This is a genomic window from Paenibacillus sp. BR1-192, assembly GCF_029542445.1.
GTDB classification, from domain to species: Bacteria; Bacillota; Bacilli; order Paenibacillales; family Paenibacillaceae; genus Paenibacillus_AQ; species Paenibacillus_AQ lautus_A.
On the sequence record NZ_CP120718.1, the window covers coordinates 6,112,348 to 6,167,661 of the forward strand.

Annotated in this window: 63 protein-coding genes, 1 pseudogene, 1 riboswitch and 1 other annotated feature (2 of these 66 cut by a window edge); of the genes and pseudogenes, 19 read left to right on the forward strand and 45 right to left on the reverse strand. The window is 51.0% G+C overall.

Features of this window, described 5'->3' with window-relative positions; all coding sequences use genetic code 11:
• A protein-coding gene (gene hemQ, locus P0X86_RS28000; protein WP_015737412.1) for a hydrogen peroxide-dependent heme synthase crosses the window boundary here: on the forward strand, window positions 1-23 show its 3' end. It extends 727 nt beyond the left edge of the window; only the last 23 of its 750 coding nucleotides appear in the window; its start codon lies off the left edge, out of view; its stop codon occupies window positions 21-23.
• A gap of 69 nt (window positions 24-92) precedes the next feature.
• Here the strand turns inward: hemQ and P0X86_RS28005 are convergent, their stop codons facing one another.
• Together P0X86_RS28005 and P0X86_RS28010 are read right to left on the reverse strand one after the other, a co-directional pair.
• Window positions 93-353, reverse strand: a complete 261-nt coding sequence (locus P0X86_RS28005) for a hypothetical protein (protein ID WP_009592851.1) — start codon at window positions 351-353, stop codon at window positions 93-95.
• Entirely contained in the window at window positions 354-1,547 is a 1,194-nt protein-coding gene (locus P0X86_RS28010) for an NAD(P)/FAD-dependent oxidoreductase (protein ID WP_009592911.1), read from the reverse strand.
• Window positions 1,548-2,025: 478 nt separating this feature from the next.
• Here P0X86_RS28010 and P0X86_RS28015 point away from each other — a divergent pair, with 478 nt between their 5' ends.
• The gene (locus tag P0X86_RS28015; RefSeq protein ID WP_009592883.1) at window positions 2,026-3,027 is read left to right on the forward strand and encodes an NAD(P)/FAD-dependent oxidoreductase; all 1,002 of its coding nucleotides are present in this window, start codon (window positions 2,026-2,028) and stop codon (window positions 3,025-3,027) included.
• 193 nt (window positions 3,028-3,220) lie between these two features.
• On the opposite strand, the gene sda is transcribed toward P0X86_RS28015, so the two are convergent.
• Together sda and P0X86_RS28025 are read right to left on the reverse strand one after the other, a co-directional pair.
• The gene (sda, locus tag P0X86_RS28020; protein ID WP_006212600.1) at window positions 3,221-3,364 is read right to left on the reverse strand and encodes a sporulation histidine kinase inhibitor Sda; all 144 of its coding nucleotides are present in this window, start codon (window positions 3,362-3,364) and stop codon (window positions 3,221-3,223) included.
• A gap of 298 nt (window positions 3,365-3,662) precedes the next feature.
• A pseudogene (locus P0X86_RS28025) lies at window positions 3,663-4,324 on the reverse strand (YheC/YheD family protein).
• A gap of 222 nt (window positions 4,325-4,546) precedes the next feature.
• Between P0X86_RS28025 and P0X86_RS28030 the strand changes: the two are divergent.
• Entirely contained in the window at window positions 4,547-4,756 is a 210-nt protein-coding gene (locus tag P0X86_RS28030; protein WP_009592898.1) for a hypothetical protein, read from the forward strand.
• Between the two features lie 163 nt (window positions 4,757-4,919).
• Here the strand turns inward: P0X86_RS28030 and P0X86_RS28035 are convergent, their stop codons facing one another.
• On the reverse strand, window positions 4,920-5,279 hold the full coding sequence (locus tag P0X86_RS28035) for a HesB/IscA family protein (RefSeq protein ID WP_009592872.1): 360 nt from the start codon (window positions 5,277-5,279) through the stop codon (window positions 4,920-4,922).
• 392 nt (window positions 5,280-5,671) lie between these two features.
• Between P0X86_RS28035 and mqnE the strand changes: the two genes are divergently transcribed.
• Window positions 5,672-6,778, forward strand: a complete 1,107-nt coding sequence (mqnE, locus tag P0X86_RS28040; protein WP_009592862.1) for an aminofutalosine synthase MqnE — start codon at window positions 5,672-5,674, stop codon at window positions 6,776-6,778.
• Window positions 6,779-6,933: 155 nt separating this feature from the next.
• Complete coding sequence (locus tag P0X86_RS28045) at window positions 6,934-7,992, forward strand: NAD(P)/FAD-dependent oxidoreductase (RefSeq protein ID WP_009592908.1); 1,059 nt, start codon at window positions 6,934-6,936, stop codon at window positions 7,990-7,992.
• A gap of 64 nt (window positions 7,993-8,056) precedes the next feature.
• On the opposite strand, the gene P0X86_RS28050 is transcribed toward P0X86_RS28045, so the two are convergent.
• Entirely contained in the window at window positions 8,057-8,305 is a 249-nt protein-coding gene (locus tag P0X86_RS28050; protein ID WP_009592888.1) for a YuzB family protein, read from the reverse strand.
• An 82-nt stretch (window positions 8,306-8,387) separates the two neighbouring features.
• Here P0X86_RS28050 and P0X86_RS28055 point away from each other — a divergent pair, with 82 nt between their 5' ends.
• Window positions 8,388-8,633 carry a NifU family protein gene (locus P0X86_RS28055; protein ID WP_006212609.1) on the forward strand — a complete coding sequence of 82 codons (246 nt, stop codon included), beginning with the start codon at window positions 8,388-8,390 and terminating at the stop codon, window positions 8,631-8,633.
• A 186-nt stretch (window positions 8,634-8,819) separates the two neighbouring features.
• On the opposite strand, the gene P0X86_RS28060 is transcribed toward P0X86_RS28055, so the two are convergent.
• The 8 genes from P0X86_RS28060 to P0X86_RS28095 form a co-directional block, all read right to left on the reverse strand.
• Entirely contained in the window at window positions 8,820-9,593 is a 774-nt protein-coding gene (locus tag P0X86_RS28060) for an SDR family oxidoreductase (protein ID WP_015737416.1), read from the reverse strand.
• Between the two features lie 208 nt (window positions 9,594-9,801).
• The gene (locus P0X86_RS28065; protein WP_277747031.1) at window positions 9,802-10,644 is read right to left on the reverse strand and encodes a MetQ/NlpA family ABC transporter substrate-binding protein; all 843 of its coding nucleotides are present in this window, start codon (window positions 10,642-10,644) and stop codon (window positions 9,802-9,804) included.
• Window positions 10,645-10,710: 66 nt separating this feature from the next.
• Entirely contained in the window at window positions 10,711-11,379 is a 669-nt protein-coding gene (locus P0X86_RS28070; RefSeq protein WP_009592866.1) for a methionine ABC transporter permease, read from the reverse strand.
• Window positions 11,379-12,395 (reverse strand): methionine ABC transporter ATP-binding protein, encoded by a 1,017-nt coding sequence (locus P0X86_RS28075; RefSeq protein ID WP_277747032.1) that lies wholly within the window; start codon window positions 12,393-12,395, stop codon window positions 11,379-11,381. Before P0X86_RS28075 ends, P0X86_RS28070 begins: the two co-directional genes overlap by 1 nt.
• Window positions 12,396-12,502: 107 nt before the next feature.
• Window positions 12,503-12,649, reverse strand: a riboswitch (SAM riboswitch).
• 121 nt (window positions 12,650-12,770) lie between these two features.
• Window positions 12,771-13,490: a Cthe_2314 family HEPN domain-containing protein gene (locus tag P0X86_RS28080; protein WP_277747033.1), complete on the reverse strand. Its 720-nt coding sequence runs from the start codon at window positions 13,488-13,490 to the stop codon at window positions 12,771-12,773.
• A gap of 25 nt (window positions 13,491-13,515) precedes the next feature.
• Complete coding sequence (locus tag P0X86_RS28085) at window positions 13,516-13,839, reverse strand: hypothetical protein (RefSeq protein WP_277747034.1); 324 nt, start codon at window positions 13,837-13,839, stop codon at window positions 13,516-13,518.
• Between the two features lie 86 nt (window positions 13,840-13,925).
• Window positions 13,926-14,900, reverse strand: a complete 975-nt coding sequence (locus P0X86_RS28090) for a COX15/CtaA family protein (RefSeq protein WP_277747035.1) — start codon at window positions 14,898-14,900, stop codon at window positions 13,926-13,928.
• Window positions 14,901-15,149: 249 nt separating this feature from the next.
• On the reverse strand, window positions 15,150-15,494 hold the full coding sequence (locus P0X86_RS28095; protein WP_009592843.1) for a thioredoxin family protein: 345 nt from the start codon (window positions 15,492-15,494) through the stop codon (window positions 15,150-15,152).
• An 87-nt stretch (window positions 15,495-15,581) separates the two neighbouring features.
• Between P0X86_RS28095 and P0X86_RS28100 the strand changes: the two genes are divergently transcribed.
• Window positions 15,582-17,009 carry a DUF2515 family protein gene (locus tag P0X86_RS28100; protein ID WP_277747036.1) on the forward strand — a complete coding sequence of 476 codons (1,428 nt, stop codon included), beginning with the start codon at window positions 15,582-15,584 and terminating at the stop codon, window positions 17,007-17,009.
• Window positions 17,010-17,096: 87 nt separating this feature from the next.
• On the opposite strand, the gene P0X86_RS28105 is transcribed toward P0X86_RS28100, so the two are convergent.
• The 3 genes from P0X86_RS28105 to P0X86_RS28115 are packed head-to-tail and all read right to left on the reverse strand — an operon-like array spanning window position 17,097 to window position 20,011.
• Entirely contained in the window at window positions 17,097-18,722 is a 1,626-nt protein-coding gene (locus tag P0X86_RS28105) for a putative polysaccharide biosynthesis protein (protein WP_277747037.1), read from the reverse strand.
• Window positions 18,723-18,777: 55 nt separating this feature from the next.
• Window positions 18,778-19,257: a DUF456 domain-containing protein gene (locus P0X86_RS28110; RefSeq protein ID WP_096776714.1), complete on the reverse strand. Its 480-nt coding sequence runs from the start codon at window positions 19,255-19,257 to the stop codon at window positions 18,778-18,780.
• A gap of 7 nt (window positions 19,258-19,264) precedes the next feature.
• Complete coding sequence (locus tag P0X86_RS28115; protein ID WP_015737425.1) at window positions 19,265-20,011, reverse strand: Cof-type HAD-IIB family hydrolase; 747 nt, start codon at window positions 20,009-20,011, stop codon at window positions 19,265-19,267.
• A 260-nt stretch (window positions 20,012-20,271) separates the two neighbouring features.
• Here P0X86_RS28115 and P0X86_RS28120 point away from each other — a divergent pair, with 260 nt between their 5' ends.
• Window positions 20,272-20,733: an SRPBCC family protein gene (locus tag P0X86_RS28120; protein ID WP_096776648.1), complete on the forward strand. Its 462-nt coding sequence runs from the start codon at window positions 20,272-20,274 to the stop codon at window positions 20,731-20,733.
• A gap of 56 nt (window positions 20,734-20,789) precedes the next feature.
• Here the strand turns inward: P0X86_RS28120 and P0X86_RS28125 are convergent, their stop codons facing one another.
• The 3 genes from P0X86_RS28125 to P0X86_RS28135 form a co-directional block, all read right to left on the reverse strand.
• Entirely contained in the window at window positions 20,790-22,844 is a 2,055-nt protein-coding gene (locus P0X86_RS28125) for a peptidoglycan D,D-transpeptidase FtsI family protein (RefSeq protein ID WP_277747038.1), read from the reverse strand.
• A gap of 134 nt (window positions 22,845-22,978) precedes the next feature.
• Window positions 22,979-24,127 (reverse strand): transglutaminase domain-containing protein, encoded by a 1,149-nt coding sequence (locus tag P0X86_RS28130; protein ID WP_213579766.1) that lies wholly within the window; start codon window positions 24,125-24,127, stop codon window positions 22,979-22,981.
• A gap of 110 nt (window positions 24,128-24,237) precedes the next feature.
• Window positions 24,238-24,684 carry a hypothetical protein gene (locus tag P0X86_RS28135; protein ID WP_277747039.1) on the reverse strand — a complete coding sequence of 149 codons (447 nt, stop codon included), beginning with the start codon at window positions 24,682-24,684 and terminating at the stop codon, window positions 24,238-24,240.
• A 183-nt stretch (window positions 24,685-24,867) separates the two neighbouring features.
• Here P0X86_RS28135 and P0X86_RS28140 point away from each other — a divergent pair, with 183 nt between their 5' ends.
• Window positions 24,868-26,040: an MFS transporter gene (locus tag P0X86_RS28140; protein ID WP_096776652.1), complete on the forward strand. Its 1,173-nt coding sequence runs from the start codon at window positions 24,868-24,870 to the stop codon at window positions 26,038-26,040.
• A gap of 414 nt (window positions 26,041-26,454) precedes the next feature.
• Complete coding sequence (locus P0X86_RS28145; RefSeq protein WP_096776653.1) at window positions 26,455-26,802, forward strand: toprim domain-containing protein; 348 nt, start codon at window positions 26,455-26,457, stop codon at window positions 26,800-26,802.
• A gap of 123 nt (window positions 26,803-26,925) precedes the next feature.
• Here P0X86_RS28145 and P0X86_RS28150 read toward each other — a convergent pair whose 3' ends face one another.
• The 3 genes from P0X86_RS28150 to P0X86_RS28160 form a co-directional block, all read right to left on the reverse strand.
• Entirely contained in the window at window positions 26,926-27,543 is a 618-nt protein-coding gene (locus tag P0X86_RS28150; protein WP_192570587.1) for an SCO family protein, read from the reverse strand.
• Between the two features lie 80 nt (window positions 27,544-27,623).
• Entirely contained in the window at window positions 27,624-28,562 is a 939-nt protein-coding gene (cyoE, locus tag P0X86_RS28155) for a heme o synthase (RefSeq protein WP_009592896.1), read from the reverse strand.
• A 284-nt stretch (window positions 28,563-28,846) separates the two neighbouring features.
• Complete coding sequence (locus P0X86_RS28160) at window positions 28,847-29,065, reverse strand: alpha/beta-type small acid-soluble spore protein (RefSeq protein WP_015737431.1); 219 nt, start codon at window positions 29,063-29,065, stop codon at window positions 28,847-28,849.
• Between the two features lie 122 nt (window positions 29,066-29,187).
• On the opposite strand from P0X86_RS28160, the gene P0X86_RS28165 reads away from it, so the two are divergent.
• The gene (locus P0X86_RS28165; protein WP_009592873.1) at window positions 29,188-29,355 is read left to right on the forward strand and encodes a hypothetical protein; all 168 of its coding nucleotides are present in this window, start codon (window positions 29,188-29,190) and stop codon (window positions 29,353-29,355) included.
• Between the two features lie 11 nt (window positions 29,356-29,366).
• On the opposite strand, the gene trpS is transcribed toward P0X86_RS28165, so the two are convergent.
• Window positions 29,367-30,353 (reverse strand): tryptophan--tRNA ligase, encoded by a 987-nt coding sequence (gene trpS, locus P0X86_RS28170; protein ID WP_015737432.1) that lies wholly within the window; start codon window positions 30,351-30,353, stop codon window positions 29,367-29,369.
• Window positions 30,354-30,442: 89 nt separating this feature from the next.
• Window positions 30,443-30,684 (reverse strand) — a binding site (T-box leader).
• A 178-nt stretch (window positions 30,685-30,862) separates the two neighbouring features.
• Between trpS and P0X86_RS28175 the strand changes: the two genes are divergently transcribed.
• Entirely contained in the window at window positions 30,863-31,852 is a 990-nt protein-coding gene (locus P0X86_RS28175; RefSeq protein ID WP_277747040.1) for an aldose 1-epimerase, read from the forward strand.
• 208 nt (window positions 31,853-32,060) lie between these two features.
• Window positions 32,061-32,282 carry an alpha/beta-type small acid-soluble spore protein gene (locus P0X86_RS28180; RefSeq protein WP_006212633.1) on the forward strand — a complete coding sequence of 74 codons (222 nt, stop codon included), beginning with the start codon at window positions 32,061-32,063 and terminating at the stop codon, window positions 32,280-32,282.
• Window positions 32,283-32,375: 93 nt separating this feature from the next.
• Here P0X86_RS28180 and P0X86_RS28185 read toward each other — a convergent pair whose 3' ends face one another.
• Both P0X86_RS28185 and P0X86_RS28190 read right to left on the reverse strand, forming a co-directional pair.
• Window positions 32,376-32,780, reverse strand: coding sequence for a hypothetical protein (locus P0X86_RS28185; protein WP_009591435.1), 405 nt, complete (start codon window positions 32,778-32,780; stop codon window positions 32,376-32,378).
• A gap of 293 nt (window positions 32,781-33,073) precedes the next feature.
• Window positions 33,074-34,867 carry a M3 family oligoendopeptidase gene (locus tag P0X86_RS28190; protein ID WP_096776656.1) on the reverse strand — a complete coding sequence of 598 codons (1,794 nt, stop codon included), beginning with the start codon at window positions 34,865-34,867 and terminating at the stop codon, window positions 33,074-33,076.
• 145 nt (window positions 34,868-35,012) lie between these two features.
• On the opposite strand from P0X86_RS28190, the gene P0X86_RS28195 reads away from it, so the two are divergent.
• Both P0X86_RS28195 and P0X86_RS28200 read left to right on the forward strand, forming a co-directional pair.
• Window positions 35,013-35,198 carry a YycC family protein gene (locus P0X86_RS28195; protein WP_015737435.1) on the forward strand — a complete coding sequence of 62 codons (186 nt, stop codon included), beginning with the start codon at window positions 35,013-35,015 and terminating at the stop codon, window positions 35,196-35,198.
• The gene (locus P0X86_RS28200) at window positions 35,195-35,425 is read left to right on the forward strand and encodes a hypothetical protein (protein ID WP_009591425.1); all 231 of its coding nucleotides are present in this window, start codon (window positions 35,195-35,197) and stop codon (window positions 35,423-35,425) included. The genes P0X86_RS28195 and P0X86_RS28200 overlap by 4 nt, the downstream gene beginning before the upstream one ends.
• Window positions 35,426-35,503: 78 nt before the next feature.
• On the opposite strand, the gene P0X86_RS28205 is transcribed toward P0X86_RS28200, so the two are convergent.
• A complete protein-coding gene (locus P0X86_RS28205; protein ID WP_277747041.1) occupies window positions 35,504-36,199 on the reverse strand; it encodes a DUF2225 domain-containing protein in 696 nt (231 codons plus the stop codon).
• Between the two features lie 57 nt (window positions 36,200-36,256).
• Window positions 36,257-36,634 carry a globin domain-containing protein gene (locus P0X86_RS28210; protein WP_036671870.1) on the reverse strand — a complete coding sequence of 126 codons (378 nt, stop codon included), beginning with the start codon at window positions 36,632-36,634 and terminating at the stop codon, window positions 36,257-36,259.
• A 390-nt stretch (window positions 36,635-37,024) separates the two neighbouring features.
• Here P0X86_RS28210 and ylbJ point away from each other — a divergent pair, with 390 nt between their 5' ends.
• Both ylbJ and P0X86_RS28220 read left to right on the forward strand, forming a co-directional pair.
• A complete protein-coding gene (gene ylbJ / locus P0X86_RS28215; protein ID WP_277747042.1) occupies window positions 37,025-38,242 on the forward strand; it encodes a sporulation integral membrane protein YlbJ in 1,218 nt (405 codons plus the stop codon).
• A gap of 76 nt (window positions 38,243-38,318) precedes the next feature.
• The gene (locus tag P0X86_RS28220) at window positions 38,319-39,122 is read left to right on the forward strand and encodes an NAD kinase (protein ID WP_009591431.1); all 804 of its coding nucleotides are present in this window, start codon (window positions 38,319-38,321) and stop codon (window positions 39,120-39,122) included.
• Between the two features lie 120 nt (window positions 39,123-39,242).
• Here the strand turns inward: P0X86_RS28220 and P0X86_RS28225 are convergent, their stop codons facing one another.
• Window positions 39,243-39,782, reverse strand: coding sequence for a YutD family protein (locus tag P0X86_RS28225; protein ID WP_277747043.1), 540 nt, complete (start codon window positions 39,780-39,782; stop codon window positions 39,243-39,245).
• 28 nt (window positions 39,783-39,810) lie between these two features.
• Window positions 39,811-40,704, reverse strand: a complete 894-nt coding sequence (lipA, locus tag P0X86_RS28230; RefSeq protein ID WP_009591422.1) for a lipoyl synthase — start codon at window positions 40,702-40,704, stop codon at window positions 39,811-39,813.
• A 222-nt stretch (window positions 40,705-40,926) separates the two neighbouring features.
• On the opposite strand from lipA, the gene P0X86_RS28235 reads away from it, so the two are divergent.
• The gene (locus P0X86_RS28235) at window positions 40,927-42,009 is read left to right on the forward strand and encodes a M23 family metallopeptidase (protein ID WP_096776662.1); all 1,083 of its coding nucleotides are present in this window, start codon (window positions 40,927-40,929) and stop codon (window positions 42,007-42,009) included.
• 110 nt (window positions 42,010-42,119) lie between these two features.
• Here the strand turns inward: P0X86_RS28235 and yunB are convergent, their stop codons facing one another.
• The 6 genes from yunB to P0X86_RS28265 form a co-directional block, all read right to left on the reverse strand.
• On the reverse strand, window positions 42,120-43,082 hold the full coding sequence (gene yunB, locus P0X86_RS28240) for a sporulation protein YunB (protein ID WP_277747044.1): 963 nt from the start codon (window positions 43,080-43,082) through the stop codon (window positions 42,120-42,122).
• A 111-nt stretch (window positions 43,083-43,193) separates the two neighbouring features.
• Window positions 43,194-43,547 carry an ArsR/SmtB family transcription factor gene (locus tag P0X86_RS28245; protein ID WP_277747045.1) on the reverse strand — a complete coding sequence of 118 codons (354 nt, stop codon included), beginning with the start codon at window positions 43,545-43,547 and terminating at the stop codon, window positions 43,194-43,196.
• Window positions 43,548-43,550: 3 nt separating this feature from the next.
• On the reverse strand, window positions 43,551-43,976 hold the full coding sequence (locus P0X86_RS28250; protein WP_096776665.1) for an SRPBCC family protein: 426 nt from the start codon (window positions 43,974-43,976) through the stop codon (window positions 43,551-43,553).
• 192 nt (window positions 43,977-44,168) lie between these two features.
• Complete coding sequence (locus P0X86_RS28255) at window positions 44,169-44,594, reverse strand: DUF1801 domain-containing protein (protein WP_096776666.1); 426 nt, start codon at window positions 44,592-44,594, stop codon at window positions 44,169-44,171.
• A 120-nt stretch (window positions 44,595-44,714) separates the two neighbouring features.
• Window positions 44,715-45,512: a TrmH family RNA methyltransferase gene (locus P0X86_RS28260; protein ID WP_096776667.1), complete on the reverse strand. Its 798-nt coding sequence runs from the start codon at window positions 45,510-45,512 to the stop codon at window positions 44,715-44,717.
• A 74-nt stretch (window positions 45,513-45,586) separates the two neighbouring features.
• Window positions 45,587-46,249, reverse strand: a complete 663-nt coding sequence (locus tag P0X86_RS28265; protein ID WP_009591426.1) for a potassium channel family protein — start codon at window positions 46,247-46,249, stop codon at window positions 45,587-45,589.
• A 141-nt stretch (window positions 46,250-46,390) separates the two neighbouring features.
• Between P0X86_RS28265 and sspI the strand changes: the two genes are divergently transcribed.
• A complete protein-coding gene (sspI, locus tag P0X86_RS28270; protein ID WP_009591415.1) occupies window positions 46,391-46,627 on the forward strand; it encodes a small acid-soluble spore protein SspI in 237 nt (78 codons plus the stop codon).
• Between the two features lie 82 nt (window positions 46,628-46,709).
• On the opposite strand, the gene P0X86_RS28275 is transcribed toward sspI, so the two are convergent.
• The 9 genes from P0X86_RS28275 to P0X86_RS28315 all read right to left on the reverse strand — a co-directional run.
• Window positions 46,710-48,290: a peptide chain release factor 3 gene (locus P0X86_RS28275; protein WP_036665046.1), complete on the reverse strand. Its 1,581-nt coding sequence runs from the start codon at window positions 48,288-48,290 to the stop codon at window positions 46,710-46,712.
• Between the two features lie 120 nt (window positions 48,291-48,410).
• Window positions 48,411-49,958, reverse strand: a complete 1,548-nt coding sequence (gene zwf, locus P0X86_RS28280; RefSeq protein WP_009591421.1) for a glucose-6-phosphate dehydrogenase — start codon at window positions 49,956-49,958, stop codon at window positions 48,411-48,413.
• A gap of 137 nt (window positions 49,959-50,095) precedes the next feature.
• Window positions 50,096-50,926, reverse strand: coding sequence for a YwmB family TATA-box binding protein (locus tag P0X86_RS28285; RefSeq protein WP_277747046.1), 831 nt, complete (start codon window positions 50,924-50,926; stop codon window positions 50,096-50,098).
• Window positions 50,927-51,223: 297 nt separating this feature from the next.
• Window positions 51,224-51,874, reverse strand: coding sequence for a response regulator (locus P0X86_RS28290; protein WP_036665042.1), 651 nt, complete (start codon window positions 51,872-51,874; stop codon window positions 51,224-51,226).
• Entirely contained in the window at window positions 51,852-52,925 is a 1,074-nt protein-coding gene (locus P0X86_RS28295) for a sensor histidine kinase (RefSeq protein ID WP_015737447.1), read from the reverse strand. Before P0X86_RS28295 ends, P0X86_RS28290 begins: the two co-directional genes overlap by 23 nt.
• A 42-nt stretch (window positions 52,926-52,967) precedes the next feature.
• Window positions 52,968-53,612, reverse strand: a complete 645-nt coding sequence (gene liaF / locus P0X86_RS28300) for a cell wall-active antibiotics response protein LiaF (RefSeq protein ID WP_192570579.1) — start codon at window positions 53,610-53,612, stop codon at window positions 52,968-52,970.
• A 169-nt stretch (window positions 53,613-53,781) separates the two neighbouring features.
• A complete protein-coding gene (locus tag P0X86_RS28305) occupies window positions 53,782-54,468 on the reverse strand; it encodes a PspA/IM30 family protein (RefSeq protein ID WP_015737448.1) in 687 nt (228 codons plus the stop codon).
• Between the two features lies 1 nt (window position 54,469).
• Complete coding sequence (locus tag P0X86_RS28310) at window positions 54,470-54,958, reverse strand: PspC domain-containing protein (protein ID WP_036665039.1); 489 nt, start codon at window positions 54,956-54,958, stop codon at window positions 54,470-54,472.
• Window positions 54,959-54,960: 2 nt separating this feature from the next.
• A protein-coding gene (locus tag P0X86_RS28315; protein ID WP_009591432.1) for a PspA/IM30 family protein crosses the window boundary here: on the reverse strand, window positions 54,961-55,314 show its 3' portion. It continues 324 nt past the right edge of the window; only the last 354 of its 678 coding nucleotides appear in the window; its start codon lies beyond the right edge, outside the window — the gene reads right to left on this strand; the stop codon is at window positions 54,961-54,963.

Consider the following 55,314-nt stretch of genomic DNA (forward strand, 5'->3'; position numbering starts at 1 on the left):
TCACCGACTTGATGAAGGTATAATTCCTTCTGCACATAAATGGCATATCAAAAAAAGGGATGCTCTTCCGAATGAGAGCATCCCTTCTTCTGTTATTCGCCGTCTTCCTCATCTTGCTCTTGCTTGCGCAAGGTTTCAAGATATTCAGCGGTGGCCCGGTCCCGGGCCCGCCCTTTATCCTTAAGGCGCTCAATGGCAGGAAGAATGAGAATGTCGACTTCCTGCTGAACGGTATAAGCCAGATCGTACCGCTCTTGCGACTCCAGGTAGGAGCCGACCTCCATCAGGGCGTTGTAGCGATCCAGTTCATCTCTTGTGAGCAGCCCCCGCACTTGAACGCTGCAATGTCTCATTTATAGGAACCTGCCTTTTTTCAGGACGAGCGGAATGCCTCCGATAATGAAGAGGTAGCGCAGATCAACCAATTTTTTCAGCTGGGCCGCTTTCCATCCCTGATATTTCTTATCCCCTACAACCGCAATGCCTTCGCCCCGGCCGAGGGAAGCGACCGTGCCTTTATTATGGAACTCGAACTTGCGCATGGACTTGTCCCGGATCGCCGCAACGATATTCTGGGCACAGCATACGCCCTGCTGCATCGCCATTTGGGCGGTCGGCGGATAAGGTCTGCCTTCTTCGTTAAAAATGAGGGAGTTATCGCCGATAATATAAATGTTCTCGTATCCCGGAGCGCGTAAATATTCATCAACCTTCACGCGGCCCCTCATCGTTTCGAAGCCGGCCGATTCAACCAGGCGGTTCCCGCGGATGCCGCCGGTCCATACGACCGTTGCCGCCCGGATCTCTTCGCCGTTGTTCAGCACGACCCCGCCCGGCAGGCATTCCTTGATCGCAATGCCCATCTTGAAGGTAACGCCCTTCTTCTCGAGAACGTTCATGGCGTACTCCACCAGCTCGGGAGCAAACCCCGGCAGCGCCGACGGCGCGGCTTCCACGTTATAAATGTTCACCAATGTCGGATCGACGTCATACTCCTTGCACAGTCTCGGAATGCGGTCCGCCAGCTCGGCTACAAACTCGATGCCGCTGAACCCGGCTCCGCCAACCACGAAGTTGATGCGCTCTTGCGGTCTGCGTTCATTCTTATATAAAGCAAATTGATATTCAATATGCTCTCGAATCAATCGTACCGAGTTGATGCTTCGGATCGTCATCGCATGCTCTGCGAGTCCCGGGATCCCGAAGGTCTCCGGCTCGCCGCCGAGTCCAATGACAAGATAGTCATAGGATAACGTTCCATCTTCAAGGATAACCTTCTTATCGTGAAGGCGGATTTCCTGAACCGAGGATTTGACCAAATCGATTTTGAACTCGTCTATCAACTTGGATATGGATACCCGGGTATTCTCAATGCTGTCGGTTCCTGCTGCCGGCATATGCAAATGCGTTGTAATATAATGATAATCATGGCGATTCACCAATGTAACATCGGCCTCATTATAATTCAGCTCTTTTTGCAGCCGCTGCGCTGTCAATATGCCCCCGTAACCCGCGCCAAGGATTACGATCTTCGGTATGCTGCTCATTCTACTGCTCCTTCCAGCTTACTCTTTATATATACAGTATGGTACACATGTTAACATTCTGTGAAATTGCATCCAAAAAAAGAGAAGAGCCCTTATCAGAGCCCGTTTCATCATTTGACCTGATGGTTCATTACGGTTCAAAAACAGCTGTAATCCTGCGGTTTCCTTATGATTGCTGCCGTAACCAATCGATATGAGAACCCTGCAATGAACACAAGTTATCACGTTAATCATATGCATAAACCATGCAAATATCAAGAATTTTTTTGCCATTAAATATGCAAATCATTCCGCCATTTCCCCCTTACTTGCTAAGTAAGCGCAACCATTCCAATGTTAGGTATTTTAACTCAATTCTCGTCTTTTCATGCCGGTTCGGGACGATTATAATAGGTAAGGAATTCATGAATCAGCTTTATCCGGACAAGAACGTCTGTCTGATTCGAATATAAACTCACTTTATGGAGGTGCTTACCGCATGACAACGATGCCACAAGACAACAATATGACGGATCTTTTGATTATCGGTGGCGGACCTGCAGGCATGTTTGCCGCTTTTTACGGCGGAATGCGCCAAGCCTCGGTTAAACTTATCGAGAGCATGCCCCAGCTCGGAGGCCAATTGGCTGCGCTGTATCCCGAAAAATATATCTATGACGTAGCAGGCTTCCCGAAGGTTACCGCTCAGGAGCTTGTGAACAATCTGTCCGCGCAAATGGAGCTCTTTAAAACGGACATCCGTCTTGAAGAGAAAGTCCAAGCTGTGGAAAAGCTTGAAGAACGTCATTTTGTCGTGAGAACGAATCTGGGCGAACACCATGCCAAAGCCGTCATCATTACGGCCGGCGTCGGGGCGTTCCAACCCCGCCGACTGGAGATTGAAGGTGCCGAGAAGTACGAGAAGGCGAACCTTCATTATTTCGTCAACGATCTCAGCCGCTTTAAAGGCAAGAAGGTGCTCATCAGCGGCGGCGGCGATTCCGCGGTAGACTGGGCGCTCATGATCGAACCGATCGCCGAGCAGGTTACGCTGGTTCACCGCCGCGACAAGTTCCGTGCCCACGAGCATAGCGTGGAGCAGCTGATGGCCTCGAAAGTGAACATCGTAACACCAACCGAAATCACGGAACTGCATGGTGAAGATGCCATTACGAAGGTGACGCTGTCGCATATTAAGACCAAAGAGACGCAAGAGATTGAAGTTGACGATGTCATTGTCAATTTCGGTTTCGTTTCCTCCCTTGGTCCGATCTCCGAGTGGGGCATCGCCATCGAAAGCAACTCCATCGTCGTGGACTCCCGCATGGAAACCAGCATCCCGGGTATTTTTGCGGCGGGCGATATCACGACTTATCCTGGCAAGGTCAAGCTCATTGCCGTCGGATTCGGCGAAGCGCCAACCGCCGTCAACAATGCCAAAGTATACTTTGATCCTGAAGCCAGATTGGCTCCGGGACACAGCAGCAACATGAAATTGTAGAGGTACTCGGAATTTCCTAACACTTCGACATACAGAAAAAAAGGTATCTAACGTTCCAGAGGGCGATGCGCCGCTCAGAACGGAAGATACCTTTTCTAATTCTTCTTCAAACCATATGTAGAACTTGGTTGAAAGCTCCCACATTATATGCGTATCATGTCGTAAGTTATCTATTCTATATACGAAAATCTGATTAATGCAGGATGCTGCCGGAATCGGTGTCCAAGTTCCGTTTATGAATTTCGGCCAGCAGTAGAGTGATGAACTCTCGTTCCAACTTCAATTCAACAGCCATATGATAGGAATCGAGAAGCATCTCATCCGTCAACATAGCCATCCCCTCACACCCCTTCCTCATATTTCCTGAATCTATCATATCAGACATGCGAAAACGGAACAACTGTTCGCTTATCCACAACCTCTTGTGGAAATCCTGTGTATAATTTGTTGGTAAGTGTAAGAAACAAGGTCATATCAAAGTGGATTATGGGGATAAATGTTATACACAGGATATGGGGTAAATCTACCATAAAAAAAATTGATCAATTATTATATCGGTAGATTACGGTTATTTTTTTATTACCCTATTAAAAAATCATATAAACGACTTCTGTTGGGAATATTAAACAAAAAATTCAGCTCGGTCTTGTATTTACTTCCAAAATCCATATCTTTCCTTCGACGTCGAGTCCGTAATCGAAACCCAGTTCCCCGATCCCGGGAAAGCGCGATTCCAGGATCGTGATGCACTGTCTGGTTAAGTGGCGCATTTCATTACGCTTCTCCCTGGCATTGATATGGGGCAGCGACAGCCTCAGAGCATGGCGGCAACGAAGCAGCGTCCCCCTTTGCAAATGTTCGTCACAAACAGCCCGGGGTTCGCGAGCCGTCCTAGCATGGCCCGGAATTCCCATCTTCCTCTTTCCTTGACTACCTTGACGCGGTAATCCAGCGGACGTCCCTGAATTTTAGCCAGATGAATCCCCTGTTGTATCATGTAGCGCCGTTTCAGTTTCATTCTGTTCAATACGTGCAACAGGGAATTCAATGTATCTACATGAACAGTACGCCTCTTATGGGTTACCAAGTATCCCGTTCCGTCTTTCTGTATTCGGATGACTCCGTTACCACCGGTGCCTACAATCGGCTTGATCACGACCATTTCGTGTTCATCCAGCATTGAGACCAGGGTATCCCCTCCATACGACTGGGTCGCCGGAATGTAGGGAGCAACCTGCGGATCGGTCAGCAGCGCTTCCGTCTTCAGCCACTTGCTGGCCAATTGTCTTCCCGCCATGCTGCTTTCGCCTCCTTTTATTCATGACATACGTTATCCTATTCTCTTATCCGCACTTTGTCTTGGATGATTGTCCGGGATCGTTATGCCTAATAATTTGACGTATTCATGGCCGCGAAGCGAGCTTCTCTTTGCAAATGAGGTGATCTATCGTATAGTAAGAGCAGAGCTTTGTCCGTAATAAATCCATCCATGGATAACCATAAAGGAGGCTTTGTCACCTTGGCAGCATTGTTTGAAGTTTTGTACTGGATTGCCATTGTCGGCATGTCGGTTGCCCTTGCAGCCATCACCGTTCTGATCTTTGTCATGGGCTTCAAGTTCATCAAAGACAAGCGCCGCGGACTCGGGGCCGGCTGCATCGTGTTCTCGCTCGTGGCTGCCGGCATGATCGTGCTGATGCTGAACGATACCTTCTTCTTCCCGGTCTGATCGGATAGGAAGAACAACAAAATGCAGCTGCCCCGTTTGGGAGTCCGCTGCATTTTTTCATTTTCTTATGGGCGGCAGCAAAAAAAAGGACCCCCGCGACAACAGGGTCGCAGAGGTCTTTTTATTGGTTAGATTCAGAGCACAGTCCCCGAAAACCCGCTGCTTAGCAAGGCTCTTCGTTCGGTTTGCCCGCATCCGTTGCCGTGCGGAAGGAAGATCCGCAGCCGCAAGTTACGGTCGCGTTCGGGTTGTGGATGGTGAACCCGCCCGTCATGCCGGATTCCTCGAAGTCGATTTCGAGTCCGTTCAGGTATTTCAGATCGTCCTTCTCGACAACGACTTTCATATCCTGCAGGTCCATATATACGTCCGCTTCCGTTTCTTGATCGTCGAAGCCCATTGCATATGAAAAACCACTGCATCCGCCGGCAGTGACACCCAGTCGAAGGAACATATTGGGCGTTTCCTGTTCAGCAAGCATTTCTTTCAAACGTTCTGCAGCTGTTTCGCTGATTGATATCATAGGTCACCCTCCTTTTCGTTCATTCTTTAAGTATACTCCTCTTCGCGAATTCGCTCAAGGTTGAGATGATGGCCATTTTACCATATGGTCAATAACCTATTTCAATTCCTCTATATGTATTGCTACCCCGAGGGGTCAGGTTTATAATAGGGAAGGAACATGGGCGGCAACTGTTGGATAATTGTCACATCCCCCGGCTAAAATGCGGCAAAGGTTATGGCTGGTCCACAGTTGTATATTTTTTCACAAAGTTATTTATTTATTCAGCCCATTCATTGATTTCGTTGTTACACGACTATAAACGGACCGTTCCCCGCGGGGAGTGATCCACTTTATGATCACTTGATCTGCCGAATATTCGGCAAGTCAAAGTGTGAACAGGAGGATTGAACATGTCCACGATTGTGACACCATTTACCGATCAGAGAATGGCCGAGATCGTTGCGAAAGTCCAACGCGGCGAACGCCTGAATCTTGAAGACGGTGTGTATTTGTATCAAACCGATGACCTGCTGACCCTCGGGCAGCTGGCTAATGAAGCCAATTTGCGCAAGAACGGGAAAAAAGTTTACTTCATTGAGAACATGAGTCTCTATTTTACCAATGTATGCGAATCCCGCTGCGCTTTTTGCAATTTCCGGAAAGACCAAGGCGAGGAAGGCTCCTATACCCTCTCCGGCGCGGAAATGATCGAGTATGTGGAACAGCATATTCACCCCGGCATCCGTGAATTTCATATCGTTGGCGGACATAATAACCATGTCCCGTTCCAGTACTATGTAGATTCGCTGAAGGCATTGAAGGAACGTTTCCCTGAAGTTACCCTAAAGGCTTATACCGCGGCGGAGATCGAATTCTTCACCCGCATCAGCGGACTCAGCACGAAGGAAGTGCTGCAGGAGCTGCAGAAGGCTGGTCTTCAATCCTTGACGGGCGGCGGAGCCGAAATCTTGTCTGACCAGTACCGTCAGAAGATGAAGGTGGATAAAGCCAACGTGGATCAATACCTCGACGTTCATCGTACCGCGCATAAGCTCGGCATGAAGACGCACACGACCATGCTGTACGGCTCAATCGAGAGCCATGAGGACCGGATCCGCCATATGCTGCAAATTCGGGATCTTCAAGATGAAACGAACGGATTCATGGTATTCATTCCGCTGTCCATGCAGCCGAAGAATAAGAATGCGGGCATCATGCGCCGCAATTCGGCTTACGAAGATTTGAAAACCATTGCCATCAGCCGATTGATGCTGGATAATATCGACCACATCAAGGCTTACTTCATTAATATCGGGCCGCAATTAACGCAGGTCGCTCTCAGCTTCGGCGCATCGGACGTCCATGGCACGATCCTGAAGGAACGCATCAGCCATGCCGCAGGAGCGCTGACGCCAGAAGGGCTGACCCGCAAAGAGCTTGTGTGGCTCATCCAAGGCGCCGGCCGCATTCCGGTCGAACGCGATACCTTCTATAACGAGATCAAGGTTTACGAATAAGCCATACCAGCAAAAACGCAAGCAAAGCAGACGTTCCAAAAAACGGAAAACAGGTTAAAGAGATAATATAGCGTGGGTAACCTAAGCCGCTTTCAGCGGCGTTTTTCTTGCGAATCGGCGCTCACCTTCTTATCTCTTGAGAAAGGAAGAAATTTATGAAAAAGCTCGTCATTCTCGGCGGAGGCTATGGTGGTCTTGCCCTAATTCAGGAATTGTTCAGCGGCTATCTTCCTCCGGACGTGGAGGTCGTGCTCATCGACCGCATGCCGTACCAAGGACTCAAAACCGAATATTACGCGCTGGCAGCAGGTACCGTGGCCGATACCGCCGTTCGTGTTAAATTCCCGGTGTATGACCGCCTCCATGTTGTATACGGTGAAGTCCTATCCATTGATCTTGAGAAGAAGCTTGTGAACCTGACGAACAACGATCCGGTGGAATACGATCAGCTGGCCATTGCCCTGGGATGTACGGACCGTTATCATGGGGTACCGGGCGCTGAAGAATTCACGTTCAGCCTGCAATCTTTTGCGGCATCCCGGGAAACCTATTTGAACCTGAACAACCTCAGACCATATGGTCAAGTTCATATCATTGGCGGAGGCTTAAGCGGCATCGAGCTCGCTGCCGATCTTCGGGAAAGCCGGCCTGACCTGAATATCGCCATTTTGGACCGGGGACAACGGGTGCTTTCTTCTTTTCCTAACCGTTTGTCTGCTTATATTCATCGCTGGTTTGAGGAACACCACGTGGACATCCACAGCGGCGTATCCGTATCCCGAGTGGAAAAGGACGCCGTGTACAATCTGGATGTGCCGATCGCAACCGATCTGGCGGTATGGACGGCCGGCATTCAGCCCGTAAAGGTCGTACAGGATCTGGATCTGCCAAAAGACCGCAGCGGACGCATTCTGCTGAACGAATGGTACCAGGTTCCGTCCCATCCCGAGGTATATGTGATCGGCGACTGCGCCAGCCTCCCCTTCGTCCCGAGCGCGCAAGCGGCAGGGGCTCAGGCCGAGCAAGTGGGACATGTCATGAAAGCTTTATGGCGCGACGATACGCCTAAGGTATCTCCGCTGAAGCTGAAGGGAACGCTGGGTTCCCTCGGCAAACATGCGGGCTTTGGGCTCATGGGCAGCACGTCAGTCATGGGCCGGGTACCAAGGATATTAAAGAGCGGCGTGCTCTGGAAATCCAAGCGTCATTACTAGTCGGACGGTTACGGGGCGCTGATGATGCTCCTGTGGAGGGACGCCGCGGAGCGAAAGCAGAACGTCAGCTCTCCTCTTCGCCGTCCCGAAAGCTTTCGAGCTTGCGGATGACAACCTCAAGCAGCTCTTCAGCCGTAGGGGCTTCAACCCAATCGCCATCCACGTAAGCGAAGGGCATCAAATAGCACTGGCCGCAGCTGGTCAGGCAGCCATATTCGATGACTTGGCAATCGTACTTGCCTTCAAGCGTCTGCAGCACTTTATCCGTGCCGAAATAGGAATTGCTTGTGCAAAACTCAATGATAATGGACATTGTTATTAGACCTGCCTTAAGATTGGCATTTTATTTTGCCGGTTTATGTACTATAATATAGGGAGGAAAGGAGTTGAACAAGATGAGTGAAAACACGCAAACCACTGTATATGATGAAGTGGCTGAAGTGCTTGATAAACTTCGTCCGTTCCTGCAGCGCGACGGCGGTGACGTGGAACTGGTTGACGTTGAAGACGGCATCGTTAAGCTGAAATTGATGGGTGCATGCGGTAGCTGCCCAAGCTCCACCATTACTCTGAAAGCAGGGATCGAGCGCGCCCTGGTTGAAGAAGTAGAAGGCATCCAAGAAGTAGTTCAAGTATTCTAAATCTTCTTTAACTATAAAGAGTCTTGGTTTCCCTCGCGGGACCAAGACTCTTTTTTTGAGATGAAATGAAGATATAAGTTTTCTGCGAAGCGTTAGCAATTCTTGAGTCGCGTTTAATGGTTTTGGGATCCCCGCAAAGTAAATGGAATAAGCATCGAAGCGTAGATTCCACTTTGTGGGGATGTTTTATTCCGGCTTGATTAACGGGCGAATCGGGTCCAGCCCGCCGGATATATCCATAATATTGCCGGTAATGAAATCCGATTTATCCAGGCATAAATATTCGATCACCCTGGCGACGTCCTCGCCGCTGCCCGATCGTCCGCGAGGAGTCAACCCGTCCTGAATGCCGGATACTTCATCGATGGTTTTCTCTTTGTTGGCCCCGCGGATATCCCCCGGACAAATCATATTCACGGTGATTCCATACGGCCCTTCTTCCACGGCCAGCGTCTTCGTAAAGGAGACCAGGCCCACCTTCGCAGCCGCGTAGGCGGAGCGTTGAGGCCATGCGCGGGCTTCACCCGCATGCCCGAAACCAAAGTGGATAATGCGTCCCCATTTTTTCTCCCGCATGGCAGGCAGAACGCGATGGTCCAGCAGCATGACGCCGGTTAAATTGCCATTCACCATATGTACGATTTCGTCGCGGCTGTACTCCGAGAACAGACGGCGTTCCCGGATGAACGGTCCTGCATTGTTAACCAGGATATCGACGCTGCCCAGCCGCTCCTCCGTCTGATCCACCAATGAATACAGCTCAGGCTCGCTGGCGATATCGGCTTTAATCGCGATGGATTTCACGCCAAACCCCTCGATTTCACGGGAAAGCGCCTCGGCTTCATCCTTGCTGTTCACATAATTTATGGCTATATGACATCCCTGCCGGGCTAACGACAGCGCCGTCATTTTTCCCAAACCTGTCGCACTGCCTGTAATCAGCGCCACTTTTCCCTTCAAGGCTTTCCCTCCTCAGATGGATATCCTTCCTTCAGTATAAAAGATTTGATAAGGCCGAACAACTTGCTTCCGACCAGGAATGGCCATTCGACAGAAAAAGAAAGAAAAAAGGGCCTATCCGCAAAGACCGATAGGTCTTTTTGGATAATGCCCTTTCTTCACATATACGATGAATTCATATACATTATATCGAGCTTTACTGCTCGAATTAGAATGCCGGGATGACGGCACCTTTGTACTCTTCTTCAATAAAGGTTTTCACGTCCTCGGAAGTCAGCGCCTTCGCCAGTTTTTGGATGGCGTCGGAGTCCTTGTTGTCCGGACGGGCTACCAGCAGGTTGGCATAAGGATTGTCCTTGTCTTCGATGAAGAGCGCATCCTTCGTTGGGTCCAGTCCCGCTTCCAGCGCGTAGTTCGTATTGATGACAGCCAGATCCAGCTCATCCAGCATACGCGGCAGCATAGCAGCTTCAACTTCCTTGAACTCCAGGTTCTTCGGATTTTCTACGATATCCTTGGCGGTTGCTTCCAGCTTGCTTTCGTCGTTCAGCTTAATCACGCCGTTCTTGGACAGCAGCGTCAATGCACGGCCAGCATTAGAAGGATCATTCGGAATGGCTACAACCGATCCATCCTTCAGCTCATCCACAGATTTAATGGTTTTCGAGTAAGCACCCAGCGGCTCGACGTGCACGGCGATCACGGACTCCAGGTCCAATTTGCGCTCTTTGATTTGATTGTCCAGATATGGCTTATGCTGGAAGAAATTCGCATCGATTTCTTTGGAATCCACTTGCGTATTCGGCAGCACATAATCCGTGAATTCCACGATTTCCAGATTCACGCCCTCTTTTTCAAGCGCAGGCTTGATGTGCTCCAGGATTTTGGCGTGCGGTAAAGGCGAAGCGCCTACTTTCAAGGTCACGGTTTCTTGACCGCCGCCTCCCGTTGTTCCCCCTGGCTCGGATGCGTTATCCGCAGGCTTGCTGCCGCATGCAGCCAGCACCGCAACCAAGGTCAAGCTGATCAATGCCAATGTCCATTTTTTCATTCTAAAACTCTCCCTCCGAAAAATATATGATTTATATATTGTCTTTCTTGAAGCCTCATCAATCCGTTATTTTCTTGTAAAATGCCGCACCAGACGATCTCCTGCCATCTGCAGCAGCTGGACCAGGACAATCATCAGCACGACAGCCAGAATCATGATCTCGGTCTCATAACGGTAATAGCCATACTTGATGGCCAAATCCCCTAAACCGCCGCCCCCGACTTGACCGGACATCGCGGTATAAGATACCAGGGTTACAATCGTGATGGTCATTCCGGCCAGCAGGCCCGGACGCGCCTCCGGAAGGAGCACCCTCCATACGATTTGGCTTGTCGAAGAGCCCATGGCATGAGCCGCCTCAATCACGCCTTTATCCACTTCATTCAAAGCCGTTTCCACGAGCCTTGCGAAGAATGGAGCAGCGCCGATCACCAGCGGCGGAATGGTGCCCAGCACGCCGTACGAAACACCTACGATCGACTTCGTAATCGGGATCATCGCCACGATCAGGATGATGAACGGAACCGAGCGCAGAATGTTTACAATGAACGACAGAATCGTGTAGCCGAAGCGTACCAACCCGGACGTGGACCTTGCGGCCATGTAGAGCAGCACGCCGACCGGCAGTCCGATGATGAAGCTGAACAAGGCCGAAGCTCCCAGCATCCGCAGGGTATCCAATGTTGCCGTCCATATCTCTTTCCAGTCGATCTGGGTAAAATCAAGTCCGAACATCAATGAATCACCTCCACGTCTAGTCCTTGTTCAAGCAGCTTCCGGATCGTATCTTCAATTGCGCGTTCTTCCCCTTCGAAACGAACGATGAGCTGGCCGTACGGCGTTTCTTTGATCGTAGAGATCGTGCCCTGCAGAATCGCAAAATTCACGCCCGTCTCATGAACGGTATGGGACAGGATCGATTCGTACGTTTTCGACCCCAGGAACGTGATTTGAACCGCTCTTGAAGGGCCGTTTACCTGACCCTGCATAGCCAGCAGCAGCGCTTCGCCGCTGTCCATCTCCTGGCGGATGAATTCCTGCGTCACTTCATGCTTCGGTTTCAGGAACACTTCCGTTACCGGTCCTTGCTCTACGATGCCGCCCTGATGAATAACGGCGACCCGGTCGCATATGCTCTGAATGACGTGCATCTCATGGGTAATCAGCACGATCGTCAGATGAAACTTTTTGTTAATGTCCAGCAGCAGGCGCAGAATCGAATCCGTCGTCTGCGGGTCAAGGGCCGAAGTGGCCTCGTCGCACAGCAGCACTTCGGGATCGCTCGCGAGCGCCCTGGCGATACCCACCCGCTGCTTTTGGCCCCCTGACAGCTGGGACGGGTATTTGTCGCGATGCGCCTCCAAGCCGACCAAAGCCAGCAGCTCGGATACTTTGCGCTCCAGTTCGGCCTTCGGCGTCTTGATCAGACGCAGCGGAAACGCAATGTTATCGTACACCGTCGCGGAAGACAGCAGGTTAAAGTGCTGAAAGATCATTCCGATTTTACGGCGCTCCGCCTGAAGCTGCTTCTTGCCGAGCGACGTCAAATTTTTGCCGTTGACCCACACCTCGCCCGAGGTGGGACGCTCCAGTAAATTGATGCAGCGGATCAATGTACTTTTACCTGCACCGGAGTGTCCGATCACTCCGAAAATTTCTCCTTTTTCAATCGACAAATCCAATTCGGACAACGCAGTTGTTAATGACCCGGCTTTTCCGTACTGCTTCGTCAATTGCTTGAGCTCAATCAATCCGATAATCCTCCTTTTTCCTTAGCTTCATATCTATTTACCCAAAAGAAAAGAGCCTCTTTTTGTAGAATCAAAAAGGGCCCTCTTTACGTAAAAGTCAACGCCTTTTCTCATCTGTCAAAGCTGAAGGTATCCCATAGCTTTGAAGGAATTAGCACCATGTCACTCCAAGCGTCATCGCATTATGCAATGGTACGCAAGAAGTCGGTTGCCGGGCTTCATCGGGCCTGTCCCTCCGCCTCTCTCGATAAGAAAACATCGATATGAAATTTTTCCGATTAAATTGATCTGATTTGATAACATTTAATGAATGCAATAGTTAGTATAGATTCTTTTCAGGCTTTTGTCAAAAGGAATTTCATGGCGATTTTGTGCCTAAGCCCGCACTCCATTTTCAGTCCACAGCTTGTTCGTATATTTATACGAGGCGGCCAGGCTGCGGCATACCATATCGATGCCCTGTTGGAGATCGTCCAGGTGCTTGTCGATATCCTCCAGCTCGATTTTGTCGGACAGTCCTTGATGGCGCTGCCACAAATCATCCTGCATCTCGGAGTTCATGTAGTGAATTTCAGCGTTGCGCCTTTTGCGGAGCGCGTTCAGCGGTGCTTTGTAGCGATCTTTGATCGTCTCCAGCTCTTCAGCCAGCTCACCGTGGGCCTTCAAAAATCTGAACTGCCGCAGGACCGTAAAATAAGAAAAATGCGCCTTAACCTTGGAGGTATGCAGATCAAACAAATCGTTCAGCACCGTGCCCAGCTTGTCAAGGATCGAGAATACGCGGATGAAGCCGTTTTTGTAAAAATACACATATCGTTGATATTCCCCTTGCTCCTGAATCGACATATCATCGATGTAACCCGATTTAACCGATTGACTGAAATGCTTGGCCGCATTCCAGCTCTGCTCCAGCTCATCCAGGGAGACGATCAGTCCCCGGGTCCAAATCTCCAGCTTGCGAAAATCATGCGTCGGATCTTGATTTTTATCCATTTCCTTCTGCAGCAGCCGGGTTGTCTTCACCATCGATTCGATGGCTTCCTCAAGCAGGCCGTTGTTCTGCCGGGGCTGTTCCCCAAGTAACATTCGAAGCATGGCGGTACCCCCTCGCGTCATCAGATTAACCTTGGTTCTTGATCTCGATTGTGCTAATGCCAATATACTCATTCCAGCGCTCAGCGGCCGTCTTCACGGCGATATCCTTGCGCGGTGGCAACTCATCCGGATCGCCATCAGGCCCTTCGGCATCCCCTTGACTGGCAGATGACCCATCATCTGCTGCGCCAATCCGGGCTCGTCCTGTTAGGATGCCCCCGAAACGGGAAGACAACTCCATAAGCATAGAGCGACTTGTTATTTCTCCGGTGTTATTAAATATAAACAAATTCGTTGCCTTATCAAACCTTTTCGATACGGCTGCCGGCAGCTCCTTTCTATACAACAAAGCCCTCGAACTCCGGTCCGGGGACTTTGCATGCATGTATGCTATAGAATATTGGATTTTCTTTACGGGATGATCGGCGTTCTTCATTATACGATCTTTTCGCGGGGCACGTCGTGGCCCTTCCGTATTTCGGCTTCGAGCGGCTTGCTGAGCTGCCATACCCGGACGCTTAAATAACACAGTACGCCGAACAGCGCCGAGATCAGCAGCGTATGACCCAGTGCGGAGAATACGTAAACTTCCTCGTTATGCATCGTAGCCATAATGAGGGCGCCGCTGAACACCTGCAGCAGGCACAGCACGGTTGCCGAAATGCCCAGCATCTGGATCTCCCGGTTATTGCGATTGCGCCAATATGCAAAATGCCCCATCACCGCCACCACGATCAGCAGCAGAAGCGCGGCCACGCGGTGCATAAAGGCGATGCCGACCCCTCCGCTCAGCTCCGGTATCACTTCTCCGTTGCACAACGGCCAGCCGGAGCAGCCTTCCCGGGAATCGGTATGGCTGACGAATGCACCGATATACACCACGATGTAGCTGTACAACGTTGTGCCCCAGACCAAATTGCGGAAGCCCTTGCCCACCCGCGGCAATCGCTCCAGGTCAGCGGGTCCCTTCGCTTGTTCGATTCGGCGCATGCCCAAAGCCAGCATGACCGAACTGGCAAAAGCAATCAGCGAGAAGCCAAAATGCAGCGCCATGATCGCCGCCGATTGAGGTTTAACCACCGCGAGGGCCCCCATGATGGCTTGTACCACGACGAATATCGAGGTTCCGATGACGTAAGCCATCAAATCCCGGCGGTCCCGCTTGTACTTCCAGAACGCAATCAGCGAAGCCAAGGCGGCCAAGCCGGCCATTCCGCTTACGGCCCGGTGGGAATATTCGATCATCGAGGACACCGTGTAAGCGGGAACAAATTTGCCGTTGCACAGCGGCCACTCTTGGCCGCAGCCAAGCCCCGACCCCGTCTTTGTCACAACCATGCCCCCGAAAGTCGCGCAGAACATAATTAAGCATGTTATGTAACTCAGCCACTTTAATTGTTTATCGTTCACTTATCTCACCTGCTGCTCATAATCATTCACTATTCAAAACCTATACAGGATCGCATCATATACAGTCCACATTTCATTATACCTGATTCTTCAGCCCCGGTCACTTGAGCGATTGTGACAAAATGTTCAAAAATGAACAAAACCTTCATGCTCAAGGTACTTGACTTCGCAATTCCCCTCATAATATCCAATGTAAAAACAACACCGCCGCCCGTTATAGCTCAAAGGCGGCGGTGCTATCGTCACTGCTTACTTGTGAATCGTACCGTATACGTCTACGGCACGCTGCAGGAAATCTTCAATCTCCTCGCGCGATTTGCGGAGTTTGTTAACGTAGCGAACCAGCTCACGACCGTCAGAGTATGCAACAAAGCTAGGGATGCCCAGAATATTTTGCTGCTGACTCACGTCACCGACAGCATCGACGTCAACTTCCACCAGAGTCAATTGGTTGGAGAACTTCGTCTCAACCTCCGGCATGAATGGATCGATAAACTTGCAATCGCCGCACCAGTCCGCTTTAAATACGGCAACTGTCAGTCGTGGAGACTGGATTGCAACCTGAAATTCTGCTTCTGAAGTGATTTTTTCCATTAGTTATCTCCCCTTTACGTCGAATTCCTTCACCCCTAGTGAATCAAATTGTTGAGTGGAAGTCAAATTTTAGAGCATACTGACTGTATGAGGTTCACGGTCTGGAATTATCATCAGAAAGTGCAGGTGACAACCGGCATGCACTCGCACGGAGCCAAGGACAAACCAAATCGGGGCAGGGATTACGGGGCATGGACAGCCGCCATTCCGCAAGCCCTGGCAGAATCATGGTCGGGTATGATGGCAGCTTGGCGATATTCCTTAAAGCTTCGGATGAACAGGCATGAATTGCCGTGGGATCCTACAGCCGTCAGGGCCATTCGCAGGCAGCTCAAGAACATTCTCTCCTCCCATCCCTATCTGCCGCAGGGCATTTCTTCGTTTCTCCCTCTGCAAGAAGGTCACAGCGATATTCGCGGTCATGAGCCGGACCTGCAGCCAACGGATGAGGAGCAAGAGCTGGTTCATCGCATTCAGGAGGCCGCTGCCGCCGCCAACCGAAGCAACGTGACCCGAACCGAGGCCTATTTGGACTGTTACGAGTCGCATCCGGAGCTGCATTGGGCCTTGCTCGCCCATATGGTATCACGCAATGCCGGATGGAATATGAGCGATCTGAAGGGCGGGCTGATGTCGGATCTCATGGCCCCCCCATTCCAAAACCATCTGTACAGTTTCCTGGAGCGCTGCAATGCGCTGATTTTTCAGGATGCCTATCCGCAGATGCTTCTCTATATGCACAGTCGAAAAATACGAAAACCCTTATTTCATTTGCTCCCCCACTTCCATGTTTCATCGTTCATGACGCCGTTCTGGGAACGGTTCTGGTACGACCAAGGCAGTTCGCTGCTTACGGTCGCCCTCATCATTAATGAACAGAACTATATTGAGGGGCGGGTGGCAAGACATCCTTTTTACCGTCAGCATATTTTGCAGGATCCTCTCTTCCGGATGCATGAGCTAACCCGGTTGAATCAGATCGTATTTCCGCTGGGTCATAACCAACAGACAAGCACAGACTCTGCCGAAAATCCCGTATCCCCTACCCGGCCGCTGGCCGGACTCACCATCCCCAAGTTTGACGACCTGTCCATCCGGATCAAGGCAGGCCGCTCGCTGTACGCTTTACTGTTCGGTTACGAAGATATCTACCATGCCGTGCTGGCATTCGCTCGTTCCACCAAGCATCAGGGCTCGCGCGCTGAATATTGGCCGGCGTTATTTACGCCGACGCGGGATCAAGCCATGAATCACGGCCACGAGGGGCTTGAGCTTATCCAATCGGAATGGCTGCCGGACGGCCGTCGTCTGTATAGCCCCCGTCTCGAGGAGATCTGGCAGGATGAAACCCCGGAACCGATTCCCCGGTACGACTGGTATCAGGGCCACGCGATGTTTAAGCATATTCGCAAACCGAAACCGCCGATGCTGCCGGATATCACCCACGCCCATCGGGCCGTCCTGGAGAAAACCTCCATCGCCCATGACGTATCCGATCCGTTCCACCGGCAATAAAAGAAGACCATTCCGATACGGCCGGAATGGTCTCTTCTCTAACGGATGAATGAATAGACGTGCTGTCCTTGCATCATAGGTTTAGGTTTATCCCCGCTCCCGCATACGCGCAGGTTGCAGCCTCATCAGCGGACGGAATACCTTCTGCAAAGGACGCGGGTAACTGCTAAGCTCCGATTGCCGCAGTACGCCAAACACCACCAGCAGCACAAGATATATAATGACTACGGCTACGCCTACAACCAGGCAGGTCAGCAGAAATGCCAACCTTGCCGGCATGACATCGACCATCTGAATACCGGCCAGGTTCAGGCCGTAACCGATCCCCCCTGCGGCAGCAACCGTTAGTATGAAGCCCATCCAGCGTTTGCCCAGGATCGAGAAGGATACAATCGCCTTGATCGATCTGACGTTCAGTATCGTAATGACAAGGAAACAGAGAGCCGTGCTCCCGATGATGCCGTAAATGCCAAACAACGGAGCAAGCAGGAAGCTGGCAACAAGCTTGACCGCAATCCCGATCATCACGTGAACCATCGAGAGCTTAGCCTTGCCGATTCCAAGAAGAATGGAGTTCGTTGTCATCATCGTGATCTGAAAAATCGTACCGAATGTCAGGAACCCGATGATCCCGCTTCCGCCGAGGGAACTAAACAGCAATCCGTTGATGGAATAGGATGCAACGCAGAGCGCAATCACCATCGGCATACCCGTCAATATGGCAACGCGCATGGCCAGCGATACTTGCTGTTCCAAATGCTCCTGATCTTTCCTCGCAAAAGCAGCAGAGATGATCGGAATGAGCGAGGTGCTGAGGGCAATGGCTAGAATCGGCGGAATGCCCGCTACGCTTTGCGCCCGGTTTCCTAATACCGCGAGGGCTGCAGTAGCCTCTCCCAGACCAACCTGCCCGATTAACAGCGGCTTCACAATGGAGCTGTCAATGAAGTTGACCGCCGGAACAGCCAGGGAAGACAGCACTATCGGTATAGACAGCGTGAATATATCCCGGTATATCCCGCCAAGCGGAATCGAGCGGTCCGCCACCGGCATTTTGAGCTCACGATCGCTTCGGCGAAGCTTCACCGTAAAATACAGCATGACCGCAAATGCCCCGATACTGCCGAGGACGCCCCCTAAGGAAGCACCTGCCGCGATCCAGGTATCGTCATATCCCAAACGCAGCAGCACATAGGCCAAGCCGATCGCTGTCAGAACCCGCGCAATCTGCTCGATAATTTGCGATATGCCGCCAGCCGTCATATTATTGCGACCTTGGAAGTATCCTCGCATCATGGCGATGGCCGGAAACAGCAGCAGCGCCGGAGCGAGCGCTTGAATGGCAGCGGCGGCCTCCGGCTGCTTGGCTATATGAGTGGCATAAAAAGGAGCTCCGAGGTAAAGGAGCAGCGTCATGACAACGCCTGCTGCCCCGGCAAAAATAAGCGCAGCATGATAGACGCGCCGAGCCTCCGCAGGCTTGTTCAAAGCATGGCGCTCCGATACCATTTTACTGAGCGTGCTGGGAATGCCGGCCGTGGCTACCGTTAACAGCATCAAATATACGTTATTGGCGATCGTAAACGAGGCATCCCCGATATCATTCAGCATATGCTCCAGCGGCACCCGCTGAGCAAGGCCCAGGACCCGGGCTACCAGCGCAGCAGCGGCCAAGATGATGGTGCCTTTAATAAATGACTCTTTCTTAGACAAAACCGTACCCTTCTTTCTCCTCCAAAGCGCCTCTTACAGCGATTGCTATGCTCTATTAGAAAATCCAGATGAAGAAAATGATGATCATCGCAAGCTGCAATATAATCTTCACCACAATGCTGCTAAACAATCCAACAACCGATCCGAAGCCAACCTTCATGGATTTGCTTGCTCCCGAGCCTGCCAGCATTTCACCCAGAAATGCGCCGAGGAACGGTCCGATAATCAACCCGAAGGCCGGTATCACGAACGGTCCGATAATAAGTCCGATCGTGCTGCCCCAGATCGAGGCTTTGGAACCGCCGAGTTTCTTGACTCCCCAGGCATTAACCGCATAATCGGCAATGAAGAGCACCACCAGAATAATGGTCTGGATAATCCAGAACCATGCATTGTAATGCTCGAATGTAAAGAACCAGCCGTAAACGAACAACGCCAGGTAAATGGCGACAACCCCCGGCAGAATAGGGTATACCGCCCCGGCCATCCCAATGATAAACAGAGCGATGACGATAATCCAGCCCAATACGTCCATCAACATCTCACCCTTCGATCAAAATATGATCCCTGATGACTTCGACGATGCCGTCCTCATTGTTGCTGGAAACCACAAGATCCGCCTCATCCTTCACGGTCTGCTGGGCATTGCCCATGGCCACGCCGAGGCCGGCCTGCTGGATGACGGCCAGGTCGTTCAGGCTGTCTCCTACGGCTACAACCTCGGACATGCTGATACCGAGCAGCTCGCACACCTGTCCGATCCCGGTCGCTTTGTTGACGCCCTGCGGATTGATTTCCAGGTTATCCGGCGAAGAGTTCGTGATCTCCAGTCCGCCCATATCCTGCAGCCGCATCATGATATTGTGGCGTACCTCATGATCATTCGTGTTATATCCGAATTTCAGCCACTCCTGATTCGCGACATCGTCGGTCCAGTTCTCAGAGTTATACAACCTATCTACTGAATACGCCCAGAACCACGATCCGGTTTCAACCGCGAGTGCATGCATTTGTTCCACGAGCTTGCTGTCGAGCAGCGCGCGGCGATGCAATTCATACGGCGCACGCCATACTTCGCCGCCGTTCACCGTTACCATCGGCGTCGTCAGTTCAAGCTGCTTGGCATACGGATAAGCATCCTGAAACGGCCGGCCCGTCGAGAGGCAGACGTGAATGCCGTGCCGCACCGCCTCCTTGATCCACTTCACGGTTTCCTCGGATACTTCATGGTCGTCCTGAAGCAGCGTACCGTCCATATCCAGTGCCAACAACCGATATTTATGTTTCATGGTATTAACCCCCTTACGAATCAAAGCAAACATAACGACATTTTACCACAAAAGGCCGGGCGTCAAAACATTCCCCTGAATGAGCAGCCCCTCGATGCATGCCAAACCCGGTAAAACCCGGCCTGACGCAAGATTTCCTCGAGGGGGCTCGAACAAACGACAAGCCCCTTGAAATAAATAAGCAATGTAAAAGAAAGAATACTCGTTACGGTATGCTAGGATGAGTATGAAGACAACCCCGAAAGGAGTTATGCACCCCAATGACCAAGCTCAATCAGAAACCCGTCGTCACGGCAGAGATGTTGATTCGAAGACCCGTTTCAGAAGTTTTCGAGGCTTTCATCGACCCTGATATCACAACCAAGTTCTGGTTTACCAAAAGCAGCGGCAGACTTGAGAAGGGCCGGCATATCCGCTGGGATTGGGAAATGTATGGCGTGTTTGATGACTTGTATGTGCACGATATCGAGGAGAATCGCCGCATCGCCATCGAATCTTCCGATCAAACGAGGACCGAGTGGATATTCACCCCGCGGGGCGAACATGAGACCTTCGTTTCCATTACCCATTCCGGATTTACAGGAAATGATGATGAGATGTTGCATGGAGCCATTGATTCCATGGGAGGATACACCATGGTGCTCTGCGGCCTCAAAGCGCTGCTGGAGTTTGGCGTTGTTCTGAATCTCGTGGCGGACAAGGCCCCGGACGCCCATGTATGACAAAAAAACGGCAGCCAGCCCTGCAGGGCTATTGGCTGCCGTTTTGCTGTTGTCGATTATTCGTTCGCACTGCCGTCCTCATTCTCACCCTCGGTTTTTTTAGGGTGCGGCGTACCGTCCAGTCCGTAAATCTCGTCATAAGCGTCGAAAATTTTACGGGCAACCGGCGCGGCACTCTGGGAACCGAAGCCCCCTTCTGGTATTACTACAGCGACAGCGAGTTTTGGATTTTCCCGAGGAGCGAAGGCAATAAACACTCCATTTTCTCGTCTGTTTCTTCTACCGTTTGTATAAACATCCTGCTCGGATGTTCCTGTCTTTCTAGCAAAATCATATCCAAAACCATCAAATGCCCGAAGTCCCTGCGTATTCATGCCTGCAATGACTTCATTCCAGTACTGCTGCGGGAATTCCTCTTTATTCAATACTTCGCGTTTGAATTCCTTGATCACATTGCCGTCCTGATCCACAATCTTGCTGGCAAGCTGCGGACGGATGCGTTCTCCCCGATTGGCAAGCGTGCTGGCATACTGCGCCAATTGGAGCGTCGTATATTTGCCCGACTGTCCGAAGGAGGCGTACGCCATGGCAGCCAGATAACTTCCAGCCTGCTCGATGTTGGTATATTCGATGATGCCTTTATGCTCCTTCGGCAGACCGGATTCGGTAGAAACCCCAAGCCCGAATTTCTTCATGTATTCATCCCATTTTTTAACGGATTCGGAACCGTATTTGTTCCACAGCTTTTCCCCGACCCAATCAACCATAAAGGCATTGGAAGAATGCTCGATCGCTTTTCTTGCGTTCAGGGACCCGTAGGCTTTACCGCCGGAGTTCTGAACCCTTGAATTATCTTTACCAAAGAATGCAGCACCTGAATCAGGATAATAATCGTTCGGACCGAACAATTTTTCATTAAGTCCAATGAGTACACTTAGTGGCTTAACTGTTGAACCCAACAACACAACCGACTCCAGATTGTTGCCGGATCTGCCGGAGTTGTATGGAGAGATGGTCCCATTACCGTAATACTTCATGACGGTTTCCCAATCGTCGGTTCCATTCTCCCATACATTGGGGTCATAATCCGGCATGCTGGCCATGGCGACAATGTTGCCGGTATCCACCTCCATCGCTACCGCATAACCTGTAAGTGCCTCAGGATGTGTTTTCCCGGAAAACGGGTTGGTATGCAGCCATTTCAGCTGATCGATGATCGCCTGCTGCGTAGCTTTTTGGATATCCTTATGAATCGTCGTATGGATGTTGTAACCCTTCTCCGGGGCGATCATGGTCGGTACCCCGTCCGCCATGTTCTGCGGATTAATCGGAATGCCGATGTATCCGTTCTTGCCGCGCAGCTCATCCTGGAACATCATTTCGAGTCCGTCTACGCCGACCTTCTCCTGCTCCGTGTAGATGAGTCCCGGATCCTTTTGCTTTTTGTTCTGCTCATCAATCTCTTTATATTTATCCAGCGTCTTAATGCCGCGGAACTCTTTCAAATATCCGATCGTTTGAACGGCGATTTTGTCCGGGTTGTATTGACGCTGGCTTTCTTCAACAACCTCTAATCCAGGATAGTCGTTCTTATGCTCCATGAAATAAGCTACTTCTTTGTTTGAAAGATTCGCTTTGATGCGTCTCGGCTCATAACCCGGCTGCTTGTTAAATTCCAGGTCCATCGCTTTGATCACATCATCCACCGTCAACTTTTCTGCTTTTGGATCACCATACTGTTCGAAGACCTTGACCATTTCCTCGGCCAGCTTTTCGATCTCCGGACGGTTCTTCTTCCCTCGTTCGGATGAACTGTAATCCTTTAACAGCGTTAAATACAGGGCTTGGGAGGGTGTCGAGTAGGCAAGCGGCGTACCGGAAGCATCGATGATGCTGCCCCGAATCGGCTGAAGCGGGAAATTTTTAACCTGCCCGCCCGTTTCGAGCTCTTTCAGCTCCGGTCCTTCCACGAACTGCAGTATGGCAAGACGTATAATAATGACGCAGAATATAATAAACGTGCTGAAAAAAAATAGATTAACCCGCAAGTTAAACTGACTGCCGGCATCTCGTTCTTCTTGTTTGCGCTTGTCCGGCCTAAACCCTTTCACGTAAGCTTCTCCCCTTTATCCACAATCACATAAACCCATATTAACATAAACGCCCCCCCACTTCATCTGAAGGCCCATCGGATAGCAAGGGCGGACTTCCCTGCTAGAAAGCCGCCCCTGCCTATATCACTCTATTAAAATACCTGCTCTTTAATATGCGTCTCGTTGAAGCGCGGCGGATTAAACCAGTTGCCGCTCTGTGCCCAGGTCGGGTCAAGAGGGATCCAGCGCTTCTCTTCGCTCAAGTAGACTTCATTCCATGCGTGCGGACCATAACCGCCTTGTCCGTTATATCCCCTGCCGGTAACCACTCTGACCTTAAGATCCTGGGACCTCGCCATCATGGCATACAACCGGGCGTAATCAATGCATACTCCTAACCTCGTATCGTAGGTATCCTGCGGCGTCTGCTCTTTCCATATCCGCTGCTCTTCATACAGCGTCACTTTGTCGTGGTCATATGCGATCCGGCTGCCTACCCAATCATAAAGCTTTCGCGCTTTCTCTTCATCGGTTGACGCCCCCTTCACGACATGGGCAGCCGTCTGCTCGATGCCCTCGGGGATTTGATGGTCGATGACCTCGTACTTTCGCTGAATGATCCCATTCAGTTCTTCCTGAACCGACTGGGTAAACACCGGCAGCTTTTCCTTAACGAGAGAACCCGACAAAGGCTCGATCACAGCCCGCGCCCCCTGCTGATAAACCGGAGAAGCTTCAACGTACCGGCTGAAGCCGTGATCAGGATTCAGACTGACGAAGATGAATAAGATAGCAATCACAATAATGCTCCGCGCTGCGCCCATGACGACGCCGATTCCGGCACCGGTCAGCCGGCTCAGCAGCGATGCCGAGGTTTCTTTTTTGGTTCCGAAGAGTCCCAGCCCGCCTCCCATGATCAGGGAAACCAGCAGCCGCAGCATAAACACGATAACGGCATAACTCAGCATAAACAGGACCGCAAACCGAAGCAGCGGGAAATCCGCCAGCGATTTTACGGCCGTATAATAAATCTGCTCCCAGAAGCGCAGCTCCCGATTCGGTAAACCGGAGACCGTGCCCAGCCAATCGCCTGCCTTAGGCGACAGCCATAATGTAAAAGGAACGGAAATCGCAAGCCCGACCAGGCGAAGCACCGCGTCCCCCAGAAAAAAAACAAGCTTCCCGGCTGAGCGGGAGGCTCCGCGACTCCATCCCTGAATGAGTGAAAAAGCCACAATCAGCAGCAGCAAGATGGTGATTCCGTTCCCATCCAGCACACTTTCCTTCCATGCCGACATCAAACGGTATCCCCTCCTATCCCATGATGTCTTGTCAACGGACGTAAGCTTGATCGCATCAAGAACATGCTGCCAGCTTACATCCGCATCCGATTGCGTTCGTCAATTTGTTGTTATTTCGATGCCGAATTGCTCTTGGCATCATCGATAAAGCTCTGAATCGTATCGTTGATGTCCCACTTCCCTACCGAAACACCGCGGAAGGTGACTTCCACTTCTTTCGAACCGGCGCTTCCATTCAACTCCAGATTGGGCGCTTTAATGGAGTACGTACCGTCTCCATTCGAGGTATATTGTGCTTCCCTCGCTTCCTTCATCATCATGTTCAGCGCTTCTTTTTTTATCGTATCCACCGTCTCTTCCTTGACCGTGGTTACAACCTCGCCGATTTTGTCCAGGGAAATTCCGCTGTACACCAGCAATCCCCCGATGATGAGCACGGCAAGTGCCCACTTAATGACGGTTCTCACCACATTCAGCACGATAAACAAGATGATTAAGGCGATGGCGATGACCAGCCAATTTTGTTTAAGAAATTCAATCCAGACCTGAGTATCCAATTCGTTTTCACTCCCGTCAATCGTTTCAAAAGCGGCGGTTTATGGCCGTCTTGTTAATTATACATGATACCCCGCAAAGCTGTCAGCCAACCGGGTCTTTTTCACAAAAAGGTCTAAGCTTGACCTTTCGTACGTACAAGTAGTAGTACCATATCAACTTTAGCCGGATAGGAGGGTGCCATATTGAAAACCGCTTTATGGCTCTATATGTTTTTGTTTCTGGCGTTTTTTGATTTGCATGCTCAGTATCCTGTACTGACGCCCTTTGCCATTTCACTTGGAGCAGCCCCTACGTTTATCGGCTGGATGATGGGCATTTATGCTCTAACCCATCTGCCCGGCAACCTGCTTGCGGGCAGTCTGATCGATCGTCACGGCAGCAGACGCTACATTATTTTCAGCCTAACCGCCGCCGGTATCATTCTGCTTCTTCAGGCCCATGTCCAATTGCCCTGGCAGCTGCTCGTGCTCCGCTCGATCAGCGGCTTCGTGCTGGCCTTTCTGTCACCGGCCTGCCTAGCGCTGCTGGCGTCGCTCTCCCGGGATCCCGTTACGCAGGGCAAATATATGTCCGGTCATGGCGTGATCCACACCCTTGCCTCTGTCTTGTCGCCGGCTGCAGGAGCTTTCATCGTCGCCAATGCGGGATTTTCCGGCACATTCCAGAGTCTGGGCTGGCTTTTGATTTTCACGGGCTTGATGGCGTTTCTCAGTCTCCCGAAGCCGATGTCGGCCGCTGCTAAACATATGGATCAGCAGGCTGAACCGATCAATAACGAGAAGCCGGCACGGCTTCCGTTTAGCTTGCGCTTATATTTGATTCCTTTTGCGATTGCTTGCTCTCAGGGAATCCTGTTCTTTGAAATACCGCTTCGGGAAAGCGGGCTGGCAAGCATTATGTCCACCGGGCTTCTCTTCTCCGTCATTAGCCTTGGAGCCCTGGTCACGCTAAGCATGCTGTTCCTCAACCGTTATGCGCCTCATATCAGGGTAACCATCGGCGTATTCGGGCTGGCCATATGCTTCTACGCCCTCGCGGCAGCAGACCATGTACCGATTATGATTATCCTGTTTACGCTCGGACTTGCCAAAGGCTTGCTATTCCCGGCTTTATCCTCTTTGTTCATTCAGCTCAGCGGCGGAGGCAGGCTTGGCAAAGTGTTCTCATTTCAGTCCATCGCCATGTCGCTGGGATCCTTTGTCGGCCCGATCGCGGCTGGACAGCTGCGCACGGTGGTATCCCCTTATTTTGTTGCGTTTCTCATGCTGATGACGGTTCTGCTGCTCCTACCCAAACGCAATCGTGAGGCACCTTTGACAGCCATCTCGCCCGAAACCCCAATCTCAACCGTCTGATGAATTTGTCCCAAGTTAAGAACAGCGCCCAAATCAACGCGGATGGGCCAATACACAGTCCATATGGGTAAACCCACATAAGATACAGTGTGGCAAATGACCACGAACATTTAACCAAGGGGTGAAGTAATCATGAGTCATGTTCATCATAAACATTGCCATGGGGGCCATGGAAATTCTGTAGGAATGATTCTTGTATTGTACATTCTGCTCGTCATCATTCTGAGCTGTTTCTAACTAGAATACATGGATTTACCTTATTGCGGCCATCCACTGGATGGTCGTTTATTATGCCTCCTTTTGCATGATCGGCAGAAAACAAGTTACACTATACCTACATCATTCGACGGCAGATCAACATTTCCCGGGGAATGCTGCCAAGGATCTCCGTATCATGACAGAGGTGAAAAAAAGATGCCGATATTTCTCATTGTAGAGGGCAAGAACGACCGGAGCCGGCTGCGTCGGCTGCTGACTACGGATATAACCATCCTGTGCACTTTCGGAACGTTAAACACCGCCAAGCTTGAGAGTCTGCATAAACAGGTGAAGGATCAAGAGGTGTACCTTTTTATGGATAACGACAGCTCCGGAAAAAAAATTCGCGGGGCTCTGCGCGACGTCTTTCCTGATGCCGAACAAATCTATACCCGCCGGGGATATGCCGGCGTTGAAGGAACTCCCGACGAATACTTGATTGCCCAGCTGGAGAAGGCAGGGCTGGAGGAATTCATCATCTACCCGCCCCCTGACGTATTCTGATGAACTGCGTCTATTGTCAAGGATCACAAGAGCATCTTGAATGGCTTCAATTTTCGCTATTTAAATAAAAAAGGCGTCCTCCATCTTTAACGATAGAGCGCGCCTTTTGGTTTTACCTGCAATTTATTCCTTAATCAAAGCCTTGATGTCCTTCACGATATCCTCGGTCTTCACTTCGGATGGATCCGCAGCATTATAGGTCTTCCGGATATTATTGTCCCGGTCCACCAAGGCAATGGAATTGCCATGCGTGAAATTCGTCGAGTTGTTGCCCAGCAGCGGAATTTTGAAAGACTCCTGCATCAGCTTCCGCGTTTCCTCCTGGTCTCCACGAAGGAAGTACCAGCCGCTGTAATCGGCATAGAACCGGTCTCCGAACTCCTTAATCTTCTCTTTCGTATCGGTCTCCGGATCAAAGGAGATGGACACAAAGTTAACTTCTTTACCGAATAAACCTTCTTGTTTCAAGTCCTCCTGGATCTGAGACAGAACCAGCGTCGTAATCGGGCACACATCCGGGCAGCTGGTGAAATAGAAGTACATAAGCTTCACCTTGCCTTTGGTATCCTCCGACGTGATCGTTTTCCCATCTACATTCTCCATGGAATAGGCAGCAACCTCACGAACGATCGGAAACTTCTCTTTTCCGAATCCAAGCGAGTTGTATACCAGGTAGATGGCTGCTATTACGCATATAGCGAGCAGTACCCAAGTCCATTTGTAACGTTTGAATGCATTCATGACCTTCCCCGTTCTCCCTTCGTCTCAGGCAATCCCTGTTCTATCAGGTTTTGGTGTATCGCTAAAAGCCCAGCCACCTGTTAAAAGGTGGTATTGAGTATGAGAACGATCAGGCTCAAGGTCAAGTAGTTGATGGAGATAATGAATACTTTTTTGGACCAAGCTTCATCGTCCTTGGCACGGAAACCTTGGAGTGCGGCGTAGAGCCACCAAATAGCCAGAAGGAGTCCGATGACCAGAAAGAATATACCGGCATATCCGTAGGCGTACATCAGGATGGGAATCGGTATGAGAAGCACCAGGTAAGGAATCATCTGATACTTCGTGCGTTTAATTCCTTTGACAACCGGCAGCAAAGGGAATCCCGCTGCACGGTATTCTTCCACCCGGCGAATGCCCAGCGCCCAGAAATGCGGCGGCTGCCAGAGAAACAGCAGGGCGAAGAGCAGGACGGCTGCCATATCTACGCTTCCGGTCACGGCCACATAGCCGATTACCGGAGGCATGGCACCGGAGATCGCTCCGACCGACGTGCTCCATGTAGAAGAACGTTTAAGCCAGAGAGTGTACACCACAACGTAAACGAACATTCCGACGGCTCCGAATAGGCCTGCCAGCACGCCTGAGAACAAGAACAGGACGGCTAGTCCCACGACCCCCAGAATGACGGCATACCAAAGAACAACCTTGGGTGTCAAACGCCCGGTTGGAAGGGAGCGATTCCGGGTACGCTCCATCTTCATGTCGAGCTCCCGGTCGAAATAGTTATTGAAAACACAGGACGAAGCCATGACAAGCACAGTTCCGAGAAGTGTCATAATCATCAATCCAAATTGGATATCCCAACGCGATGCCAGCCAAAATCCGGCAAAAGCCGCTATCAAATTTGACCGGATGATTCCGGGTTTCGTCACCGTGATAAAATCTTTCCAAGTCCCCGCCTTATCGGGAGGTGCAGGCGCTGCCGAGGCCAGTGCTGCGGATTCTGAAGGAGCCTGGTATCTCAAGTGATTATCCACGTGTTAACGTTCCTCCTTGTATCTGTCGTTATGGAGGAAGTACTGCCTCCGCTATAAAGTTTATCATATCATTAGTAAAAAGTGTTTAGCAATCCTTCGGAATTCATTCCATCTATATGACAATTCAGTGACATTTGGAAGGGATATCACCTTGACGTTTCGCCGTTGTTTAAGGCACAATTTGTCTATGTAGCAGGATGCCTGTCGGGCCCCTGATATGAATACAAAGCCCGGAGCGCTGACATAGCGCTCCGGGCTTCCATACTCACGTTATGAGAGAGAGATTACAGCGTGCGGCCAGACCCCGAAAGAGCCTGTTCAGCTTGCTGTACCAAACGTTTAGTAATGTATCCGCCCAGGGATCCTGTTTCACGGGAAGTATAGTTACCATAGTAACCGTCCTGAGGAATCGTTACGCCTAGTTCTTGAGCAGCCTCGAGTTTCAAACGTTGTAATGCTGCAGTAGCTTGAGGTACAACCAAATTGTTGCTGCGACGTGCCATATTAAAAATCTCCCTTCACTGAATGTCTGTTATTCCAGTGCAAGCTTGCAAACTTATTATGGCTCCTTCTTGCAACGTTATACGTATTTTAAAAATTTTAATCTTTGGAGGTTTTTTTCATAATGAGTAAAGGCTTATCCCTATGGTTTGCGGTCTCTTCCATCGTCCTGTTGACCGCCTCCGCCATATCCATCAGCTACAACGGATTTCTGGCCGTCGGTCTGGCGCTGCTCTCCATCCTCAACATAGGCTGGGGATTCATTATTAAATCCAAGCGCAAGCCTTCCTAGAAAACCCTCGTTTATTTAGGAGCCAGAAATCCCATCTTGTCCTTCACGCCATCGAGTATTTGGGCAGCGGTCTTCTGCGCCTGCTCGGCTCCTTTGGCGAGAATGTCATGAATTTCACCGGTTTGGCGAATTTCGTGGTATCTGTTCTGAAGCGGCTCCAGAGCGGCTACGACAACTTCGCCAAGCTCCTTCTTGAATGCCCCGTACATCTTTCCTTCGAAACGAGACTGCACTTCCTGCAAAGACACCCCAGCACACTCCGAATAGATGCTCATCAGATTGCTCACCTCAGGCTTAGCGGAAGGATCATACACCACTTCGGCTCCGGAGTCGGTTGTAGCCCGGCTGATTTTCTTGCGAATTTGATCCGGCGTATCCAGCATCGCGATATAACTGCCCTCAACCGGATTGCTCTTGCTCATCTTTTTGGAAGCGTCGTCCAGCGACATGATGCGCGCACCGACTTCAGGGATGAACGGCTCCGGAATATTGAAATACGGACCGAACCGATGATTGAAGCGTGCAGCCAAATCGCGCGTGATTTCCAGATGCTGCTTCTGGTCGTCTCCCACCGGCACAAGATTTGCATTATACAGCAAAATGTCTGCGGCCATGAGCGCAGGATAAACGAACAAGCCGGCCCCAACCGATTCCTTGCCTTCCGATTTGTCCTTGAACTGGGTCATCCGTTCCAACTCGCCCATATTCACCAGGGTGGTCATGATCCATCCCAGCTCGGCGTGTTGAGGAACATGGGACTGCAAAAAGATATTGGCGCGGTTCGGGTCGATTCCGGCGGCAACGTACAGGGCCGCGACCGATTCCGAGCGATCCCGCAGCGAGCTAGGCTCCTGCGGTACCGTTATTGCGTGCAGATCGACCACCATAAAATAACAGTCATGCTCGTTTTGCAGCTTCACAAAATTTTTAATGGCTCCGATGTAGTTGCCGAGCGTTAGATTACCGCTTGGCTGAATTCCCGATAATACGGTTTTCATGACTAGCCCTCCATTTATTTATATTGTCATTTAATCCAAGTCTGCCCCGTCCTGCGGGAGCATATAGAACGCAAAAAAGCCTCACATCCGCAAGGGACGTGAGACCGTGGTGCCACCCTTATTCGCTGCAAGCATCATCCTACGCAGGCTGCAGCCTTCCATTCTTGTAACGGAGAATACCCGGCCGGCATATTAAGGAATAACAGCATTATCCCGTTCAGCCCGGCACTCGAAGGGCCATTCAGCAAAGCGGATCCGCCGGTTCGCATCAACCACCGGCTTTCTGAAGGATGGGCCGCACCTGCTTACTTGTCCTTGTCATCGTGTTTCAATCATAATGGATCACTATTACATGCAATGATAAAACTCTTGCTCTGCCTTGTCAATTCCAATTTGGAATCAAGATGTACGGGCCTATTTGAAGCATTTCTTTTACCCTTTCCGCAAAAATCTGTTATGATGTGGTTAATCGTCCAGACCATGATTTCTGTTAGTAAAGGAGCATCGATATGAATCAAGTGACCAAAGGCCAGTGGAATGGTTACGACACCTATATTTTAAACAGCGGCCGTCTTGAAGTGACTCTCCTTCCTCGTCTAGGTAATAACGTCATTGGGATTAAAGACAATGAAAACTCACGCGAAATCCTCCGAAAACCAGATGAAAGCGAGCTTGCATTCTATCTACAGAAGCCTTACCACTTCGGCATTCCGATGCTCATACCGCCAGGCCGGATTTCCAAGGGCCATTTCGAATATGGCGGAACGTCGTATCAATTTGACCAAAATACCGCGAACGACAATCATATCCACGGCCTCCACCGATCACAGGCTTGGTGTGTCAGCGACATAGAGGAGGAGGATGACGGCTGCGCCGTTTCGACCGAGTTCATCTCAACGGATGATCCGAAATGGATTGCCCAATTTCCTGTGCCGCTGAAGCTGGAGATGACCTTCCGTCTTCAGGGGACACGCTTAACGCAGAGCCTTCGCGTAACGAATCTTGGCGCTAGCCCCGTTCCGTTCGGCATGGGTTACCATACGTGGTTCCTGCTGGACGGCGAACCGCATCGCTGGACGCTGGATCTGCCAGTTGAAGGCATTTATACTTTGAATAACGAACTGATCCCGACCGGCGATCTTTCACCTCTCGGCCATTTGGAACAACTGAATTCGGGACTAAACCTGAAGGATGCCGACCTGGATACGATATTAAAGAACCCTGAGGGCAAACCTGCCGAGGCCTTGCTGAAGCGGGACGATGGTTACCAAATTCATTATTCGGCAGACCGTGCCTTCTTCAAGCATTGGGTGCTCTATACCAAAGGTGTTGCCGAGCAGTTCCTCTGCATCGAACCGTACACCTGGCTTCCTAACGCACCCAATTTGAATCTCCCGAACGAAGAAACCGGGCTGATTCATTTGGAACCGGGACAGACCGTGAATCTGACGACCAAGATCAGCATTCAGAATACGTCACCGGAGGCAGAGCAAGCATAAGACAGTGTCTCCATTGACACATAACATCCTCATATACTTAACTTTTCAGCAAGAGCAGCCCTTTGAATAACAAAGGGCTGCTTTTATTTGATCTATGAACAATGCCTACGGGTAATTTTACCAGCAGACGATCTGCCTCCTGCACGAATGAGATCCCTATCAATCAGGTCATAATATCCTCATACAACACCAAAGGAGGTGACATGACATGGCTCAAGGTCGTTCTTCTAACAATCTTGTCGTACCTCAAGCAACTGCAGCTCTTCAACAATTGAAGATGGAAGCTGCTCAAGAACTGGGCGTAACGATTCCACAAGACGGTTACTATGGAAACTATACTTCCCGTGAAACCGGTTCTTTGGGAGGTTACATCACCAAACGTCTGGTACAATTGGCTGAGCAGCAATTATCGGGTCGTTCGAACCTGTAATTAGCATCTCTTCCCTCCAGCCGTAAATAGAAAGAGGCGATCTTCTCCCCAAAGATCGCCTCTTTCGTTATATGTTCTATATAATAAATGATTTCAGGATTCCGAAGCAGCTTCGGCATATGTATTACGAGGGTACCGTATCATCAAGTTGGCCATGTTATAGTTGGATTCAAGCACAGCATCCACAACGACGATGCCTTGTCGTACCATAAATTCATAACTGATTTCGCCATGTGTCCAATGGCGTTTATGTTTCAGACTTTCAAGCGCCATCGAACGAAAAGAGAATTGTTGAGCCTCACTTAGCCCCTCCTCTTGCGGAGCTATGATCCCGTTACGCCCAGACAATGGATTATGCCGTATGCCAAATTTACCAATTACATTGTTTCGTATTTGTACAAAAACCGTCCCCGAGCTTAGACCTCCCAACTCTTCTTCCAGCTCTTTAAACACGATGTCCAGCTGCCTAGCCAGTGATAATTGATCTAGTTTTACCATCCCTTCTCCCCTCCTTTATTAGTAAATCTTCCCTATTATTAGGGCTTATGACTCATTATAGGGGATAGAAATCATTGGATCAACAATATTCAACACATTTGGGTATTTATTACTAAAATTGCACAAATATTTTAGTTTTCCGCTCCTTTATTGCGTCAACTTTCTTTCTTTTACGACAAAAAAAGAAGCCCCGAAGGAGCTTCTTTCGAATATGGGAGTAAATCTGCATTTGGAGATCAAACGCCATAACAGGAACTGCATTTTTAACTGTTTTTTCGAGGATAACCAACAATTTATGCTAAATGCTCTGTCATTTGCAAGAACTGCTTAATATCGCTTACGCAGGAGTCCGCCGCGCTTTGCCAGAAGTCGCGCTGGGTCAGATCCACGTTCAGATGTTTCTTTGCCAGGTTCTCCACGGACATTACGCCTGTGTCTCGAAGCAAAGCATCATATTTGTCCGCAAAGGTCGGACCTTCTTCCAATGCCCGAACATAGAGGCCCGTACTGAACATATAACCGAAGGTATACGGGAAGTTATAGAACGGGGTGCCCGTGATATAGAAATGAAGCTTGGATGCCCAGAAATGCGGGTGGTACGATGTCAGGGCATCACAGTATGCTTCCTTCTGTGCCTCCACCATCAAATCGGAGATCTCCTCGCTGCTCAGCAGACCGTTCTTCCGCTTGTCATAGAAGCGGGTTTCGAACAAGAAACGTGCATGAATGTTCATAAAGAAGGCCACGCTGTTCTGAATTTTCTCTTCCAACAGAGCCAGCTTCTCCTCTTCGCTGCCTGCCCCCTTCACCATCGCATCAAAAACAATCATCTCGGCGAAGGTGGATGCCGTCTCGGCGACATTCATCGCATACTTTTGGTTAAGCACCGGAATTCCGCCCATCAGATGCTGATGATAGGCATGGCCCAGCTCATGAGCCAGGGTCGAGACGTTCGAGGCCGTTCCGCCAAACGTCATGAAAATCCGCGTCTGGCCGCTTGCCGGGAAGGAGGTACAGAAACCGCCAGGTCGCTTCCCGGGGCGGTCCTCGACCTCAATCCAGCTCTTGTCGAACGCCATCTGCGAAAAATCAGCCAATCTCGGGCTAAACTTACGGAATTGCTCCACGATGTTAACAGCGGCATCGTCATACGAGATCTTGGTTGCCGAAGTACGGAGCGGAGCATCCACATCGGTCCAGGACAACCCGTCCAGACCGAGCAGCTTCGCTTTGCGGTTCAGGTACTCCACAAGCACCGACTTCGTATCCTGGATGACGGCCCACATCGTGTCCAACGTCTCGCGGCTCATCCGGCCGATCGCCAGCGGTTCTTTCAAGACATCGTTCCAGCCGCGGTTCTCGTACAGTTTCAGGCGGTAGCCGGATAGATGGTTCAAGGTATCCGCGCAGTAATCAGCGGAATCTCCCCAAGCCTTCTCCCACTTCTCAAACATGGATTGGCGCACTTCCCGGCGCGGATCATGCATTTTATTGAACGCTTGCCCTGCCGACAGCATGACCGTCTCTCCGTCTTCCTCATACGGAATTTGGATTTTCTTCACGATGGTGTCGTAGAACTCCCCCCATCCGTGATAACCGTCTACCCCCAGCGACAGAGCAAGGCTTTCCAGCTCGGGACTCATCTTATCCTTCGCGAGATTGCGGCTTTCGTTCAATACGAATTCCAGCTCGGACACCTTATCCGTACCGGTCCATGCGGTCCAGAGCTCATCGTTCATTCCGCGAAGCACGTTATCGAACTGGTTCTTCACCGACTGCAGGGCCGCCGACAGCGTAGTGACCCGCCCGGACAATTGAACCGCCTTCTTGTCATTCACGTTCTGTGCGGTCAGGCAGCCCACGAAGGCAGAAACCTCGCGGATCCTTGCATAGGCGCTCTGGAACTGCTCAAGGAAGAGCTCCAGGCTGGACGCGCTCTCGATGGTCTCTGGAACAGCCAATGCCTTGACGTCTTGCTGAAGTTGATGTACATCCTGCTCCAAAGCCTCAATAAAGCTCCCGAGCTGCGGCGAGGAGGAGCCTCCTGGAAATATCGATTCCAAATCCCAAGTTTGTTGAAGTGCCATCGAACATTCATCACCTTTCGAGATAAAATATGAATTCAAACGGAATACCATTTGTGTGGACTTAGGGAAAAGTGTATAACTATATATAACTAAAATACTGTTTACCTCTTGATCAAACAAATTACTGCTGGAGGAGCTAGAAGCCATGAGACCTTTGCAAATTTCACCGGAGACGGCGGTTACACTGTCCAAGCAGCTGGGCGTTCCGCTGGAACAGCTGATGCATATGCCTCAGCATATATTAATGCAGAAGATTGCCGAGCTTGCCAAGAATGAGGAAGCGAAAGCAACCCCGAAAGACGATGAGTCCCATTCATCGGAGAACTCATGATTCCTTTTTCGAATACGTGGCCTTATGATGTCGTTGGCAACGACGTATATGTACACAGCTGCCCCTTCTGCGGGACCGACAATGTTTTGCTTCCCATGAAGCCTAAGGAGCTTGTAAGCGTTAGGGAAGGGAAAAAGAAGCTGCTCATCTTCCCCTGCTGCCACAACAAAGTTACCGTGCTGGACAGCGACATCGACTATTTGCTCACGGATCAGCGATTGCGCTGACTCTATCTTAAAGCGAGCCATTGCTGCAAATTGCAAATCAACAGCCTGCTGGCCCACCGTTCAGCGGGCTGTTTGCATTTAAGACTCCGCCGGAATCGCCGCGTTCTTCTGCTCCCGGATCTGTTCGGCTATCAGCTTCCACTGCTCTCTGGAGGCTCGGATCATGGCAGCATCCATGATCTTCTCGTCCTGGACCACTCTGGAGAACCACTGAACCGCCTCCTGGAACTGTCCCAGCCGGCGATGAATCTCTCCGATCAGGTACAGCAGACGGGCATCATTGGCCCCTACCCCTTCCAGCTCAAACACCCGGATATAAGATTCCAGGCTGTAGCTCAAAAACCGCTTCTCTTGATCCTCGTTGCCCTGATACCGGTACAGCCAAGCGATATGGTGCAGCAGGCTGGCCACGATGCGATCCCGCTCCCCGATCACCTGGGCGCAGAGGAGAGCCAGCTTGTACGACTCCAGAGCATCCTCCAGGTCGCGCGGACCGCCCATATCCCTCTTCTCCCAGCGGCATCCGACCTGTTCATAGAAGAGCGTCTTCTGCCGTTCATTCAATTTCAGGGTCGAGTTTTCCGTCGAAGCAAAACCGCATTCGGGGCAAATCCGCACCACGTAAAAATCGGGGTTCTCCGATTTGTAGTAAGCGCAGAAATCCGTATCCGTACGGTATGCCTTCTTAAAGCTCGGTCTCACCCTGGACGTTAAGTATTCATGCTCACAGTGCGCACAAACCACCTTGATGGAATACAAGGGTTCCAATTTCACGCCATTCGCCATCCCTTCATTCGCGTCTAATTCCTGTCCGTTTCTAGATCTAAGGCACTACGGAGTATTCACGAAATGGTGGGCGGGACCCGAAAGACGCTGCAGCACAAAATCACGTAAATCATCCTCCACGCCGATTTCGATTAAGGCTCCGGCCATGCAGCCAAGCCATTCTTCGGCATGACGGTCGGTAATCGGGAATTTCATGTGCCTGGCCCGCATCATCGGATGTCCGAACGCTTCCGAGAACAAGGCCGGCCCTCCGAAAAACTGGCTCAAAAACATATATTGCTTCTCCATCACCGGCATGATATCTTCCGGAAACAATGGCGAAAGCAGCTCATTTTGCTGCACTCTCGGATAAAAAGCTTCGACGAGCGATCGTACACCCTCGGCACCCCCGAGGTTATCATAGATGCTTAAGTTCGGATTCATATCCGCTAATTCTCCCATCTGTTTATGATTCGCTTTCGATTGGATGTACCTGTCCATTATAGCAAAAAACAACAAAAAAAGGCGCTAAGCGATGGTTAGCACCTTTTAGAACTTATTAATAACTGCGCCAGTCCTCTTCACTCTGGACGAGAGAAGCACGTATAACATAAACGAAGGCGCATACCAGGATACCTGCGACTATGCTCATGATCATCACTCCATCCAATGTGCTTTGATGGTTTTTATTATAGCACAATATCCCCGAAAATAAAGCACAAATGTAACCGCTTTCTCATGTTTTTTATACTGTTTGTCCTATATGCTGCATAGATTTTAAATATCGGACCATATTCTATCATTCACAACGATGCCAGGGGGCGTATTCCTTATATGACCATGAAAAAAATGGGCTGGCTCATGCTCGTATCGGCTCTGATCAGCGTAATTGTCCTGATGGCTTTGTTTCCCGAAGCGGCGCTCCAATCCGCACTCCGCGGCCTGGCGATATGGTGGGACGTGCTGTTTCCATCCCTGTTCCCGTTCTTTGTCATTTCAGAGGTGCTGCTGGGGTTTGGCGTGGTGCATCTGATCGGCACGCTCCTGGACCCCATGATGCGACCGTTGTTCCGAATTCCGGGCGCAGGGGGATTCGTGGCCGCGATGGGATATGTTTCAGGTTACCCCGTCGGTGCCAAATTAACCGCCAAATTGTGGGAGCAAAAAATGGTAAATCGGGAGGAAGGTGAACGGCTTGTTGCCTTTACCACCTCCTCGGATCCCATATTTCTGATCGGAGCGGTATCCATCGGCTTCTTTCACGATCCCAAAATAGGTCTCATACTGGCCCTGGCCCACTATGGCGGAGGGTTCCTGGTAGGACTGTTAATGAGATTTCATGGCAAGCGCGAGTCCAATACATTAACCGATTCGCTCCTCCTGTCCCAAACGAAGACAAGCCGGCTCAAGTCCGCCTTTCAGGCCATGCATGCTGCGCGGGAGCAGGACGGCCGTGATCTCGGCACGCTGCTAAGACAAGCGATTCAATCATCGCTTCAGCTGATTATCGTTGTCGGCGGTCTTGTGGTTTTCTTCTCCGTGTTTCTTGAACTCTGGACCCGGGCCGGCGTCATGCCCGCGCTAACGGAGGTCATCAGCTTGCTGTTATCCCTCGTTGGCATGCCCGAATCCTTATCCACTGCCATCGTGGGGGGACTGTTTGAAGTGACGCTGGGCGCACGCTATGCCGGGGAAGCGGGTGCCGCTATTCCTCTGCCATACAAAGCGGCCGCGGCTGCCTTTATCTTGTCTTGGGGCGGCCTGTCCGTTCATGCCCAGATCATCAGCATCCTGAACTCTACCAACCTTAGGTATTTTCCGTTTGTCGTAGCCAGGCTGATCCACGGCATTATTGCGGCCACCGCCGTGTTGCTGTTGTGGAGAAGCGTCATGGGGTCTTCGATACCGACGCTGGCGGTGCCGTCTGTTTCGGATTCCGCCCTAAACGGGTATACCCATATTATGGCGGCTTTCTGCATCCTGCTCGGTTTCCTGATTGCAGTTGCGTTGTTTATTCAGATCCTTCGAGGACTGCAGCAGAAATTCCGCTAATTCCCAAGGTGAACATTGTGTTCTTCTCCAAGATTGATTATCATCTTTATATAACCTTACAAAGGAGCTTATCAACTTGAGATATTATGTTCTGGACCGCGGTGACCCATTGTCTGTCGAGCTGACCCAGCAGTTTCACAAGCTGGCGGAACAGCGGGGGTTTGTGCTGGATGCAGAATCTCCGGAGATTGTGGTCTCGATCGGTGGAGACGGTACGATGCTGCACGCCTTCCATACGTTTATAGACCGTATTCCCGACCTCGCCTTCGTCGGCGTCCATACGGGCCACTTGGGATTCTATGCTGACTGGAAGGCGGATGAACTGACGGAGCTAATTGATCATATGAGCGGAGAAGGCGAACACGGCAACGTGAAGCCGCGCCTCGTCAAGTATCCCCTGGTTCAACTGGAAATCCATAAGAAATCAGGAACGTCCTCTTACATTGCCTTAAACGAATTTACGCTCAAAGGCGTTGACGGTACCGTTGTCGCGCAGATTGACATCAACGACGTGACCTTTGAGATGTTCAGGGGAGACGGCATTTGCGTATCCACGCCGTCCGGCAGCACGGCGTATAACAAGAGTGTCGGCGGGGCGATGGTTCATCCCTCGATCGATGCCCTTCAGATTGCGGAAATCGCCTCGATTAACAACCGGATTTTCCGTACGCTGGGCTCGCCGCTGCTTCTGCCCAAGCATCATCATTGTGATATATTCTCGCGAAAAGAACAGCGTTTGCTGCTTACCATCGATCACGTTAATATCTCGATTGACGACCTCGTATCCGTGCGCTGTCAGGTGGCGGAGCAGCAGGTCAGTTTCGCACGTTATCGGCCGTTTCCGTTCTGGAACCGCGTCCGCGATGCATTCCTTGGTTAATATGAAGAGGACCTCTTTCTTACGTTTACCAGGAGGGCCAACGCTTCACGAAGTCTTTCCTTACCAATATCCGAAAAAAAGAACGGTCTACCTGCCAAAATACAGGTGACCGTTCTTTGTTTATTGCGGCTGCTCTGAGGGCACATGAGGCTCCTTGGAAGGCTTTGCATCCTTCTCCTTAGGGGCCTTGGCTTCGCGCGGCTCGCGTCTTGAATCCTTGCCTTCGCGCCGCTCGCGCTGGTCCTTGTGCTCCTTGCCCGGTTTTGAACCCTCTTGGGCTTCCTTGCTTCCCTGTGCTTCCCCCTCAGCCCGGTTATCCTTAGGGGATGTTTCTCGAACCTCTACAGGCTCTTTCGTATTGGAGGCATGCTCTTTCGTTTCCTTCTGCTCCTTCGTTTTCTGAAGCACAAAGTGAGCACAGCCAAAATTGCAATATTCGTTAATGTAATCGGACATGCTGGAAAAGGTTGAATCCTTGGCAGCCTTGGGATGATTGTCCCGATAGAAGCCTTTAAGCCGAAGCTGATTGTAACCCCAGTCTCCCACGATGTAATCATAGCGGTCCAGCACCTCGCTGTACCGCTCCCGGAAAGCTTCCAGATTCCAGCCGTTTCGATGGTCCTTTAACACTTCATAGCTTTTGTTTCCGATAACGATCATTGAAAGCTTCCCCTGCCTTTCCAATAGGTTAAGACTGCACCGTCTCTTCCTTGTTGCGTTCCGCAGACTTCACTTGCTCGTGTGCATGATAGGAGCTGCGCACAAGAGGACCGGACTCCACGTGGCTGAATCCGCGCTTCATTCCTTCTTCCTTCAAGATCGCAAACTCTTCCGGCGTGTAGTATTTTTCAACATTCAGATGTTTCGGCGAAGGCTGCAGGTATTGGCCGATCGTCATGATGTCGCATCCCACCGAACGCAAGTCGTCCATCGCCTCCAGAATTTCATGCCATTGCTCCCCGACGCCCAGCATGATGCTGGATTTGGTCGGAATGTCAGGCTGCATCGCCTTGGCATTCTTCAGCAGCTGCAATGAGCGGGAATACTTGGCTTTGGCACGTACGCGATCGGACATACGCTCCACCGTCTCAATGTTGTGGTTCAGAATATCCGGCTTTACGTCCATCACGATTTTCAGCGATTCTTCGTCTCCCATGAAATCCGGGATCAGCACTTCCACCGAGCACAGCGGCAGGCGTCGGCGAATGGCTTTGACGGTTTCAGCGAATATGTAGGCACCGCCATCCTTCAGATCATCCCTTGCCACGCTTGTTACCACGCAGTGGCGCAGGTTCATTTGCTCGGCCGCCTCCGCTACCCGTTCCGGTTCCTGCAGGTCCAGCTCCGTTGGAAGCCCCGTATTCACTGCGCAGAATCGGCAAGCGCGGGTACAAATGTCACCCAGAATCATGAAGGTTGCCGTACGGTTAGCCCAGCATTCGTAAATATTTGGACAGCGAGCCTCTTCACACACCGTATGAAGTGTTTTGGATCGCATCATGCTTTTGATTTCTTTATAATTATCGCCAGTAGTCAGCTTGATTCGAATCCAGTCAGGTTTTGGCTGTTTGGTTTTAGACAAAGAAAAAACCTTCTTTCGAATGTAATGATGTAACTCAAGACATACCCCATCGTTTGCTGTCCCATATTATATCATGAAAACCATCATATTACTTGTTTCGCATCGATATGAGATTAATCTAGTTGCGGCATGGATAAAAATCCTTGTTTCGATTCACCCTACAGGTAGGCATGACTGTCCGTCCTTAATTACGACTATCGAAAAAGGGAGGAGAAGGACAATATGAGGATTTTACAACCATTGCGCGCAAAGGGCATCATGTATCGGTCCACGGCTGCAGTCATGGCTGCTTTGATGGCTGCCTGCTGCATGTGCGGGCCTGCGTCCGCATCCGCCTCCATGGCGGTCAGCGCGGCTGACGATTCGGCTAAAGCAACGGATGCTGCAGCGAATTTTGCGGACCGGAAATCTTTATACGATCAGGTTTCCACGGTTACCCAAATTCCTTGGCACCGCCTAGCGGCCATTGACCAGTATGAACGAACGCTGACCCGGGTTCATCCCAAGGATCGAAAGCATCCGGACCGCACCCTAGGTATCTTTATCCCTTCCACCCGATGGGCTGGCCCGTTGAATCCCAATCAGGAAGATGTGAATCCCACGTCGATCAGCGTGTTCTCCGGGATCGGGCTCGATGGGGACGGGGATGGCAAGGCAGACCCTAATAATGATATCGACTTGCTCTACACCGTTGCGACAAGACTTTCCCCTTATGGGCATGCCGCTGATGATTTCAGCATCGGCCTATGGTCATACTACCAGAACACGCGGGCCGTACAGCGCATCATGCAGTATGCCAAACTGTACGAGACCTTCGGGAAGCTGGACCTGTTCGACCATGCGTTTCCCCTTCCCGTCAAAAGCAACTATTCCTACCGAAGCACCTTTGGGATGGGACGCAACTGGGGAGGCAAAAGGGTTCACGAAGGAACGGATTTGTTTGCTTCATACGGAGTCCCCGTTCGAAGCACCTGTTACGGCGTCGTCGAAATTAAAGGCTGGAATAAATACGGCGGCTGGCGCATCGGCATCCGGGATTTGAACAATCATTACCATTATTACGCCCATCTGCAGGGGTTTGATAAAGGGATTTCGCTCGGGGATGTCGTTACGCCGGGTCAAACCCTCGGCTGGGTCGGCAGTTCCGGCTACGGCAAGCCGGGAACCCAGGGCAAATTCCCGCCGCACCTGCATTACGGCATCTACCGGGACACCGGATTGACCGAATGGGCTTTCGATCCTTACCCGCTGCTGAAGCACTGGGAACTGGAAGAAAAACGCTCGAAGAAAAAAACGCGCTCCTGAATTCAAACCAGGGGCGCGTTTTTCCTTTAAGGGCATACCCTCATGTCACATAGACGGCCAATCCATCCTGCACGTACACAATACGGTTTGAGAATGAGCGAATGAGCGTTTTACTCGCCTGTTCCGCTTCCCTCCGTATGCCCTGATATGTCGGCGCCGCCCGGCGTAGGCACAAGAGGCGTCGTCGATCCCTGGGCAGGAGGGTCCGGCGTCGTTGAAGGCGGAATCTCCTGCTGCCCGTCATGGGTGTTCTCGTCCGTTACCGGTGGCGGTATCGCGATGCTCGGTGCGCTTGCCTTATTCTCGCCGACCGCCTTTCCTTGGCCGTCGTAATAATACATCGGCACATCGCCTACCACGAGCAGATACGAGATCGGAATATCGGTTTCCACGATTTGCGGCTCCATGTCAAAAGGAACGACTACCGCTACCTCCGTCACGATGTGGACGAACACCTCCACCAGGATCATATTGATGCCGGCCCCCTGCTGCCTCGTATCCAGCTGAACCTTTACCGCTCCTTGGGGTTCGATCTTTAAAGGTATTTGCGGACCGAATGAAGCGATGATCGGGCTTTTTAACACCTGTCCCAGCGGAATCTGCTCTTTGCGCTTATGGATTTCGTCCAGCGTGCTCTGCACGACCTGCGTCGTATGGGACGTGATTTTTAAATGCTCGGCATAATTCAGCATGAATCCGGTCACTTTGCCCGAGCTGTCCGTTTTCCAGTTGACCAGATTATCAAAATCCTTGCCCTGCGTCACCTGGGAGGTGATCGCGTTATTGATGGCTTCGGTAGCGATCTGCTTAACCCGGATTTGGGCTAAATGCATGATCGGCGGCCGCAGATTCTGCTCGATATACATAAAAAACTCAACGATCCCAAACACAAGGAGCAGAGCGCCGATCAGCCACCATTTTTTTGTGCTTCGCCGTTTGGCAGCCTGATGACGCCCCCGGCTCTGCGGTACGGGCCGAAAGCCTCTGCGCGGTGGTTTGTAAGCTCTCCTTGGTTTAGGCCACGACAGCGACGGAAAGGCCAAACGCCTGCTTCCCCATCTCTTTCGTCTCATGCTTGGTCCCCCCTATTTACGCCCCGAGGAGCATGTTCACCATGGCAAGCTCTCCTGTATAGAAGGTATGCGGACAAACGGCAAAAAAAGAAGAGCAAGGATGGCTTATCCTCACTCTTCTTCCTTAGCGTCCTTTGGATCGTCTTCTTGATCTTCCACGTAGTATTTCAGCATCGACAGTTTGTTCTCCCAGAAGCGGTCGAAATAAGACAGCCAATCCTTCAATTCCTTAAGCGGCTCTGCTTGCAGGCGATAGCGGGTCTCGCGTCCCACCTTGCGGTCCTGCACCAGACCGGCTTCCTCCAAAATACGGAGATGCTTGGACACGGCGGTTCGCGTCATGGAGAAATGTCCCGTAATTTCCTTAACCGGCATTTCCTTATCGCTTAACAAGCCGAGCAGCTTACGGCGAGTCGGATCTGCGATGGCTTGGTAGACATCATGCTTCGGAGCGGCCTGCGACATCGGTTACGCCTCGACGTATCCCGCAAGCTTCTGGACAATGCCAGCCCAGCCGTTGTCCATGCGGCCTCGAACGATGTCATGCGCTTCCCCGAACTCGGTTACTTGATCCGCTGTCCATCCGCCGTGGATGAGCGTGAATTCCGTATGGTCTCCCTGCTCCACCAGTTCGAACGTAACGCTCCAATCCTTGCCCCAGTTAAAAGACAACCGGTTAGGTTCATCAATAAGCGTCACCTTGCATGGTGAGTTTCCGAAGGGGCCGGCATTCAATTGAAACTCGAACCCTTCCACCGGTTCAAAATTATTAGGCATAAACCACGCCGAAATCCCTTCAGCTGTGGCTACGGCTTTCCACACCTTCTCGATGGGCGCTTTCAGCACAAGAGTATGACGAATATCCGGCAGCTTGCCGTTTGTTGCGTTGTCCATATCAGTTTCATCCCTCGCTTAAACTTGAAATTATGAAACCATTTGGTTTCCCTTCATGCATTATAGGACACCAAATGGTTTTACGTCAAACCCCAATATTCACCTGTTCGTCATCACCCTTAGGTCAATCAGCCGACTAATCGGCTCAAAACAGAGACCTTGCCGGCACACCGCACTTAACTCTACCTCACGTTAGGGTTGATCCGGGTAAGTCTTTTTCAGGAACGCGATCGATTCGCGAATCAGCTGCTTCAGCACCTCAACTTCAATGTCCGCCACTTTATTAATGTACACGCAGCCTTTCCCTGCCGTATGCTTGCCGAAATTCGTCAGCAGCTCCTCCCGCTGATCATCGCCTGGCGCAAAATACAGGCTGATCTTCGCTTTTCGCGGCGAGAATCCTACAAACGGCGCATCTCCCTCATGGCCGGAAGCGTAACGGTAATGGTAGGAGCCGAAACCAATGATGCTGGGTCCCCACATTTTGGCCGAATACCCGCTCGTTTCTTCAAAAATCTCCAGCAAACGATAGGCATCCTCCCGTTTTTTCGGCGAATCCACTTGCTCGATAAACTCCACCACGCTGTGATCCGTTTCTTTTGTTTTTTGCTCGTACACGGGTTTAACTCCTTTCGAACACGCCTGTTATTATGACCATCCCAGTCAAGAATAAAAAAGGCCGGTTATGATCAGCAATGTTATCTAATCATTCCCCGCCTAATTGGGCCAATTCTGTCTTTATAGATCAGCATACTCCCTCTGCCTTAAAGCCTCGTACATCAATACGGAAGCGGCCATAGCCGCATTCAGCGATTCGGCACGCCCCGGCATGGGGATACGGATGGCATCGTCCACGAGTGCCGCGACCTCAGGCGAGACGCCGCGTCCTTCGCTGCCGATGACGATCCAGCTTGTCCCTTTGAAGTCGTACTCGAAGCATGAGCGCTGTCCTTCCAGCATGGTGGTCACCAATCTGGCTCCCCGTTCCCTGGCTTCCGGCAGGATGCTCAGCAGATCACCCTCCAGCACCGGCAGATGGAACAGGGATCCCATGGTAGAGCGAAGTGTCTTAGGATTGTACAAATCCGCACAGCCTCGCCCCAGGACCACGCCGGCAGCCCCTACGGCATCGGCGCTTCGTATGATGGTTCCCACATTGCCCGGATCCTGGAGACCGTCGAGAACAACGACCAAACCGTTCTCGCGCAGGATCAGGTCCTGCCATTGCCGCGCTTCCTTGCGAATGACGGCAAACACCTGCTGCGGCGACGGCGTATCGCTGACCTTCGATATGACGGCATGGGATACGCCGATCCATTCGGCACCTTGTCCTGTATCCGTAATATGACGAAGCTCTTGGGGGATGCCCTTATCCACGTCATAAGCCACGCACTCGATGTCCGCGCCGGATGACAGGGCTTCCTGTACGAGATGGATGCCTTCCACCACATACTTGTTCTGCTTGTCCCGGTGTTTTTTCTCCTGCAGCTGTGCCCAGCCCTTCACTCTGGCGTTCTGCGGCGATAATATCTCCATTGTTAATCCATCCGTTCTTTTACATATATACTCATCAGAGCCCGGGTTCGGCCCGGTATCCGAAGCTGACGGCTTTATTTGGGATAAGCTAGCTCCAGCTTCGTTAAGTCATTCTTATGTCCGACGATGACTAGCACATCGCCTTCCTCAATCCGGTCATCCGGACTCGGCGAAATGTTCATGTCCGCATCGCTTCGAATCGCCATGACATTGCACCCGAATCGTGCGCGAATATCCAGCTCTCTCAGATTGTGGCCAATCAGCTCGCCAGTAGCCAGCATCTCCATAATGCTGTAGTCGTCCGACAAATCGATATAGTCCAGAATATTCGGCGAGACCAGATGGTGGGCAACCCGAAGCCCCATGTCCCGCTCTGGGAAAATCACCTTGTCCGCGCCGATTTTGTTAAGCACTTTTCCGTGCAGCTCATTCTTCGCTTTTACGATAATAGCCGGTACGCCAAGATCCTTCAGAATCAGCGTCGTCAAAATGCTGGATTGAATATCCTCCCCGATAGCCACGACAACCACATCGAAATTCCGAATGCCGAGCGCCCGGAGCGCCTCTTCATCGGTCGAATCCGCCGAAACGGCATGCGTGACCATGCTGGCAGTTTCCTGAATACGCTGTTCGCTCGCATCAACGGCTAATACGTCAAATCCCATGCTGCTCAATTCCTTGGCAACGCTTGTGCCAAAACGCCCCATACCGATTACTGCGTACTGCTTCTTAGCCATTTATATACCCCCCACGAGCCTAGGTCGATCCTTAATCATCAATGATAACAGTATATCATACTGTCCAGAATACTTGAATGTAACTCCCCTGGAACGGGCACATTACACAATGACCCTTATATAACAAGGAGGAACATTTCGATGTCCATATTGTTAGATCTAAGGCAAGCCGTCATTCATAAAGTCCACAATCAGGACGAAGAAGAGCTGCGCTCCATGATCGAGGGTTCCGTTGACGGGCCTGAAGCCGCCCTGCCGGGACTCGGCGTGATGTTTGAAATGATGTGGAAAGACATGGATGCTGCCCAGCAAAATACCCTTGTCTCTTCCCTTCACGACCATTTGAAAACCGTTACGCCTGGCAATCTTCAGGGATAATCCCGCGCTCAACAAAAAGAACAATCCCCTCAGCCTTCAAGCTGAGGGGATTGTTCTTTATACTGCATATTTATGCCATCGCTTACGGAGCGGTCTCAAGAAACTTGGCGGTTGGGTTCTTGTCTATGGCGGTTCTCATTGCATACTCATTTTCGAAGAGAACGACATAATTATCCTTCTTGTCTTTCACCAGGGTCGAGTTAATCCGGAACTTGGACGGATCAATGTTGTCGTCCACGAGCCAGCGGGCGAACTGATACGGCATCCGTTGCAGCTGGACATCGACGCCGTACTCCCCCTTCATCCGATACTCGAACACTTCGAACTGGAGCTGGCCGACCACCCCGAGAATGGTCTCGTCGAAGCTAACGGTGCGGAATACCTGAATGGTCCCCTCTTCCGTCAATTGGTCAATCCCCTTCTGATATTGCTTATGCTTCAGCGCATTCTTCACGGTTACTTTGGCAAAGATCTCCGGGGAAAACGTCGGAAGCTCGTCGAATACAACCTCGCGTCCTTGGCTGAGGGAATCCCCGATCCGGAAAATCCCCGGGTCAAACAGACCGATAATATCGCCAGGGTATGCCTCCTGCACAATATCTCGATCCTGCGCCAAAAATTGCTGCGGCTGCGCCAGCTTGATTTCCTTGCCTACCCGCACATGCTTCACGCTCATACCGCGTTCGAACTTGCCCGATACGATTCGAAGGAAAGCGATGCGGTCCCGGTGAGCCGGATTCATGTTGGCTTGGATCTTAAATACGTAACCGGAGAATTTCTCATCGGTCGGTTCCACCACGCCTTCCGTGCTGCGGCGCGGCTCCGGCTTCGGCGCAAGCTGGAGGAAGTTTTCAAGAAAGGTCTGGACGCCGAAATTGTTGATCGCACTGCCGAAAAATACAGGCGTTAACTGCCCCTGCATCACTTTCTCCAGATCAAACGGGTCGCCGGCAACATCCAGCAGCTCCAGATCCTGACATAACTGGTCATGCAGATAATCGCCAGCCATTTCGCGGATGAGCGGATCTTCATACCCTTCGACCTTCTGCACTTTAATCGTGGAATGGTCGTCCCCTTGGAACAATTCCACCTGATTCTTCACCCGGTCGTACACGCCGCACAGGTCGCGGCCGGAACCGATCGGCCAATTCATCGGTACGGAGCGGATGCCCAGCACCTGCTCAAGCTCTTCCATCAGGTCAAACGGACTGCGTCCTTCGCGGTCGAGTTTGTTGATGAAGGTGAAGATCGGAATGCCCCGCTTCGCGCAGACCTGAAACAGCTTGATGGTCTGGGCCTCGACCCCTTTGGCTACGTCAATCAACATGACGGCGCTGTCGGCAGCCGTCAACGTACGATAGGTATCCTCACTGAAGTCTTGGTGACCCGGCGTATCCAATATATTAATCCGATGCCCTAAATAATCAAATTGCATCACGGACGACGTGACGGAGATTCCCCGCTGCTTCTCGATCTCCATCCAGTCACTCGTTGCATGCTTGCTCGCTTTACGAGCTTTAACCGATCCGGCCAGACGAATGGCGCCCCCGAACAAGAGCAGCTTCTCGGTCAGCGTCGTCTTACCGGCGTCAGGGTGGGAAATAATCGCGAACGTGCGACGCTTATCCACTTCCTGCTGCAGTTCATCTATTAGCTTTGCCATTTCACTTATCCCTTCGTAACTAAAGTCATGTATATCATTGTACCACAATTCATACGCAAATCATCCCCATGCGCCGTGCGCATGAGGATGATTTTTATCGCATAAATTTTAGCTAATCTTCTATTTTTTCAACCACACGACGTTATCCTCAAGCTGACCGTTAACCGGCCACCAGTGGAAGCCGTCTTCCTTCAACAGCTCATCCGCTTTGTCAGGTCCCCAGGAGCCGGCAGGATACGATTCCAGCTCGCCCTGGTTCTCTCTCCAAGCGCTAGCGATGCGATCCACGAAGGACCAAGCGGAAGCCACTTCGTCCCAACGCGTAAAGTAGGTGGAATCCCCGCGGGCGGCATCATGCAGCAGACGCTCATACGCTTCAGGAGAGTTAATGCCCACGATGCAGCTTTGGCAGAAGTCCATCGCAACCGGAGCGATCTCGGACTCGGAGCCCGGCTTCTTCGCGTTGATCTTTACGTAGATGCCTTCCATCGGGTTGACCCGGATAACGAGCAGGTTAGGCTCCAGGGAATGCTTCTGGCCCAAGTATACGTTGGTTGGCATCCGTTTGAACTCTACGACCACCTCGGTCGTCTTAACCGGAAGGCGTTTGCCCGTGCGGATATAGAACGGTACGCCCGCCCAGCGGAAATTATCCACGAAGACTCTGGCCGCAAAATAGGTTTCCGTATTGGATTCCGGATTTACCTTGTCCTCTTCACGGTAAGCCGGCAGATCTTTGCCGCCTGCGGAACCGCTCGTATACTGACCGCGAACCACGTTGTTCTTGACTTCTTCGTTTGAGGCATATGGACGCAGGGAGCGAAGCACCTTCACCTTCTCGTCGCGAATATCTTCTGCGAGCAGACGGCTAGGCGGCTCCATGGCAATCATGGTCAGCAGCTGCAGCATATGGTTTTGACCCATATCCCTGAGTGCGCCCGCATGGTCGTAATAACCCCCGCGCTCCTCGACGCCAACCGTTTCACCAAGCGTAATTTGGATGTTGGCAATATGCTTGTTGTTCCACAGCGGCTCGAAGAAAGCATTCGCAAAACGGATAACCTCGATGTTCTGCACCATTTCCTTCCCGAGGTAATGGTCGATCCGATAGATCTCCTCTTCCTTGAACACTTTACGGATCTCTTCGTTCAGCTTGGCAGCGGACTCCAGATCGTAGCCGAACGGCTTCTCGATCACAAGACGGTTCCAGCCCTCTCCGTCAAGCATGCCGCCCTTCATCAGGTTGAACGATACGCTGCCGAACAATTCCGGTGCAAGCGCAAGATAGAACAAGCGGTTGCCCGGTATATTAAATTTCGTTTCCAATTGCTCCGTTTGTTCGCGGAGCTCACGGAAACCGTCAATATTGTTGATATCTAAAGATTTATATTCAAAATGCTGTGCAAATGCATTCCATTCACTATCCTGTTCCGAACTATACCGGCAGAATTCCTGAATCGAACGATACACGTCCTCCCGAAACTCCTCTTGGGTGCGCGGACGCCGCGCCACGCCGATTACAGCAAAATCCTCATCCAGTTTTCCTTCACGATAAAGACTGTAGATCGCCGGAAACAACTTACGTCTTGCCAAATCACCAGTCGCTCCAAAGATGAAAAATACAGCTCCCGGTGTCTTCATTGTATCTAGATTTTGATTTTCAGCCATGGCTCCTCATTCTTTCTATGAATTATAGTGTATTTTTATGCATCGGCACTTAACTCGATGTGATGACATTTTAGCATATTCATTTCAAGTATGCTATCTCATTCCGTATTTTTTCATCGGAGTTTCAGATATTATTTTCAATATTCTATTGTAATGACGGGAAATCCGATCGTTATTCTACTGCTTTTCTTCACCGAATCTTCATGCACCGCGATCTGCATATGAATCGGCGTGTCGCCGCTCTTCACAAAAGTCCCCAGCGAAGGCGCCTGATAAGATCGGCTGATCGTTGTAACATCCGCATAATCCTCAACGGAACGAAGCGGAAGCTTTCGGGCTACGGCCTCTTCTACTTGAGCCATCGTTCCATCCACGCTGCCTGACTTCGTTGCATATCCTTGAATGGACGCATTCCACGTATTCGGTATGCCTGCTTGCTCCATTCGTTCTTGAACATGCTGCTGAAGGCTCATCATTTCCCGGGCCTGGGCTGCCGCCTCTCCGACAAGCATGACTCTGACATAACTATGGCCTTGCTTCGTGAGGGCCCAATCCAAATGCACGGAGACGCCCGATCGATCGCCTTCCGCTTGGAAAACGTCATTTCCTTGAAGCTCGTTCGAGGTACTGCCGGAAAGCCCTATTGCCCGAGCCAATTCTTCGGCTGCTGTCTTAGCTTGATCCTTAGAAATCGAATTTATCATTTCGCCTTGAATTTTTACCGTGAGGAGCGCGGAAGGGTCCATATGTTCCTGTCCAAGGGCTGCAAGAAGCTCCAAATTGCTTTCGGCTGTAGTCCCTGCTCCTGATGCTCCATTCGCCGTTCCCTTCCAAACTGACGCCTCTGCCGTTTGCGGAACCGATTCCTCCCCATTGCGTTCCGTTGTTCCCGCAAAACCCGCCATCATCCCTGCTGCCCCGCACAGCAACAACATCATCACAATCAGCTGTAAACGCATCTTACGCATCGTCAGCCAAGCCTCCTCGTACGAATCTATCAATCTAGTAAAAGGATGGCCGGCTCACTGCAGATTTATACCTCGCCATATAAAATGATCCTGCTATTACCGTTTTAATAATCTCCCTTCCCCTTACCTAAATAAAAAAAGCCTCCCGATTGGGGAGTCTTTAAGCCTGCCTATCATTGTTTACATGGATATGTTGATACCCGAACGCATCGCATCACGGATCTGTTTAGAACCGCGCTCGGCATCTCAAAACTGTTTATTTCACGTTCATAAACATAAAAAAAGAGCCGGCACTCCTTACTCAGCCAGCCCATTTTTATAAGCGTAGATGGCAGCTTGGGTCCGATCCTCTACCCCCAGCTTGCCCAAAATATTAGTCACGTGAAACTTCACGGTTTTGATGCCTATAATCAAATCATCGGCAATGTCCTGATTGGATTTGCCCTGTGCCAGCAATCGCAGCACTTCCATCTCCCGGTCCGTCAGGTCATTATGCGCGGGTGCTTCATTTTGCGGATGGCGGAAACGATTCATCATCTTCGAAGCGACCTGGGACTCCAGAACCGACTGGCCCCGTGCGGCCGCACGTATAGCATCGGCGACCTCGGAAGCCCGGGAGGTCTTCAGCAGATAACTGAACGCGCCTGCTTCAATGACCGGATACATCTTCTCATCGTCCAGATAGCTGGTCAGTACGATCACCTTAAGATTCGGAAATTGCTTCATCAGCTCCCGCGTGGTCTCAATGCCGTCCATCCCATCCATGACCAGATCCATCAGCACCACGTCAGGATGATATTCCTGCGCCAGACGTATGCCTTCCTCGCCGCTGCCCGCTTCGCCTACCACCTCAATGCCGTCTTCTGTGCCAAGCACGGCAGCCAAGCCGATCCGCACCATCTCATGATCATCCACCAGCAGTACCTTAATCGGTGCTTCCATCTCCATCCCCCCGTTTGCGTTCTTCGTTTATGAGCGGCACGATAATCTCAATCCGCGTCCCTTTACCCGGGGCCGTGATGAATTGTAACGAGCCGCCGATTTCCGTCACCCGTTCCTGCATGGTCGAAAGACCGTAGGAAGTCTGTTTCTTGTCGTCCAGTTCGAACCCGACCCCGTCATCTCGCAGCATTACCCGAACGGTGTTTTGCCTGCGATGAATCCGGATGTCCATTTTTTCCGCCTTCGAGTGCCGAAGCGTATTCGACATGGCCTCCTGAATAATGCGGAACAGATGATTTTCAATCCCTTTAAGCAAATGTATGTCATCGTCCATCTCAAACGTAATTTCCATAGGCACTTTGATCCGCAATTCCGTGATCAAATCCCGCAGCCCCTGTTCCAGTGCTTTTCCTTCGAGATATACCGGCCGCAGATGAAGGAGTAGCGCCCTCATCTCGGACTGTGCCACAGCCGACATTTCCTCAATCAGAGCCACCTGGCGCTGCGCTTTGTCAAAATCCTTATCCAGCGTCCTGCCCACAGCTGTTGCCGTCATCGAGATGGCAAACAGCTGCTGAGAAACCGCATCATGGAGCTCGCGCGCCAGACGCTGTCTCTCTTCCACGATCGCCGTAACCCTGGCCTGCTCGGCTAGCTGGGCATTGTTCGTGGATAACCGCTGCAGGGAAGATACCTGATCCTCCCAGCGCTTGCTGATCTTCACCAGCTGTTCTCCAAGCCGGCCCACTTCGTCTTCGCCGATGTCCGGCATGACGTCAGTCAGACTCCCTTTTTCCCAGTTCACGAGTGTTTCCCTAACGAGATCGACCCGCCGTTTTACCCGGTATCCCTGGAAGAAGCCATAAATCGCTCCCAGCCCGATCGGCAGCAATACCAGGGTTATGCCTGCCTCGATCCGGTTCTTCCACGTCTCAAACGGTTGAAGATAACCATATGTATATAATAAATAAAGGACAACGAGCATGACAACCAATCCCAGAAGGGTCCCCTCACGCATACTTCGGGTAATGATATTTGCTTTCTTTTCCGTTTCCACGGGGCAACCCTCCTGAATGGTTTACACAAAACAATACGTTTATTATGTCATTCTTATATTCAAATCTCCGCCTAAATAAGAAACGATAAATTTCACTTTATATTCGCTGGTGTCATAATTGGGCGATTGATATTTCACTCGGTTCAATATGCCGGTTTCCTTCCGGTCGTCCATATGAATCGATCCAAACAAGATGAATGCTTCGATCTCCACCCCGTAATAGTCCGGGATCATCAGATCGATATCACCGAGCATTCCGTGGAACATGAGCACCGTTTGGCGTTCTTCGGGAAGCGCCAGGGACAGATCCACATCCGCTTCCCCGAGCACATGCCACACGCTCAAGCTGCGCATCACCCAGGGTGCACGGTCCCAGTCAAAGTTGGACATAAAATTCTGCTTCTGAATATATCTGGTCGTGGTATGGGCCCGTTTGGACTTGCCGTAGAAAATCCCCAGCGATATCAAACTGACGCCAATAATCAACATAAGATGCTCGAGCAGCAGCAGCACGGCTCCGACGCCGAGCAGAATGTACCCCTTCTTCACATGGCCTTGCCTGATCTGAAGGACGCCCGCGAAGATGAGCAACAGGGCGACAATGGTGAAGAAACCAAACCATCGGCCGAAAAGCATAATAAAACCCAAGCTGATTAAACCTACTGCTATCCAGCGGTTTCTGTCCATGTCGCACCTCCTTGATGACCAAGATATAAGCTCGGAAAAGCCATATCAGTGAGATGCTCCCCACTGTATGGCTTTGCCTGTACTATACGACAATCTCATTCGTATAGCATATCATATGAACACGGTATTCGAATACGCTTTGTTCTTATTTTGCTGACTTGCTAAGGAATTACTCGGATTTCGAGGATTTCCCCATTTTGTTTTTCAACGCTTGCAGCTGCTCATCCACCTTCAGTTGCTTCTCAGCATCCACTGGGCTTGTGTATGCTGCGTTGTTAGGGCGGTATGGTGCGCGAAGCACATCAGCTTCTGCTTCCATTTGCATGATTTTTTCTTCCATGCGGTGGAAGCCCATCGAAGCACTGCCGCTTTCAATGGTATGCAGGCTGCTCACTTGAGACATTTGCTTCTTCGCTTTCGCCATTTGAGCGCGAGCTACAAGCTCATTGCGCTTGTTGCGCATTTTGTAGAACTCGTCTTTCATTTCATGCAGCTGAGCAACAAGCTCTTTCGCTTGAGCCTCGGATTGCAGGTGCAGTTCCACGTACTCGGTTTCTTTTTGATCGAAATAGATTTTTTCTTCAAGCAGCTTGCGAGCCACTTCTTCTTGACCGTTTTTCAGAGCCAATTCCGCTTGAGCTTCACGTTGTGCCGCCATCTTCACAGCCTCATCGACGCGTTGCTTCATGCGACGCTCATTTGCCATTTGCTTCGCAACCGTTACCTCTGCTTCATGAATTTCTGCCTCCATGTCGCGCAGGTACTGGTTCAGCATTACGATCGGATCCTCCACTTTATCCAGCAGCTCGTTCACCGATGCTTTCGTCATATCCTTAATTCTTTTAAATACTCCCATGTTATTTATCTCCCTTCTCATAGTTCGAAAGTTTTTTCTTCAATTCTTCGATTTCTTTTTGCATGGCTTTTCTTTCAATATCCTTCATCATCGCATCCAGATCGGAATCGGTGGACGCGTTCGTTCTTGTGCCGTTGGGACGGTCATATTTGGGACCAAAGCTTCCATGCTCATTAGGGTTAGGATAGCCTTGATGACGTCCATAAGCATCATTGTAGCTGTTGTAGCCTGGCCCCGGGCCCGGATGGTCGTTGTAACGGTATCCGCCGCCATGTCTTCCTTGAGGTCCGTACGGATCGTGATAATACGGCTCTTTAGGAACGACGAGGGTTGCAATCAGATAGATCAACAGCGTTGTACCGCCTGTGAAAAAGATACTGACTACAAATATGATTCTAAGTAGGGTAGATTCGACTCCGAAATGATCGGATATACCGCCGATCAACCCTGTGAACATCTTGTCTCGGGTGGAACGGTACAATCTTGTCATGGTTACTCCTTTCCGCTGTTATTCAGCTTTTGCTTCAAGCGGGCAAGTTCCTTTTCCAATACCGTGGAGACGGATTCTCCAGCCTGATCCATGTATTCCTGCCCCATGCGGCGTAAATCGCGAAGGCTTCTGGCTTCCAGTTCCCAGTCGCTGATACGGTCCTCGAGGCGATTGAACATCTTCGGTACATCATGCCCCCCGCCATAGGACCCCGTACGTTCATTCATTTTTTGCTGAAGACGAAGGGTTTCCACTCGGGCAACATAATACTGGCGTTTGCTGTAGACCGTCTGATATTCCATCCGCAGCTCACCGAGCTGCTCCTCGATTTCTTTCAACGACTCCAGGCTTGAGGA

Coding starts and splice junctions, on each gene's coding strand:
- P0X86_RS28005 (WP_009592851.1), bottom strand. CDS start 353: ATGAGACATTGCAGCGTTCAAGTGCGGGGGCTGCTCACAAGAGATGAA.
- P0X86_RS28010 (WP_009592911.1), bottom strand. CDS start 1,547: ATGAGCAGCATACCGAAGATCGTAATCCTTGGCGCGGGTTACGGGGGC.
- P0X86_RS28015 (WP_009592883.1), top strand. CDS start 2,026: ATGACAACGATGCCACAAGACAACAATATGACGGATCTTTTGATTATC.
- sda (WP_006212600.1), bottom strand. CDS start 3,364: ATGGCTATGTTGACGGATGAGATGCTTCTCGATTCCTATCATATGGCT.
- P0X86_RS28035 (WP_009592872.1), bottom strand. CDS start 5,279: ATGATATCAATCAGCGAAACAGCTGCAGAACGTTTGAAAGAAATGCTT.
- mqnE (WP_009592862.1), top strand. CDS start 5,672: ATGTCCACGATTGTGACACCATTTACCGATCAGAGAATGGCCGAGATC.
- P0X86_RS28045 (WP_009592908.1), top strand. CDS start 6,934: ATGAAAAAGCTCGTCATTCTCGGCGGAGGCTATGGTGGTCTTGCCCTA.
- P0X86_RS28050 (WP_009592888.1), bottom strand. CDS start 8,305: ATGTCCATTATCATTGAGTTTTGCACAAGCAATTCCTATTTCGGCACG.
- P0X86_RS28055 (WP_006212609.1), top strand. CDS start 8,388: ATGAGTGAAAACACGCAAACCACTGTATATGATGAAGTGGCTGAAGTG.
- P0X86_RS28065 (WP_277747031.1), bottom strand. CDS start 10,644: ATGAAAAAATGGACATTGGCATTGATCAGCTTGACCTTGGTTGCGGTG.
- P0X86_RS28070 (WP_009592866.1), bottom strand. CDS start 11,379: ATGTTCGGACTTGATTTTACCCAGATCGACTGGAAAGAGATATGGACG.
- P0X86_RS28080 (WP_277747033.1), bottom strand. CDS start 13,490: ATGCTTCGAATGTTACTTGGGGAACAGCCCCGGCAGAACAACGGCCTG.
- P0X86_RS28095 (WP_009592843.1), bottom strand. CDS start 15,494: ATGGAAAAAATCACTTCAGAAGCAGAATTTCAGGTTGCAATCCAGTCT.
- P0X86_RS28100 (WP_277747036.1), top strand. CDS start 15,582: ATGAGGTTCACGGTCTGGAATTATCATCAGAAAGTGCAGGTGACAACC.
- P0X86_RS28110 (WP_096776714.1), bottom strand. CDS start 19,257: ATGGACGTATTGGGCTGGATTATCGTCATCGCTCTGTTTATCATTGGG.
- P0X86_RS28115 (WP_015737425.1), bottom strand. CDS start 20,011: ATGAAACATAAATATCGGTTGTTGGCACTGGATATGGACGGTACGCTG.
- P0X86_RS28120 (WP_096776648.1), top strand. CDS start 20,272: ATGACCAAGCTCAATCAGAAACCCGTCGTCACGGCAGAGATGTTGATT.
- P0X86_RS28145 (WP_096776653.1), top strand. CDS start 26,455: ATGCCGATATTTCTCATTGTAGAGGGCAAGAACGACCGGAGCCGGCTG.
- P0X86_RS28150 (WP_192570587.1), bottom strand. CDS start 27,543: ATGAATGCATTCAAACGTTACAAATGGACTTGGGTACTGCTCGCTATA.
- P0X86_RS28160 (WP_015737431.1), bottom strand. CDS start 29,065: ATGGCACGTCGCAGCAACAATTTGGTTGTACCTCAAGCTACTGCAGCA.
- P0X86_RS28165 (WP_009592873.1), top strand. CDS start 29,188: ATGAGTAAAGGCTTATCCCTATGGTTTGCGGTCTCTTCCATCGTCCTG.
- trpS (WP_015737432.1), bottom strand. CDS start 30,353: ATGAAAACCGTATTATCGGGAATTCAGCCAAGCGGTAATCTAACGCTC.
- P0X86_RS28175 (WP_277747040.1), top strand. CDS start 30,863: ATGAATCAAGTGACCAAAGGCCAGTGGAATGGTTACGACACCTATATT.
- P0X86_RS28180 (WP_006212633.1), top strand. CDS start 32,061: ATGGCTCAAGGTCGTTCTTCTAACAATCTTGTCGTACCTCAAGCAACT.
- P0X86_RS28185 (WP_009591435.1), bottom strand. CDS start 32,780: ATGGTAAAACTAGATCAATTATCACTGGCTAGGCAGCTGGACATCGTG.
- P0X86_RS28190 (WP_096776656.1), bottom strand. CDS start 34,867: ATGGCACTTCAACAAACTTGGGATTTGGAATCGATATTTCCAGGAGGC.
- P0X86_RS28195 (WP_015737435.1), top strand. CDS start 35,013: ATGAGACCTTTGCAAATTTCACCGGAGACGGCGGTTACACTGTCCAAG.
- P0X86_RS28200 (WP_009591425.1), top strand. CDS start 35,195: ATGATTCCTTTTTCGAATACGTGGCCTTATGATGTCGTTGGCAACGAC.
- P0X86_RS28210 (WP_036671870.1), bottom strand. CDS start 36,634: ATGAATCCGAACTTAAGCATCTATGATAACCTCGGGGGTGCCGAGGGT.
- ylbJ (WP_277747042.1), top strand. CDS start 37,025: ATGACCATGAAAAAAATGGGCTGGCTCATGCTCGTATCGGCTCTGATC.
- P0X86_RS28225 (WP_277747043.1), bottom strand. CDS start 39,782: ATGATCGTTATCGGAAACAAAAGCTATGAAGTGTTAAAGGACCATCGA.
- P0X86_RS28235 (WP_096776662.1), top strand. CDS start 40,927: ATGAGGATTTTACAACCATTGCGCGCAAAGGGCATCATGTATCGGTCC.
- yunB (WP_277747044.1), bottom strand. CDS start 43,082: ATGAGACGAAAGAGATGGGGAAGCAGGCGTTTGGCCTTTCCGTCGCTG.
- P0X86_RS28245 (WP_277747045.1), bottom strand. CDS start 43,547: ATGTCGCAGGCCGCTCCGAAGCATGATGTCTACCAAGCCATCGCAGAT.
- P0X86_RS28250 (WP_096776665.1), bottom strand. CDS start 43,976: ATGGACAACGCAACAAACGGCAAGCTGCCGGATATTCGTCATACTCTT.
- P0X86_RS28260 (WP_096776667.1), bottom strand. CDS start 45,512: ATGGAGATATTATCGCCGCAGAACGCCAGAGTGAAGGGCTGGGCACAG.
- P0X86_RS28265 (WP_009591426.1), bottom strand. CDS start 46,249: ATGGCTAAGAAGCAGTACGCAGTAATCGGTATGGGGCGTTTTGGCACA.
- sspI (WP_009591415.1), top strand. CDS start 46,391: ATGTCCATATTGTTAGATCTAAGGCAAGCCGTCATTCATAAAGTCCAC.
- P0X86_RS28275 (WP_036665046.1), bottom strand. CDS start 48,290: ATGGCAAAGCTAATAGATGAACTGCAGCAGGAAGTGGATAAGCGTCGC.
- zwf (WP_009591421.1), bottom strand. CDS start 49,958: ATGGCTGAAAATCAAAATCTAGATACAATGAAGACACCGGGAGCTGTA.
- P0X86_RS28285 (WP_277747046.1), bottom strand. CDS start 50,926: ATGCGTAAGATGCGTTTACAGCTGATTGTGATGATGTTGTTGCTGTGC.
- P0X86_RS28290 (WP_036665042.1), bottom strand. CDS start 51,874: ATGGAGATGGAAGCACCGATTAAGGTACTGCTGGTGGATGATCATGAG.
- liaF (WP_192570579.1), bottom strand. CDS start 53,612: ATGGACAGAAACCGCTGGATAGCAGTAGGTTTAATCAGCTTGGGTTTT.
- P0X86_RS28305 (WP_015737448.1), bottom strand. CDS start 54,468: ATGGGAGTATTTAAAAGAATTAAGGATATGACGAAAGCATCGGTGAAC.
- P0X86_RS28310 (WP_036665039.1), bottom strand. CDS start 54,958: ATGACAAGATTGTACCGTTCCACCCGAGACAAGATGTTCACAGGGTTG.